This is a genomic window from Halanaerobium saccharolyticum (assembly GCF_004362045.1).
GTDB classification, from domain to species: domain Bacteria; phylum Bacillota; class Halanaerobiia; order Halanaerobiales; family Halanaerobiaceae; genus Halanaerobium; species Halanaerobium saccharolyticum_C.
In genome coordinates, this window is the sequence record NZ_SNWX01000023.1 from 1 (window position 1) to 49100 (window position 49100).

At 35.4% G+C, this 49100-nt stretch carries 46 protein-coding genes, 1 riboswitch and 2 other annotated features; of the genes, 41 read left to right on the top strand and 5 right to left on the bottom strand.

The genetic code is table 11. The annotated features are described in order from the left end of the window. Window positions 1–223: 223 nt before the first annotated feature. The 28 genes from rsxC to DFR79_RS12035 all read left to right on the top strand — a co-directional run bounded on the left by rsxC (window position 224) and on the right by DFR79_RS12035 (window position 26934). Window positions 224–1549 (top strand): electron transport complex subunit RsxC, encoded by a 1326-nt coding sequence (gene rsxC, locus DFR79_RS11900; RefSeq protein ID WP_133515705.1) that lies wholly within the window; start codon window positions 224–226, stop codon window positions 1547–1549. Between the two features lie 15 nt (window positions 1550–1564). Beyond that, window positions 1565–2473: an RnfABCDGE type electron transport complex subunit D gene (locus DFR79_RS11905; RefSeq protein WP_133515706.1), complete on the top strand. Its 909-nt coding sequence runs from the start codon at window positions 1565–1567 to the stop codon at window positions 2471–2473. Then, entirely contained in the window at window positions 2474–3034 is a 561-nt protein-coding gene (locus DFR79_RS11910) for an RnfABCDGE type electron transport complex subunit G (protein WP_133515707.1), read from the top strand. It begins immediately after the preceding gene. Continuing rightward, a complete protein-coding gene (gene rsxE / locus DFR79_RS11915) occupies window positions 3034–3642 on the top strand; it encodes an electron transport complex subunit RsxE (protein ID WP_133515708.1) in 609 nt (202 codons plus the stop codon). The genes DFR79_RS11910 and rsxE overlap by 1 nt, the downstream gene beginning before the upstream one ends. Further along, a complete protein-coding gene (gene rsxA / locus DFR79_RS11920; protein WP_133515709.1) occupies window positions 3642–4232 on the top strand; it encodes an electron transport complex subunit RsxA in 591 nt (196 codons plus the stop codon). Before rsxE ends, rsxA begins: the two co-directional genes overlap by 1 nt. Window positions 4233–4252: 20 nt before the next feature. After that, window positions 4253–5251, top strand: coding sequence for an RnfABCDGE type electron transport complex subunit B (locus tag DFR79_RS11925; protein ID WP_133515710.1), 999 nt, complete (start codon window positions 4253–4255; stop codon window positions 5249–5251). A 124-nt stretch (window positions 5252–5375) separates the two neighbouring features. After that, complete coding sequence (locus DFR79_RS11930) at window positions 5376–5786, top strand: NusG domain II-containing protein (protein ID WP_133515711.1); 411 nt, start codon at window positions 5376–5378, stop codon at window positions 5784–5786. A 1-nt stretch (window position 5787) separates the two neighbouring features. Then, window positions 5788–6315 carry a Gx transporter family protein gene (locus DFR79_RS11935; protein WP_133515712.1) on the top strand — a complete coding sequence of 176 codons (528 nt, stop codon included), beginning with the start codon at window positions 5788–5790 and terminating at the stop codon, window positions 6313–6315. Beyond that, window positions 6308–6913, top strand: a complete 606-nt coding sequence (locus DFR79_RS11940) for a Maf family protein (protein WP_133515713.1) — start codon at window positions 6308–6310, stop codon at window positions 6911–6913. The genes DFR79_RS11935 and DFR79_RS11940 overlap by 8 nt, the downstream gene beginning before the upstream one ends. A 20-nt stretch (window positions 6914–6933) precedes the next feature. Next, window positions 6934–7629 carry a RadC family protein gene (gene radC, locus DFR79_RS11945; protein WP_133515714.1) on the top strand — a complete coding sequence of 232 codons (696 nt, stop codon included), beginning with the start codon at window positions 6934–6936 and terminating at the stop codon, window positions 7627–7629. Window positions 7630–7691: 62 nt separating this feature from the next. Then, window positions 7692–8732 (top strand): rod shape-determining protein, encoded by a 1041-nt coding sequence (locus tag DFR79_RS11950; RefSeq protein WP_133515715.1) that lies wholly within the window; start codon window positions 7692–7694, stop codon window positions 8730–8732. Between the two features lie 12 nt (window positions 8733–8744). Continuing rightward, the gene (gene mreC, locus DFR79_RS11955; RefSeq protein WP_133515716.1) at window positions 8745–9680 is read left to right on the top strand and encodes a rod shape-determining protein MreC; all 936 of its coding nucleotides are present in this window, start codon (window positions 8745–8747) and stop codon (window positions 9678–9680) included. Between the two features lie 32 nt (window positions 9681–9712). Further along, window positions 9713–10210 (top strand): rod shape-determining protein MreD, encoded by a 498-nt coding sequence (gene mreD, locus DFR79_RS11960; protein ID WP_133515717.1) that lies wholly within the window; start codon window positions 9713–9715, stop codon window positions 10208–10210. Further along, entirely contained in the window at window positions 10197–12089 is a 1893-nt protein-coding gene (gene mrdA / locus DFR79_RS11965) for a penicillin-binding protein 2 (RefSeq protein WP_133515718.1), read from the top strand. The genes mreD and mrdA overlap by 14 nt, the downstream gene beginning before the upstream one ends. 133 nt (window positions 12090–12222) lie before the next feature. After that, window positions 12223–12825, top strand: coding sequence for a septum site-determining protein MinC (minC, locus tag DFR79_RS11970; RefSeq protein ID WP_133515719.1), 603 nt, complete (start codon window positions 12223–12225; stop codon window positions 12823–12825). Between the two features lie 24 nt (window positions 12826–12849). Further along, the gene (gene minD / locus DFR79_RS11975; RefSeq protein ID WP_133515720.1) at window positions 12850–13644 is read left to right on the top strand and encodes a septum site-determining protein MinD; all 795 of its coding nucleotides are present in this window, start codon (window positions 12850–12852) and stop codon (window positions 13642–13644) included. A 42-nt stretch (window positions 13645–13686) separates the two neighbouring features. After that, the gene (gene minE / locus DFR79_RS11980; protein WP_243727787.1) at window positions 13687–13920 is read left to right on the top strand and encodes a cell division topological specificity factor MinE; all 234 of its coding nucleotides are present in this window, start codon (window positions 13687–13689) and stop codon (window positions 13918–13920) included. A gap of 15 nt (window positions 13921–13935) precedes the next feature. Continuing rightward, a complete protein-coding gene (rodA, locus tag DFR79_RS11985) occupies window positions 13936–15075 on the top strand; it encodes a rod shape-determining protein RodA (protein ID WP_133515721.1) in 1140 nt (379 codons plus the stop codon). Between the two features lie 16 nt (window positions 15076–15091). Then, window positions 15092–16969: a TIGR03960 family B12-binding radical SAM protein gene (locus DFR79_RS11990; protein ID WP_133515722.1), complete on the top strand. Its 1878-nt coding sequence runs from the start codon at window positions 15092–15094 to the stop codon at window positions 16967–16969. Then, window positions 16953–17654: a TIGR03936 family radical SAM-associated protein gene (locus tag DFR79_RS11995; protein WP_133515723.1), complete on the top strand. Its 702-nt coding sequence runs from the start codon at window positions 16953–16955 to the stop codon at window positions 17652–17654. Before DFR79_RS11990 ends, DFR79_RS11995 begins: the two co-directional genes overlap by 17 nt. Window positions 17655–17659: 5 nt before the next feature. After that, window positions 17660–19342, top strand: a complete 1683-nt coding sequence (locus DFR79_RS12000) for an Rne/Rng family ribonuclease (protein ID WP_133515724.1) — start codon at window positions 17660–17662, stop codon at window positions 19340–19342. 160 nt (window positions 19343–19502) lie between these two features. After that, window positions 19503–19582, top strand: a sequence feature (ribosomal protein L21 leader region). A 14-nt stretch (window positions 19583–19596) separates the two neighbouring features. Next, complete coding sequence (gene rplU, locus DFR79_RS12005) at window positions 19597–19908, top strand: 50S ribosomal protein L21 (RefSeq protein ID WP_133515725.1); 312 nt, start codon at window positions 19597–19599, stop codon at window positions 19906–19908. Window positions 19909–20007: 99 nt separating this feature from the next. Next, a complete protein-coding gene (gene rpmA, locus DFR79_RS12010; RefSeq protein ID WP_111571868.1) occupies window positions 20008–20286 on the top strand; it encodes a 50S ribosomal protein L27 in 279 nt (92 codons plus the stop codon). Window positions 20287–20430: 144 nt separating this feature from the next. Then, on the top strand, window positions 20431–21702 hold the full coding sequence (gene obgE, locus DFR79_RS12015) for a GTPase ObgE (protein ID WP_133515726.1): 1272 nt from the start codon (window positions 20431–20433) through the stop codon (window positions 21700–21702). A 74-nt stretch (window positions 21703–21776) separates the two neighbouring features. Then, complete coding sequence (gene yhbY, locus DFR79_RS12020) at window positions 21777–22064, top strand: ribosome assembly RNA-binding protein YhbY (RefSeq protein ID WP_133515727.1); 288 nt, start codon at window positions 21777–21779, stop codon at window positions 22062–22064. A 44-nt stretch (window positions 22065–22108) separates the two neighbouring features. After that, window positions 22109–22981 (top strand): DegV family protein, encoded by an 873-nt coding sequence (locus DFR79_RS12025; protein ID WP_133515728.1) that lies wholly within the window; start codon window positions 22109–22111, stop codon window positions 22979–22981. Window positions 22982–23047: 66 nt separating this feature from the next. Next, the gene (gene abc-f, locus DFR79_RS12030) at window positions 23048–24985 is read left to right on the top strand and encodes a ribosomal protection-like ABC-F family protein (protein WP_133515729.1); all 1938 of its coding nucleotides are present in this window, start codon (window positions 23048–23050) and stop codon (window positions 24983–24985) included. 50 nt (window positions 24986–25035) lie between these two features. Next, a complete protein-coding gene (locus tag DFR79_RS12035) occupies window positions 25036–26934 on the top strand; it encodes an HD domain-containing phosphohydrolase (protein WP_133515730.1) in 1899 nt (632 codons plus the stop codon). 206 nt (window positions 26935–27140) lie between these two features. Here the strand turns inward: DFR79_RS12035 and DFR79_RS12040 are convergent, their stop codons facing one another. From DFR79_RS12040 to glnA, 3 genes are all read right to left on the bottom strand, one after another. Next, window positions 27141–27479: a P-II family nitrogen regulator gene (locus tag DFR79_RS12040; protein ID WP_133515731.1), complete on the bottom strand. Its 339-nt coding sequence runs from the start codon at window positions 27477–27479 to the stop codon at window positions 27141–27143. A gap of 14 nt (window positions 27480–27493) precedes the next feature. Then, the gene (locus DFR79_RS12045; protein ID WP_133515732.1) at window positions 27494–28834 is read right to left on the bottom strand and encodes an ammonium transporter; all 1341 of its coding nucleotides are present in this window, start codon (window positions 28832–28834) and stop codon (window positions 27494–27496) included. A 326-nt stretch (window positions 28835–29160) separates the two neighbouring features. Then, the gene (gene glnA, locus DFR79_RS12050) at window positions 29161–30495 is read right to left on the bottom strand and encodes a type I glutamate--ammonia ligase (RefSeq protein ID WP_133515748.1); all 1335 of its coding nucleotides are present in this window, start codon (window positions 30493–30495) and stop codon (window positions 29161–29163) included. A 329-nt stretch (window positions 30496–30824) separates the two neighbouring features. Between glnA and DFR79_RS12055 the strand changes: the two genes are divergently transcribed. From DFR79_RS12055 to DFR79_RS12115, 13 genes are all read left to right on the top strand, one after another. Then, a complete protein-coding gene (locus DFR79_RS12055; protein ID WP_133515733.1) occupies window positions 30825–32465 on the top strand; it encodes an NAD+ synthase in 1641 nt (546 codons plus the stop codon). Window positions 32466–32599: 134 nt separating this feature from the next. Further along, window positions 32600–32863 (top strand) — a binding site (T-box leader). 113 nt (window positions 32864–32976) lie between these two features. Further along, on the top strand, window positions 32977–34731 hold the full coding sequence (gene ilvB / locus DFR79_RS12060) for a biosynthetic-type acetolactate synthase large subunit (protein WP_133515734.1): 1755 nt from the start codon (window positions 32977–32979) through the stop codon (window positions 34729–34731). Between the two features lie 16 nt (window positions 34732–34747). After that, window positions 34748–35218 carry a GNAT family N-acetyltransferase gene (locus DFR79_RS12065; protein WP_133515735.1) on the top strand — a complete coding sequence of 157 codons (471 nt, stop codon included), beginning with the start codon at window positions 34748–34750 and terminating at the stop codon, window positions 35216–35218. A gap of 133 nt (window positions 35219–35351) precedes the next feature. Beyond that, on the top strand, window positions 35352–37229 hold the full coding sequence (locus DFR79_RS12070) for an LTA synthase family protein (protein WP_133515736.1): 1878 nt from the start codon (window positions 35352–35354) through the stop codon (window positions 37227–37229). A 20-nt stretch (window positions 37230–37249) separates the two neighbouring features. Further along, window positions 37250–38536, top strand: a complete 1287-nt coding sequence (locus DFR79_RS12075) for a hypothetical protein (RefSeq protein ID WP_133515737.1) — start codon at window positions 37250–37252, stop codon at window positions 38534–38536. A gap of 111 nt (window positions 38537–38647) precedes the next feature. After that, a riboswitch (FMN riboswitch) is annotated at window positions 38648–38764 on the top strand. 209 nt (window positions 38765–38973) lie between these two features. Further along, window positions 38974–40116, top strand: coding sequence for a bifunctional diaminohydroxyphosphoribosylaminopyrimidine deaminase/5-amino-6-(5-phosphoribosylamino)uracil reductase RibD (gene ribD, locus DFR79_RS12080; RefSeq protein ID WP_133515738.1), 1143 nt, complete (start codon window positions 38974–38976; stop codon window positions 40114–40116). 42 nt (window positions 40117–40158) lie between these two features. Next, on the top strand, window positions 40159–40821 hold the full coding sequence (ribE, locus tag DFR79_RS12085) for a riboflavin synthase (protein ID WP_243727788.1): 663 nt from the start codon (window positions 40159–40161) through the stop codon (window positions 40819–40821). A 65-nt stretch (window positions 40822–40886) separates the two neighbouring features. After that, the gene (locus DFR79_RS12090; protein WP_133515740.1) at window positions 40887–42077 is read left to right on the top strand and encodes a bifunctional 3,4-dihydroxy-2-butanone-4-phosphate synthase/GTP cyclohydrolase II; all 1191 of its coding nucleotides are present in this window, start codon (window positions 40887–40889) and stop codon (window positions 42075–42077) included. Window positions 42078–42175: 98 nt separating this feature from the next. Continuing rightward, window positions 42176–42640: a 6,7-dimethyl-8-ribityllumazine synthase gene (ribH, locus tag DFR79_RS12095; RefSeq protein WP_133515741.1), complete on the top strand. Its 465-nt coding sequence runs from the start codon at window positions 42176–42178 to the stop codon at window positions 42638–42640. A 126-nt stretch (window positions 42641–42766) separates the two neighbouring features. Beyond that, window positions 42767–43192 (top strand): ferritin-like domain-containing protein, encoded by a 426-nt coding sequence (locus DFR79_RS12100; protein WP_133515742.1) that lies wholly within the window; start codon window positions 42767–42769, stop codon window positions 43190–43192. Between the two features lie 327 nt (window positions 43193–43519). Next, on the top strand, window positions 43520–45049 hold the full coding sequence (locus DFR79_RS12105; RefSeq protein WP_133515743.1) for a phosphomannomutase/phosphoglucomutase: 1530 nt from the start codon (window positions 43520–43522) through the stop codon (window positions 45047–45049). 11 nt (window positions 45050–45060) lie between these two features. Further along, window positions 45061–46017, top strand: coding sequence for an aldo/keto reductase (locus DFR79_RS12110; RefSeq protein ID WP_133515744.1), 957 nt, complete (start codon window positions 45061–45063; stop codon window positions 46015–46017). A 182-nt stretch (window positions 46018–46199) separates the two neighbouring features. Beyond that, window positions 46200–47741 carry a sensor domain-containing diguanylate cyclase gene (locus tag DFR79_RS12115; RefSeq protein WP_166638046.1) on the top strand — a complete coding sequence of 514 codons (1542 nt, stop codon included), beginning with the start codon at window positions 46200–46202 and terminating at the stop codon, window positions 47739–47741. A 59-nt stretch (window positions 47742–47800) separates the two neighbouring features. Here the strand turns inward: DFR79_RS12115 and DFR79_RS12120 are convergent, their stop codons facing one another. Together DFR79_RS12120 and DFR79_RS12125 are read right to left on the bottom strand one after the other, a co-directional pair. After that, the gene (locus DFR79_RS12120; RefSeq protein ID WP_133515746.1) at window positions 47801–48190 is read right to left on the bottom strand and encodes a GerW family sporulation protein; all 390 of its coding nucleotides are present in this window, start codon (window positions 48188–48190) and stop codon (window positions 47801–47803) included. A gap of 5 nt (window positions 48191–48195) precedes the next feature. Next, a complete protein-coding gene (locus DFR79_RS12125) occupies window positions 48196–48897 on the bottom strand; it encodes a hypothetical protein (RefSeq protein ID WP_133515747.1) in 702 nt (233 codons plus the stop codon). Between the last annotated feature and the right edge of the window lie 203 nt (window positions 48898–49100).

The following is a 49100-nucleotide window of genomic DNA, read 5'->3' on the forward strand; positions in this document are numbered from 1 at the left end:
CTGTATCTTATTTGAGCTGATTTTAGTGTAGAAAATACTGTTTAGAGTAATATTTTATCTTTTTTATTTTTTAAAAATCATTTGCGGAATCTCTGAATACTGTTGTTCTTGTTTAACAATTAGTATATAATAATTTATGGTTTGGGTTCTAAATCTAGTTTATAGTAAATATTTCAATTATAAATTTTTATTAGAAAATATGGATAAGGGGTGAAATTGTATAGTGAAAGCTTTGACTTTTAAACAGGGTATACATCCTGAGTATAATAAAGAATTGACAAAGGATAAACCCTTAAAAAATGCGAAACGTCCTGAGGAAGTAATTATTCCTCTAAAACAGCATATTGGAGCACCTTTAAAAGTGCTGGTAAAAAAAGGTGATCAGGTTGATCTGGGACAGAAGATTGCAGATGGAGATAGTTTTGTCTGTGCACCGATTCATGCTTCAGTTTCTGGAACTGTTAAGGAAATTAGAAAAGTAACAGATCCGGGTGGAAATATTGTTGATGCTGTAGTTATTGAGTCAGCAGAAGAGGATAAACTTAGCTCTGGTTTAGAAAAACATGATAATTTAGATCAACTCGATGCAGATCAAATCAGAAAAATCATCAGGGAGGCAGGAATAGTAGGTATGGGGGGAGCAATGTTTCCCACTCATGTTAAGGTTTCTATTCCTGATGATAAAAGTGTTGATTATGTAATTTTGAATGGGGCAGAGTGTGAGCCCTATTTAACAGTTGACCACAGGGTAATGGTCGAAAGACCAAAAAGTATTGTTTTTGGTTTAAAAGCTTTAATGAAAGCTGCAGATGCACCTGGAGGGTTTATTGGGATTGAAGAAAATAAACCTGAAGCTATAGAAAGTATGCAGGATGCAGTTAAGAATGAAAATAATATCGAAGTTAAAGTTTTGGAAACAAAATATCCACAGGGTGGAGAAAAAATGTTGATTGAGGCTATACTGGGACGGGAAGTTCCTGCAGGTGGTCTACCGCTTGATGTTGGAGTAGTGGTTAATAATACATCAACAGCAGCAGCTGTTGCGGATGCAATTAGAGATGGGAAACCATTATATGAAAGATCAATTTCTATAACTGGAAGAGGAATTAATAATCCTCAGAACTTAATTTATCGAATTGGTACCAATATTGGTGATCTGGTTGAAGAAGCTGGCGGCTTAAAAGAAGATGCTGCAAAAGTAATTACAGGTGGCCCCATGATGGGAGTGGCTCAAAAGCATTTAAATATTCCTGGAGTAAAGGGAACGTCCGGCATCCTGGTTTTAGTTGAAGATGAAGTTGAAGATTATGAGCCTTCTCCCTGTATTAATTGTGCTCGCTGTGTTGATGCCTGTCCTATGTTTTTAATGCCGACTCAACTGGCAAATTATGCAAAACATGATATGGTCGACGAATTGGAGGAATGGCAGGTATTAAGCTGTGTTGAATGTGGTTCCTGTTCATTTGTCTGTCCCGCTAAAATACCTCTAGTTCATCATCTGCGTCTTGGTAAGGCACAGGTTATGGCTAAAAAAAGAGAAGAGAATTAAGGAGGATAATCAATAATGAATAAAGAATTAATTGTAACATCCTCACCACATGTCAGAGCTCAGGATTCAGTCCAAAAAATAATGTGGTCAGTCGTAATTGCTCTGCTGCCAGCAGTTTTTGCTGCTGTGTATTTTTTTCAGGCAAGAGCAATTTCGGTGGTTCTGACAGCTGTTGCTGGTGCGGTTTTAACAGAATACATATTTCAAAAAATCAGAAACAAAAAAATTATGATTAAAGATGGAAGTGCAGTTGTTACAGGTTTACTTCTGGCACTTACTCTTCCACCTTCGATTCCGCTCTGGACTGCTTTTTTTGGTGCAGTAGTAGCTATTGGCCTGGGAAAACAGGTTTTTGGTGGAATTGGTCAAAATCCATTTAATCCGGCCTTAGTTGGACGAGCGTTTTTGACAGCATCTTATCCTGTTTTAATGACTACCTGGACTGTAGATGGAGTATCTTCTGCAACACCTTTGAGTCAGATGAAGATGGATGGGATTGCAACTGATACCTGGAATCTTTTTGTGGGTCAAATAGGTGGTTCTCTGGGAGAAACATCAGCTCTTGCTCTTTTACTGGGTTTTGCCTATCTTTTATATAAGGGCTATGTTAACTGGAGAATTCCTCTGGCAATGGTGGGTACAGTATTTTTAGGTGCTTTTGCCTTTGGTGCAGATCCAATATTTCATCTTTTTGCAGGGGGACTAATGTTGGGTGCTTTATTTATGGCTACTGATATGGTTTCCAGTCCAACCACCAAAGCCGGCCGCTGGATTTTTGGAATCGGAGCTGGTCTTTTAGTTGTCATAATTAGACTCTGGGGTGGTTATCCAGAAGGGGTAATGTACAGTATTTTGTTGATGAACACAGCTGTCCCCTTAATTAACAGATATACAAGACCTCGCAGTCTGGGAGAGGTGAAATAAATGGAAAAGAACAGTAAAAAAGCAATGATTATTACTCTAGCTACAATTGGCATAATATCAGCCTTACTTTTATCTTTTGTTTACGAATGGACTACACCTTATATCCAGGCTAATCAAGCTCAAAAGCAGAAACAGGCAATTAATGAGGTATTACCAGGTGTAGTGGAAGTGAAAAAAGTAGAAAAAAATGGTAATATATTTTATGAAGGTTATGATGCTAATGGTAACCGAGTTGGTGTTGCTTTTACAAGCACCGGTGGAGGTTACAATGGTGTAATTGAGGTTATGATTGGTGTCAATTTAGAACAGAATCAAATTTATAAAATCAGTATCTTAAATCACCAGGAAACACCTGGTTTAGGTGCAAGAATTACTGGTAAAGAATTTAAATCTAATTTTAATAATCAACCTTTTGGAAATTATAATGTTGTAAAAACTCCTCCTTCTAAAGAAATGCAGGTTCAGGCTATTGCAGGAGCAACTATTTCTTCCGAAAGTGTTACTGAGATTATTGAATCTGGATTAGATAAAGTTACTTCTGCTTATGGAGGTGGAAACTAATGGCTTTAGATTTAAAAGAGATGTTTTCTGATTTTAAAAATGGACTCTGGGCTGAAAATCCAATAATCCGTCTGGTTATCGGTATGTGTCCTACTCTAGCTGTAACCAATACAACTGAAAATGGTTTAGCAATGGGTTTAGCTACATCTTTTGTTCTTATTTCTTCGGAAATAGTAATTTCTTTAATTAAAAAATTAATTCCAGCAAATGTGAGAATACCAAGCTACATACTTATTATTGCTACTTTTGTAACCTTTGTTGATTATTTTTTAAAGGCTTTTTACCCGGGAATTGCAGAATCGCTGAGTATTTTTGTGCCTCTGATTGTGGTAAACTGTCTTATTCTGGGCCGTCAGGAGGCCTTTGCTTCTCAGCATTCAACTCCAAGAGCGATAGCAGATGGAGTAGGTATGGGACTTGGTTTTACCTGGGTTTTAGTTTTGCTGGGGGCAATAAGAGAATTTTTTGGTATGGGATCAATTTTTGGTTTAACGCTTTTAGGAGAATGGTACCGGCCAATGGTTATTATGGTATTACCTGCTGGAGCTTTTATTACACTGGGAATACTAGTTGGAATTATGAATTATATCAGCAGGGAGGGTAAATAATGGAAGAATTTACACAGATACTATTATTATTTATCAGTACTGTCTTAATTAACAACTTTATTTTGGTCAGATTTTTAGGAATCTGTCCCTTTTTAGGAGTATCAAAACAGGTTGAAACAGCTTTTAGTATGGGGCTTGCTACAACTTTTGTCATGACCCTGACTGCAGCTGCAACCTGGTTGATCAACACTTTTATTTTAGAAGCATTAAACTTACCATTTTTGCAGTATGTATCATTTATTATTGTAATTGCATCTCTGGTACAGTTTGTAGAAATGTTTATTAAAAAGACAAGTCCGGTTTTATATAAAGCATTAGGTATTTTTCTGCCTTTAATTACAACTAACTGTGCAATCTTGGGTCTGGCTTTACTGATTCCACTTAATGGTTATAGTTTTATTGCCAGTGTAGTTTTTGGTTTTGGTGCTGGAGTTGGTTTTACTCTGGCAATTGTATTAATGGCAGGATTGAGAGAAAAATTAGAATTTGGCGATGTGCCGGGGGTCTTAAAAGGTGTGCCAGTTACATTGATTATTGCAGGTATTATGGCTATGGCTTTTATGGGCTTTTCCGGGCTCATCTCAATGTAGTGGAGGTGGCAGTAAATTAAATGAATCCAACATATGTATATTCTTTAATTAGTATGGGGGGGATAGCGGCTTTATTGGCTGCAGTACTTGGTTTTGCTTCAGAACGTTTTAAAGTAGAGCAGGATCCCAGAGTTGGCAAAGTTGAAGATGCTCTCCCTGGTGCTAACTGTGGAGCCTGTGGTTATGCAGGTTGTGAGGCTTTTGCCGAGGCTGTTGTTAATGGTGAAGCTCCTGTCGGTGGCTGTCCTGTCGGTGGAGATAAAGTTGCATCTGATATTGCAGATATTATAGGAGCAGATGCAGAAAGCTCGGATAAAGTTGTTGCCGAGTTAATTTGTGGTGGGGGAATCAAAGAAACCACAAAATCTGGTAAGTATCAGGGTATTGAAACCTGTAAAGCAGCAAATGCTGTAAATGGTGGCGAAAAAGAATGTCAGTACAGCTGTCTTGGTTTTGGTGATTGTGAGGTTGTCTGTCCTTTTGATGCAATTGAAATGAGCGAAAATGGTCTGCCTCAAATAAATTATGATAAGTGTACCGGGTGTGGTAAATGTGTAGAAGAATGTCCACGTAATGTTCTACTGCTGGCACCATTAACTGCAAAAACACATATTAGATGTTCCTCTCACAATATAGGGAAAATTGTTCGTAAAACCTGTGAAGTGGGCTGTATTGGTTGTTCTCTCTGTGCAAAAACCTGTCCGGTAGATGCTATAGAGATGGTCGATAATCTGGCTGTTATGGATTACGAAAAATGTGTTAACTGTGGTAAATGTGCAGAAGTTTGTCCGACCGGCACCATTGAGTTTCAGGGTGAAATGATTGAAAAAGTTGAAATTAATGATAATTGTGTGGGCTGTACCCTCTGTGCCAAGGCCTGTCCGGTTGATGCAATAGAGGGAGAAGTAAGGAAACTGCATGAAATTGATCAGGAAATATGCATCCAGTGTGGACTTTGTTATGAAGCCTGTAATGTTGATGCAGTGGATTTATTTTATCAAGAAGAAAATAATAGTTAAGATATTTAAACCCGTCCTTTTAAAAGGGCGGGTTTTTGATAGTGCTCTAGTATGGACATCAGACCGGAAAGATGTTAAAATATAGAGTAATGGTAGTTAAAAAAGAAATTAGTGGTGATTTTAATTGAAAATAAGAGATATTTTAACTTTTTATGATAAAATTTTAATTGTTTTTGTGATTATAGTTAGTCTAGTATTGCTGCTAATCCCTTTTTATTATTTCGGAACTTCTGCGGAAGATGAAGAATTAATTCTTAAGGTACAGCAGGGAGACCAGATAGTCAAAACTGTGGCCGTTGCTAATAGTTACCAGGAACCTATTATTTTTAAGATAAAAGGTCCAATAGGAATTCATACTATAGAGGTTAATCAGGGTAGGGTTCGAGTTATGGAGGCTCCGGCTGCTGATCCACTAAAAATTTGCGAAAAAACAGGCTGGATTAGTAGAGAGGGACCAATTATTGTCTGTGTGCCAAATTCATTGAGCCTCTGGCTGGAAAGCACAAACTCTGACATAGATGGGATGAGCTGGTAGGATGAAAAAAACAAAAAAAATTGTGGTTATCTCATTATTAATCTCTTTAGGGCTTGTTTTACATCTTGTAGAAAGTTTTTTTCCACTTTCAGCAGTAGTTCCTGGAGCAAAACTTGGCCTGGCAAATATTGTGTCTTTAATTGCAATTTCCCTATTTGGATTTCCAGCTGCTTTCCAGGTTGTAATTTTCAGAGTAGTACTGGGTTCATTATTAGCAGGAACCTTTATGACTATAAATTTTTATTTGAGTTTTAGTGGTGGAATATTGAGTTTTATACTGATGTATTTAACTTATTATTATTTTAAAGACTACTTTTCTTTAATTGGAATTAGTATAATAGGTGCTGTTGCTCATAATACTGCTCAAATTACAGCTTCCTATTTCATTATAGCCAACATTGGTATATTCTATTATTTACCGTTTTTGATTTTGCTTGCTCTGCCAACAGGTTTTGGGGTTGGTCTGGTCAGTTACTTTACTCTTAAACATCTGCCATATTCACTTACCGGAGGTAATTTTAATGATTAAAAAAGTAAATAATGTAAAAAGTAATTTAAAATTAGTTTTAGCCTCTGCTTCTCCCAGGAGAGAGGAAATTTTAGCACAGCTAAATTTAAAATTTACTATAGTACCTTCTAAAATTGATGAAAAAGAATTTACAGAGAGTGATCCGATTAAGCTTGTAAAAATTCTTGCTGAGGAAAAAGCAAAATCAGTCTCTAATCTAGTAGAAGAGGCAATTATTATAGCTGCAGATACTGTAGTAGTTCATAATGATCAGATTCTTGGTAAACCAGCTGGGAAATCGGAAGCTAAAAAAATGCTAAAAAAATTAAGTGCTGCTCAGCATCAGGTAATTACCGGGGTAGCAGTTTTAAATTCAAGTTCAGGCGAAAGTCATCTTGCTTATAATATTACTGAAGTCAAAATGGCTGCTCTTAGTCCAGAGGAGATAAATAATTATGTGGAAACAGGTGAACCTTTAGATAAAGCTGGTTCTTATGCTATTCAGGGTTTTGGAGCTCTTTTTATAGAAGAAATAAAAGGCTCTTATTATTCGGTGATGGGACTGCCCATTCACCAGCTTGCTAAATTATTGAATAAATTTAATTATGGAATCCTATAAGAGAAAGGGGCTAATTTTTGATGGAGGGTCTGCAGACCAATTTCACCATCAAAGAACTACCAGCAGAGGAAAGACCGAGAGAAAAGTTATTGAAAAAAGGAAGTAAATATTTATCTACAGCGGAACTGCTGGCTTTAATTATCAGGACTGGAAATAGGGAGAGGACTGCTGTTGAACTGGCTCAGGATGTACTTAGTTTTCATGGAGGTCTGTCAGGACTGCAGGATCTCAGCTGTGAGGAACTGCAAGAAATTAATGGAATTGGAACTGCTAAAGCAGCTCAGATTAAGGCGGTTACTGAATTAAGCCGCAGGATTTCCAGTCTCAAAAATCAAAAAAAAGATCTGGTAAGTAATCCTATTCAGGCAGCTGAACTTTTAGCAGCAGAAATGAGATTTTTAAAACAGGAAGTTTTGCGTGTTATCTTACTTGATGTGAAAAATAAAGTGATTGCTGTGCCCGAGATTTCTCGAGGGGGGCTCTCCAGTTCAATAGTTCATCCTAGAGAAGTTTTTAAGCAAGCGATCAGGCGCAGCAGTGCAGCAATGATTTTAGTTCATAATCATCCCAGCGGTGATCCGACTCCCAGTACTGACGATTTAAGCATTACTAAAAAGCTGGTCAAAACTGGCAAAATAATTGGCATAGAAGTAATGGACCATATTATTATTGCCGGAGATAAATATTTAAGTTTTAAAGAAAAAGGCTTATTTTAGTTTTTTATAATTTATCGGATTTTAGTCTAAGTTTTATTTAATTTGAAAGGGGTTTTAAATAAATGGTTTTTAAATTTTTAAGTGCACCATTTTCAAGGGATATGGGTGTTGACCTTGGAACAGCAAATACATTAGTTTATATTAAGGGTAAGGGTATTTTGATTAGAGAACCTTCAGTGGTTGCCCTAAAAAAAGATAAGCAGGAAGTTCTTGCTGTTGGAAATGAAGCAAAGAGAATGATTGGTAGAACACCTGGAAATATCATTGCAGTTAGGCCCATGAAAGATGGAGTAATTGCTGATTTTGATGTTACTGAATCAATGCTTCGCTATTTTATAACCAAGGCACATAAAAGAAGTAGAATGGTTAGACCAAGAATAATTATTTGTGTTCCTTCGGGAGTGACAGAAGTTGAAAAAAGAGCTGTAATTGATGCGGCTGTTCATGCTGGAGCCAGAGAAGCTTATTTAATTGAAGAGCCGATGGCAGCAGCGATTGGTGCCGGTTTGCCGGTCCATGAGCCCACTGGCAATATGATAGTTGATATCGGTGGAGGAACTACCGAAGTAGCAGTTATTTCTCTGGGAGGTATTGTAACCAGCCGTTCAATCAGAATTGGTGGAGATGATATGGATGCAGCAATTGTCCAATATGTAAAAAGAAAGTATAATTTGATGATTGGAGAAAGAACTGCTGAAGAAATTAAAATAGATATTGGAGCTGCTTTTAGTGATGATCCAGAAGGTATTAAAGAAATAAGGGGGCGTGATTTAGTTAGTGGGCTACCTAAAACAATAGAAATTAATGGAGAAGAAATTCAAAAAGCTTTAGAAGAACCTGTGGTAAATATTATTGATGCTGTAAAAATGACTTTAGAAAAAACTCCACCAGAGCTAGCTTCTGATGTAATGGATAGGGGTATTATTTTAACAGGTGGTGGAGCTTTATTACAGGGTCTTGATAAATTATTAATTGATGAGACTCAGATGCCGGTTCATATTGCAGATGAGCCTCTGGATTGTGTTGCTAAAGGAACTGGTATTGCTTTAGAAGAAATTGACTCCTTAAAAAAGATCTTAATTACACCCAAAAAACTATCATAGGGGGTGTACCTGTTGTTTGAATTTAACAGGAATACACTAATTTCAGCAGCTATCATTCTCTTATTGATTCTAATAATCGGCTTTGTTTATTTTAGTGATCTTAATCTACCTTTTATCAGCTGGTTGAGTGATCTAGTTTACAATTCGATCACACCAATTTTAAATATTATTCATCAACTGGTCGAAAATATTACTGGTTTTTTTAATACTCTTTTTTCAATTGATGACATAACTCGGGAGATTGAAAAGTTAAGGCAGGAAAATAGTGTTCTAAAGAGACAGATACTTTTCCTGGAAAATATAAATCGAGAAAATAAGAGACTGAGAGAACTGCTTGAGTTTAAAGAAAAAGTTGACTATCAGATGGTGGGAGCTGAAGTAATTGCAAACTCTCCTTCTGTCTGGGAAAAAATGATTACAATTAATCGCGGCAGTCGTGATGGATTGAAAGAAAGAATGCCTGTAATTACTTATCAGGGGTATTTAGTTGGTAGAATAGAAGAATTAGGCAGCAGTTCAGCTCAGGTCAGATTGATTACTGATCAGAATTTTGTGGTTGGTGGAATTATCGCCAGAACAGAATCCAGAGAGATTGGTCTGGTTCGAGGTAGTGGGAGAGATGATCAGCCCAGTATTATGGATAATATTGCCTGGGATGCCGATATTCAACCTGGTGATATTATTTTAACATCAGGCCTCTCTAATAATTTTCCTGCTGGCTTAAAAATTGGAAAAGTAACAGAAGTTGAAGTCGATAATTACGGCCTTTCTCAAAAAGCAAAAGTTAATTTATTTATCAGTAATATTACCCTGGAGGAAGTTATGGTTATTAAAAAATTTGATGTAGAGTCTAATAGTAATTTTGATGAAGAAGAAAATGAGGAAGAAATTAATTCAAATGAGGAAAGTGAAGAGAATGATAGCAATTCAGAAAGTGAAAATAATTAAGAGCATAATATATGTATGGTGGAGAGTTTAAATTGAAAAAATATTTATTTAATATTTCAATATTAATCCTGCTTTTAATCTGTCAGCTGTCAATAGCGATTATATTTCCATCATTAAAACTAATTCCAGATTTTATTTTAATTTTTATAGTTATCAGAGCTATAATTTTTGGTGCGAAAGATGCGATGATTTATGGAGCTATTGGTGGTCTGCTTCAGGATGTCTTTTTAGCTTCTTTTATTGGACTTTTTACACCTGTTAAAATAGCTGTTGCCTTCTTAGCAGCTTTATTATCTGGCCGTTTTTTTCCGGAAAACCTATTGATTCCTCCCCTGGGAGTTTTTATGGCCACAGTGGTGCATGAATTATTATATTTGCTGTTAAAAGAAAATTATCTTTTTTCAGCTGACTATTTGGTTTTGATTAAGGAAATAATTCTTCCACTTGCAGCACTTAATGCCCTGATTACTTTTTTTGTATATTTAATATATTTTCTGTGGGGAAGGTGGGATCTGAGTGGACAGGCATAAAATCTTGAGAATAGTTATTCTTTTAATCTTCATTATTTTACTGTCCAGAGCGGCCTATCTGCAGGTTGTGCGTGGTAACTATTATTATGAACTTTCAGAAGGAAACAGAATTTCTGTAAGACCAATTAATGCTCCGAGGGGTAGAATTTATGATCGAAGGGGAGAAATTATTGTCTCCAACCGACTTGCTTATAATTTATATTTGATGCAAAATGAGATTCCCCCGGAAAAAACAACTGAAGAAATTTTAACTGAGCTTTCAAATTTAAGTAGTTTAACGAAATCTCGTCTTCTCTCTAATTTTCATAGTGCAGAGGTGAACACAGCTGCTGAACCAATTCTTTTAGCAAGACACTTGAGCAAAGAAGATGTGGTAATTATTGCTGAGAATAAAGATATCCTTTCTGGATTAGTAGTTAAAGAATCTTCATTAAGAGACTACATTTATCCAGAGCAACTGGTTCATACTACTGGCTATATTGGTGAAATTAATGAAGAAGAATTAATTAGTTTTACTGAAGCAGGTTATAATTATCGCGGCGGTGATTTTGTTGGTAAAACTGGACTGGAAAAAGAATATGAGTTTTATTTAAAAGGTAAACGAGGAGCCGAACAGGTTGAAGTAAATAGTAGAGGAGAAAAAATAAAAACTATTGGAATTAAAAAACCTGAGCCTGGTAATGACCTGATCTTAAATATTGATTTTTCGCTTCAGTCAGCTGTAGAGAAATTAGTGGAGAAAAAATATCAGAAATTAAGAAATCTAGCAGAAGAAAATGAAGAAAGAGCGATGCCTACCGGCATTTCAGCTTTAGTGATGGATATAGATAGTGGGGGTATAATTAGCAGTGTTAGCTTACCTGATTATAATCTAAATTTATTTGCCAGGGGCATTAGCAGCAGTGATTATCATAAATTAATTAATAACCCTCTCAAACCACTGATTAACCGGAATACTATGACTGCTGTACCTCCTGGATCAATTTTTAAACTGGTTACCGGTACTGCGGCTATGGAGGAACTGGGAGTAAGAGCCAATACAAGTTTTTACGACTCAAATGGTACTTTTTATATTCCAGGCTGGTCAAGACCTTTTCGTAACTGGAATCCAATTGGGGAAGGAAAAATGGATTTTGTTAAGGCAATTGCCCGTTCTAATAATATTGTTTTTTATGAACTGGGATATGAATTATATAAAGAATATGGTGGAGAAATGCTAACTGAATATGCAGAGAAATATGGTCTGGGAAGTAAAACTGGTATAGATTTACCTGCAGAAAAAAAAGGTTTAGTTCCGGATGAAGAATGGAAACAAAAGCACTTAAATCAGAGCTGGTATCCTGGAGATTCAGTTAATCTGTCTATTGGACAGGGAAGTTTATTGACCACTCCTGTCCAGATTGTATCCTTAATTTCTGCTATTGCTGCTGATGGTCTCGCCTATAAACCTCAGATTGTGAAAAAAATAAAAAATTCTGAGGGGGAAGTTATCAAAAGTTTTAAACCTCAAATTAATATTGATTTAAGAGATGAAATTGACAGTAGAGTTTTTGAAGCTTTAAAACAGGGGATGTATGATGTTGTAAATAAAAATTATGGTACTGCATCCAGACATTTTAATGATTTTCCTCTGTCAGTAGCTGGTAAAACTGGTACTGCTCAGACCGGTGGTGCCAACCACGCCTGGTTTGGGGGTTTTGCGCCTTACGAAGATCCGCAAATTGCTGTGGTAGTTTTTATAGAAAATGGAGGATCCAGTGCTTATTCAGTTCCAATTGCAAGAGAAATCATGGAACTTTATTTTGGTTTTAAAAATCGTAATAATCTGCAGGATAAATTATATTACTATCAAAGAAAAATTATTAATCAAAATGACTAAGTTTAGTTTTACAGCTATAATTTGAGTTTGATATCCCTACTATACTGTTTTAAATTAACCTAAGTAGGAGAAGCAGGATTTTCAATTTTATTAAAGAATATAATAAAAAGTGGACTAAATGAGGAGAGATCTTATGGCTTCTGTATTTTCATTTCAGGCAGTTTCAGATGGAATAGTTATGAATTTTCGTGAAAGCAGTACTTTTGGCAGCATAAAAAAAGCTGTCAGCCTCCATGCAGCTGAAGCCTCTGATTTTTTTACAGGTGTAAATCTGTATTTAAATTTAAGTGGACTGGAATTAGCTTACGAACAGCTGGAAGAATTGATGGAGATAGTAAAAAATTATAATCAGGTAAATAAAATATACTTTACAGCCCGAAAAATCAAAGAAGAAAAAAGTGAAGATAATTACTCAGATGCAGTAATTATCAATAGAACTCTCAGATCAGGTCAGAGAGTTAAACATCAGGCCAATATTGTAATTGTTGGAGATGTTAACCCGGGTGCTGAAGTTATAGCTGGTGGAGATATTATTGTTTTTGGTAGATTAAGAGGTGTTGTTCATGCAGGTGCTGGTGGAAGTAAAGATTCTCAGGTAGCAGCTTTAAAGTTAGATCCTACTCAGCTGCGAATTGCATCTTTAATTGCAAGATCACCTGATGACAGTGATAGTTCGAAATTACAGGCAGAAAGAGCATATATAGAAGATGATCAGATTGTGGTAGAGAAAATTTAGTATAAAATCCAGGGGGGATGAAATTTGGCAGGTAAAACGATTGTTATTACTTCAGGAAAAGGTGGAGTAGGTAAAACTACTTCTTCAGCTAATATTGGTACTGCACTGGCAATGCATGGTAATAAGGTATGTTTAATTGATGCTGATATTGGTTTGAGAAATTTGGATGTTGTCATGGGACTTGAAAATAGAATAGTTTATGATATTGTCGATGTTGTAGAGAATAACTGCCGATTGGAGCAGGCGATGATTAGAGATAAGCGTTATGATGGTTTATATCTCTTACCAGCTGCTCAAACAAGAGATAAAACTTCTGTAACTCCTTTTCAGATGAAAGAGCTGATTGAGAAGTTAAAAGAAGATATGGACTATATTGTTGTTGATTCACCGGCTGGAATAGAGCAGGGTTTTAAAAATGCAATTGCTGGGGCAGATAGAGCTATCATTGTTACTACTCCAGAAATATCTGCTGTTCGAGATGCTGACAGAATTATTGGTTTACTGGAGGCAGAAGGACTGCGTGATCCAGAAGTGATCATTAACAGGATTAGAGCAGATATGGTTGAACGTGGAGATATGATGGGTATTGAAGATATGATAGAGATTCTTGCCATTGAACTAATTGGTATTGTACCAGAAGATGAGGGTATTGTAGTTTCTACCAATAGAGGTGAACCTATTGCCTTAAATGATAATGCTAAGGCAGGGCAGGCATATCGTAATATTGCCCGCAGAATTATGGGGGAAGATCTGCCAATGATGAAACTGGAAAAGGATAGTTTTATAAGCAGATTCAAAAAATTAGTTGGTTTATCTTAATATAAAGGGGGGAGTAAAATCGATATATTAAAATGGCTCGGTTTGAAAAGTGATGATAAAAAAAGTAAGAGTGTGGCAAAAGAAAGATTGCAATTTGTACTTGTTCAGGATAGAGTAAAACTAACTCCGGATGAGATGGATGCAATGCGGGACGAATTAATAGAAGTTTTAAGTAAATATATAGATGTCGATTCTCAAAAAATTGAAATGGATGTCAGGCGAGAAGATGATATGACAGCCCTGGTTGCAAATTTTCCCCTCAAGGGTTCAAAGTAGTGGGGTTGTTTGATAATGAACTGGAATAAAAAATTTCTGAGGTATTTAAATTTTAATGTCCCACTTGCTGTGGTGCTGTTAATTATTATTGGTTTTATTAGCATCAGTTCTGCTGTTGAAATCAATCATATGAACAATGGTGCTCTAAGGTTCTTACAAAAACAGGCAGTCTCAGTTGTTCTGGGGCTGCTCGTGATTTTTATTTTACAGGCTTTTGATTACAGAATCTTTAAAGAATATGCAGCAGTAATTTATGCTGTAATGCTGGTTATGTTAACTGCAACAATATTTTTTGGCCGCGGTGTTTCGGGAGGAGCACACTGGATCAGCATTGGTGCTTTTAATCTTCAGACTTCAGAATTATCAAAAATTATGTTAATTTTAGTTCTGGCTGCTGTGATTGACAATAATTCTGATGATATGGGTTATTTAAAGGGAATGTTTTTACCCTCAATTATAGCCTTTATTCCTTTTGCTCTGGTAATTTTACAGAATGATTTAGGAACTGCCTTAGTTCTATTTTTTATTTATCTGGTAATGCTCTTTGCTGGTGGTGGAAATTTTAAATATATGGCGGCTGTGTTTGGGGGCGGATTTTTATTGGTTGTTTTAGTTATAACTGCCCATGTTACTCTCAAGACTCCACTTCCTTTTTTAAAGGAGTACCAGCTGAATAGATTAATTGTATTTATTAATCCCAATATAGATCCTCACGGCAGTGGTTATAATATTATTCAGTCAAAGATTGCTCTGGGTTCAGGAAGAATTTTTGGTAAAGGATTATTTGCCGGTACTCAAAATCAGCTCAACTTTCTGCCGGAAAAGCATACTGATTTTATATTTTCGGTAATTGGAGAAGAATTTGGTTTTATTGGTTCGGCAATAGTAATTTTGTTATTTTTATATTTGCTCTGGCAGTTTTTAAATATTGCAGAAAATGCCAGAGATCGTTACGGTTATCTAATTGTGGTAGGGGTAATGGCAATGTTTCTATTTCATATTCTGGAAAATATTGGGATGACAATGGGGATTATGCCGATTACTGGTATTCCACTTCCCTTTATTAGTTATGGAGGTACATTTATGCTGACTTCGCTGACTGCAGTTGCAATCGTAATTAATGTAAACTTAAGAAAAAATAAATTGATGTTCTAAACTTTGAGGTGGTTTTTTGCAATTTAAGAAAAAAATTATAGAAAATTTATATAAAATATCCAGTCCGGAAAGATATACTGGTAATGAATGGAATTCAATTAATAAGGAATGGGATCCAGAAAGCTTAAAGGTAGCGCTTGCTTTTCCAGATGTTTATGAGATTGGAATGTCTCATCTGGGTCTCAAAATTTTATATCATTTGATCAACAGGGAAGAAAACATGCTGGCAGAAAGAGTTTATGCTCCCTGGCAGGATATGGAAGAGTTAATGAAGGAAGAGGAGATTCCACTTTATACACTGGAATCTTACCATGAAATTAAAGATTTTGACATTTTAGGTTTTACCTTACAGTACGAAATGAGTTATACCAATATTCTAAATATGCTTGATTTAAGCGGACTCGCTCTTTATGCTTCCGAAAGGGAGGATGCCGACCCGCTGATAATTGCCGGTGGTTCTACCGTTTTTAATTCTGAGCCGATAGCAGATTTTATAGATTTATTTTTTGTTGGAGAAGCAGAATCTTTAATTATAGAGCTTTTAAATGAATATCAAAATTTAAAAGCTGAAGCTTTAAGTAAAGATGAAATTTTAAAGAAATTAAACAAAATGCCAGGAGTTTATGTTCCTTCTTTATATGGGGAGGAATATGGAAATAATGGTGAAATTTTAGCATTAAATTCTGCAGAGGGAGAAAAAGCAAGAGTAAAAAAACAGGTGGTTAAAAAGTTAGACCGGGCTTTTTATCCAACCGATTTTATTGTCCCTTACCGGGATACAGTCCATGAGAGAGTTGTCCTGGAGATTTCTCGAGGCTGCACTAGAAGCTGCAGATTTTGTGCAGCTGGAATGGCCTATCGACCTGTTAGAGAAAGAAGTGTTGAGCGCCTGCTGGACCTGGCCGAAAAAGCATTGAAGTCAACAGGTTATGATGAGATTTCTCTAACTTCTCTGAGCACAGTCGATTATACTGATGCCAAAAATCTGATTCAAAAAATGACCGAGAGATTCAGTGATCGTATGATCAGTATTTCTTTATCTTCACTGCGGGTAGATAAATTTTCTGTAGAACTGGCCGAAGAAGTTAACAAAGTGCGAAAAACAGGTTTAACTTTTGCTCCAGAAGCTGGAACACAGCGGTTAAGAGATGTGATTAATAAAAATATCAGTGAAGAGGATATTTACAGTGCCGCCCGCTCTGCTTTTGAAAATGGCTGGTCTAAAATTAAACTATATTTTATGATTGGACTGCCAACTGAGACAATGGAAGATGTCAGAGGGATTGCAGAGATGGCTCAAAAAATAAGAGATCTTGGACAGGAAATTCGCAGAAACACTAAACAACGAATGCGGCGAATTGAAGTTTCAGTCAGTGTATCGACCTTTGTACCCAAAGTTTTTACTCCTTTTCAGTGGCATCAGATGGATGATATTGAAACGATAATTAAAAAACATGATTATTTGAGAGATAATATTAAGGGCAGAAGTTTTTCTTTCAGCTGGAATGATCCAGAACTTTCTCGATTGGAAGGTGTACTTGCCAGAGGAGACAGGCGTTTAGCAGATGTAATTGTTTCTGCCTGGGAAAAAGGCAGCCGTTTTGAAGGCTGGCATGAGTGTTTTAAACCCAGGATCTGGGGAGAAGCATTTAGAGAAAATGAAATCGAACCGGAAGAATATTTAAGGGAAAGAGGAGCAGAAGAGATTTTTTCCTGGGAAAAGCTTGATATCGGTATTCCTAAAACGTTTTTGTTGAAGGAGTATAAAAATGCCCGGCAGGAAGTGTTGATTGATGACTGCAGAACTGCTGAATGCCACGGTTGTGCAGTTTGCGGCAATTTTGAAGTTGATTTAGAGTTAGTAGGTGGTAGAAGAGATGAATTACAGAATTAAGTTTGCTAAATTAGAAGATTTGATGTATATTTCGCATCTGGAAGTAATTAAAACTTTAAGGAGAATAATTAGAAGAGCAGAGCTGCCGGCAGCTTTTTCTCAGGGCTATAACCCGAGAATCAATCTTGCTATTGGACCACCACTTGCTGTTGGTTTAATCAGTAAAGGAGAATATTTCGATCTGGAGTTAGAAGTTGATCTGGAGCCAGAACAATTGCTGGCTGACTTAAACTCTGCTTCACCGGAAGATTTAAGATTTTTAGAGGCAGTAAAAATACCGGCTGATATTAGATCACTTTCATCTTTAGTTGACACTGCGATTTATACTATTAATTTTAATTATAGAGAAGCCAAAAGTCTGGAAGAGGAAAAAAAAATGCTGGAAGAATTTATGAATCAGGAAGAAATTATGATTGTTAGACACCGCAGGAAGAAATCAGACAGAAAAATAGATTTAAAGGAAAGAATATTCGCTGCAAAAATTAAAGCAAAAAACAAATGGGAATTTGCAGTTGTTACCGGGAGTAGAGGAAATGTAAGACCGGAGGAGCTTAATAGAGCTCTAAGAGAAAAACATCCAGAAATAAAAGAGTTTTCACCTCTACAGGTTGTAAGAGAGGGAGTTTTTGTTAAAGATGAAGAAAAATTTAAGCCTCCCTATACAGAAAAATTTATCGGGAGTTGAGATAGATGAGTAGACAAATAATTATTAATTCGGAATATAGAGAAAGACGAGCAGCATTATTAAATAATAATTCGCTGGAAGACTTATTTTTTGAAAGAGATACCTATCATAAGATTGCAGGTAATGTTTATCGGGGAAGAGTGCAGGATGTACTGCCTGGAATGCAGGCAGCTTTTGTTGATATTGGAATTGCCCGCAATGCCTTTATTCACATAAATGATTTATATCCAATTTTAAGTAATGAGCAGAAAAAGAAGTTAAGCAAAAAAGAATTGAATGTTAAACATGTGTTACAGCCGGGACAGTGGTTGATGGTGCAGGTTGTCAAAGAGCCAATGGGAACTAAAGGGGCTAAAGTCACCTGTAAAATTTCGATTCCGGGTAGATTTTTTGTTTATATTCCTTCTGATAATAAAATTGGAATTTCACGCAGAATCAATGATGATGGAGAGCGAGGACGCTTAAAATCAATCGCACAGGATTTAAAAGATGGTAAAGAAGGGCTGATAATTAGGACTAATGCCCGTGATGAAAGCTATACAAAGCTGCAAAATGATTATAATTTTTTATCTGGAACCTGGAAGAGAATTAGAAATGATTTCTTTCAGAAAAATGATATAGATATTTTATATCAGGAAGAAGATTTACTCAAAAATTTAATTAGAGATTATTTAGATGAAAATATCGATCGAGTAGTAGTAGACGACAAAAAAGATTACCAGCGATTAATTGATCTAACCTCAGTTTTTGCACCGGATTTAAAAAATAGAATTGCACTTTATCAGCGCAATATTCCTATTCTGGCTGCATATAATATCGAAAAAGAAATAGAAAGTTTACTGCAGCGTAAAGTCTGGCTTAAATCGGGGGGATATCTGGTAATTGATCAGACAGAAGCTCTGGTATCTATTGATGTTAACACAGGTAAATTTACAGGTAAAAAGAACCTGCAGGATACAATTGTTAAAACCAATAAAGAGGCTGTAGCTGAAATTGCCCGTCAGATTAAATTAAGAGATATTGGTGGTATAATTATAATTGACTTTATAGATATGAACAATCACTCTGATCAGCAGTCAGTGACTGATCTGCTGGCAAATGAGCTGGATAAAGACAGAACTAAGACTTCTATTTTAGGTTTTACCCAGCTGGGACTGCTGGAGATGACCCGTAAAAAGGTAAGAGAAGGTTTTGGATCTTTAATGCAGAAGGATTGTCCAGTTTGTGGTGGAACCGGAAAGGTTTTATCAGAGTCTACAGTAGCCATGAAGGTGATTCGTAAAATTGATGAGATTACCAGCAGAAAGAAATATCCTGCTGTTTCTTTAGAGCTGCATCCAGAAGTGGCAGCGGTTTTAATTGGAGCAGGTGGTGAAAAACTGCAGGAACTGGAAGATAAATTTGGGATTGATATTTTTATCAGCGGTAATGCAGAACTGAAATATGAGGATATGATTATTGAAAAAGGTAGTAAAGAGGATCTGCAGCCTGAAGTTTTAGATTTAGATGCAGGTGATCGAATCACAGTTAAAATTGAGGATCAGCATGCCAGCAATCAAAATGCAGGTATTGCCCGCATAGATGGATATATTATTATAGTTAATGGTGCCGGGAATATGGTTGATAATGAAGTCGAGATTATAATTGATGATATGCACCGAACTTACGCCAGAGCACATCTGGCATAATCAGCATAAAAATTTAAATTATTTTTATAAATCATTAAAAATATAATTTTAAGGATAAGTGCCTTGATAATTTGCTAACTCATTTTGTTCATTCCCTTGACTAAAGGGCTCATTTATGCTAGAATTTATATCTGGAGTTATTTATCCAGCCTTCATTTTGAAGGTGCCAAAACCGCACGGTACAGGCTGACAAATCTCTTGCAATAAAGGGTGCCTCATCCGGCGAGTCTGAGGTAAGGGGGGTGTAACATATAATGTACGCTATTATTAAAACTGGCGGTAAACAATACCGCGTTGAAGAAGGTCAAATAATTAAAATTGAAAAGCTTTCTGCTGAGGAAGGCGAAAATGTAGAATTTGATCAGGTTTTAGCTTTTGCTGATGATAATGGTCTTAAAGCAGGTTCTCCAATGCTTGATGGAGCTTCTGTTAAGGGAAAGGTAATCGAACAGGGTAAGAATAAAAAGATTGTCGTTTTCAAATATAAGCCAAAGATCAGATATCGCAAGAAAACCGGTCACAGACAGCCTTACACTAGAGTTTTAATCGAAGACATTAATGCTTAATTTTATAGATTAAAAAAATTAGCAGAGATATTAGCTCATTGAGGCTAATATTTAACTTATAGATATTTAAAAATTTATTTTCTAAGGGGGTGGAGTTAAATGTCCCAGAAGAAGGGTGTTGGTAGTTCCCGGAATGGTCGTGATAGTGAATCGAAACGACTTGGTGTTAAGGAATTTGACGGCGAATTTGTATCAGCTGGTAGTATTTTAGTGCGTCAGAGAGGTACTAAATTTAAGCCAGGTTTAAATGTTGGCCGTGGTAGTGATGATACTTTATTCTCCAAGGTTGACGGTTTTGTTAAATTTGAAAGAAAAGGTAAAAAGAATCGTCAAATCAGTGTGTATACAGAAGATCAGGTAGCAGCTATTGCTAACTAATATTATTGTATAATGTCCCTCAGTGCTTTAGGTGCTGAGGGTTTTTTAATATTAGAAATCATTTCAAATGTTTTCCTGTAAATATATATAATTGTTTAAATTTAATTTTTGTGATGAAAAAATTTTGAATTGGGGGTGAAAAATATGTTTATAGATGAAGTAGAATTTAAAGTTAAAGCCGGAGATGGTGGTAATGGAGTTGTCAGTTTTCGCCGCGAAAAATATATTGATCAGGGGGGTCCTGATGGTGGAGATGGTGGAGATGGCGGCAGTATTATCCTCAGAGTAGATGAAGGAATGAATACTCTGGCTGATTACCGTTATAATAATATTTATAAAGCTGAGCGGGGAGAAAATGGTCAGGGGAAAAAGATGCACGGCAAAAATGGTGAAGATCTTTACCTTGAAGTACCGCCAGGAACAATGGTTTATGATTTAGATACAGGTCAATTTCTTGCTGATTTAAAAGAGGCAGGAGATGAGTATGTAATTGCTGAAGGTGGTAAAGGTGGTAAAGGAAATGCCAGATTTAAAAAGTCAACTCGTAAGGCTCCACGTTTTTCAGAAAACGGCGCTAAAGGTGAACTGCGAAAAGTTAGACTGGAATTAAAAGTCCTGGCAGATGTGGGTCTGGTTGGCTATCCTAATGTCGGGAAATCAACCTTGATTTCTCAAGTTTCACATGCTAAACCTAAAATTGATTCCTATCATTTTACAACTCTACATCCCAACTTAGGTGTTGTTAAATTTGGAGAATATCAATCTTTCGTTATGGCTGATATTCCTGGTATAATTGAAGGAGCACACCAGGGTACAGGTCTGGGTGATGAATTTTTAAAACACCTGGAGCGGACAAGACTTTTAGTCCATGTAATTGATGTCTCAGGAATTGAGGGCAGAGATCCGCTTGAGGACTTTGAAACTATCAATAATGAACTAAATAAATACAATGATTATCTGGCTTCTTTAGAACAGGTTATAGCTTTAAACAAAATTGACCTGGAAGAAGGGAGACAGAATATAGAAAAAGTTAAATCAGAATTAAATGATCGTGGTTACAGTGTATTCCCTATTTCCGCAGTAACAGGTGAGGGCTGTAAGCCATTGATTTATCATCTGGGTCAGCGCCTGGAGGAACTCCCAGAAAGAGAAATCGAAAAAGAGGAAGAAGTTGTAATTAAACCTGATTTTGTTGATGAATTATATATAGAAAAACTAAATGAAGACAAATATGAAATAAAGGGTACTTTGCTTGATTCCTATCTTGAGAAAACTGATTTTAATAATGATGCTGCTGTCCAGAGATTGATGCGGGTTTTAAAACACTATGGTTTAAATAAGATGATGGAAAAAGAAGGGGTTAAAGAGGATGACACAGTAGTTATTGGTCCCTTAGAATTTGATTATGTTGAATAAATTTTAATTTAAATCTGATAGTTAATTGATATTTATTATCTTAATTAATTATTAATCGGAAAGAAGGTGATATAATGTTAACAGGAAAAAACAGAAGCTATCTCCGAGGAGAAGCAAATTCTTTGAATCCAGTTGTTCATGTTGGAAAAGATGGAATCACTGATTCTGTGATTGAGCAGTTAGATGCAGCTCTGGAAGATCATGAGCTTTTAAAAGTGAGAATTTTAGAAAGCACAGGCAGAGAAACTCGTTCGGCAGCTGAGGAACTGGCAACAGCAACTGGTGCAGATGTAGTCCAGGTTATTGGTGGTATTGCAGTATTATTTCGACAGCGAGAGGAGGATTCGAACTTTAAACTTTAAGTAAAGATTAAACCCGGGGGAGAGTTTCACAGGGAGGTATTTTTATGTCAAAAGTTAAAATAATAACAGATAGCTGTTCTGATTTACCAGCAGATATTGTGGACAGCTATGATATTGAATTTTTAAATATAGAAGTAAATATCAATAATCAAAAGTATTATGATCGGGCTGATCTGCAGCCGGCAGAGTTTTATCATTTAATTAGTCAGCAGCAGGATGTTCCCAAAACCTCACGGATTACTCCGGTAAAATTTAAAGAAGTATATCAAAAAGCTCTGAGAGAATATGATCAGGTACTGGTTATTGCTTTTTCTTCAAAATTGAGTGGGATATTAGAGTCCGCTGTAATTGCAAAAAGGGAATTGGGCAGTGATCGGATTAAAATAATTGATTCTAAAGCTGCCTCAGTTGGTCAGGGACTTTTAGTGTATCAGGCGGCAAAAATGCTGCAGGTTGGAAACTCGATTGAAGATGTTGTGGCAAAAGTGATGGATGATGCTTCCAGACTGGAACATATTTTTGCTGTTGGTGATCTTGAGATGCTCAAACGTGGAGGTCGTATTTCTAAAACTAAAGCGGTGATGGCTAATGTCTTAAATATCAAGCCCATTCTTCATATTCAGGATGGAGAAATTTTGCACCATGATAAAGTAAGAGGAAAAAAAAGAATGATTTCTTATCTCTTAAATGAGATAGAAAAAAAGGCAGATCAGCCAGAAAAACAGATAATAGCTCTGACTTATTCCCAGAATGAAGAATTTGCACTGAAATTAAAGGCTAAAATTGAATCAAGGTTTAAGCCGCAGGAAGTTTTTATCAGTGAAATTGGAGCTGCAGTTGGTTCTCACGCCGGTCCAGGAACACTGGCGGTAGTTTTTAAGAATAGCAAAAAAATTGCTAAACCGGAATTATATTAATCTATTTTTATATTCAGATTAGTTTATATTATAAATTATAAAGATAAAAGAAATGTGTGATTTAAAATGGCTATTTTAAATATTAATAATCTCAAAAAAGAATATGGAATAGAGACTGTACTTAAAGATTTTTCCTTAAATGTAAATCAGGGAGAAGCTGTTGCCTTAATTGGACCCAATGGGTCCGGTAAAACAACAATTTTCAGGATTATCACCGGTCAGGAGCACTACTCTGAAGGTACAGTTTCAGTTAGAAATGATATTGAGGTCGGATATTTAGATCAGTTACCCGATTTTAAATCTGAACTAACAATCTATCAGGAATTAGAAAAAGTATTTGAAAATGTTAAAAAGCAGATAAAAGAGATGCAGCGTCTGGAGCAAAAAATTGCTCATCATGGTGAACGAGCTGAAGACTCTCAAGCTCATTCTGACGATCTACAAAAAACTATGCGGGTCTATAGTGCTCTACAGCAAAAATTTGAAAAAGGGTTAGGTTATGAATATCAGAGTAAGATTCGACAGGTAGCTGCCGGTATGGGTTTTGATGAAACAGAAATAAACGAAAAAACTCTAGACCAGTTAAGTGGTGGAGAAAAAACAAGAGTTGGACTTTCTAAACTGCTTTTAATGGAGCCGGATTTACTTCTGTTAGATGAACCCACAAATCATCTTGATTTAAAATCAGTAGAATGGCTGGAAAACTATCTTAATTCTTATCAGGGCAGTCTTTTAATTATCTCTCATGATAGGTATTTTCTGGATAATACAATCGAAAGAATTGTAGAAATTAAAAATGGAAAAAATGAAGATTACAGCGGTAATTACAGTTATTATCAGCAGGAACGGAAGAGGCGCTATCAGCAGCGTCTGCGTGAATATAAAAATCAGCAGAAAAAAATTAAGGAACTGGAAGATGCGATAGAACAGCTGTATATCTGGGGACGTTCCCGGGATAGCGAAAAAATGTTTAAAAGAGCAAAAGCGATGGAAAAAAGATTAGAAAGAATTGACCGTCTTGAAAAACCTCAACTTAAAGGCAAAAAGATGAATTTGGAGCTTGATGCTGAGATCCGGGGTGGAGATGATGTTCTATTTGTAGACAACTTAAGTAAAAGTTTTGAAGACTTAACACTTTTTCAAGATGTCAATTTTGAACTGCATCGGAGTGATAAAGCTGCCATTATTGGTGATAATGGGACCGGTAAATCTACAATTTTGAGAATTATAATGGGGGAAATAAGTTCGGATCAGGGTAGAGTTAAAATTGGTACTAACATTTATCCTGCTTATTATCGCCAGGAATTTGAGGGGTTTAACCCCGAAGATGATCTTATAACTGCTCTCCAGCGGGAAACAGCTGTTACAAATTCGGAGGCAAGGGATATGCTGGCTTCCTTTTTATTTACCGGAGAAGATGTATTTAAAAAGGTAAGGCAGTTAAGTGGCGGAGAAAAAAGTAGATTAAGACTGCTGCAGTTGATGAGTGGGAATTATAATTTTCTGATTCTTGATGAGCCCACAAATCATCTGGATCTACCGTCACGTGAAGTGCTGGAGGAAGCACTGCAGGAATATCAGGGTACAGTCTTAATCGTATCCCATGACCGTTATTTTCTGGATAAAGTTGTGGACTTTATTTATGAATTAGAAAATCAAAAACTGCAGAAATATTATGGGGATTACAGTTATTATAAAGAAAAAAAGAAAAAAGAACTCTCTGCTCAGTTAGAAAAAGAGCAAGAGGAAGAAAAAAGTGAAGGCAAACTTGATTATGAGGCTCAAAAAGAGGCCCGCAGCCGGGAAATGAGAAGACAGAAAAGGCTGAAAGAAATTGAGGCTGAAATAGAAAAACTGGAGAATAAATTATCAGAGTTAGAGGCAGAGATGACTGCCGAAAAAAATATAGATAAGTTTGAACTTCTACAGGAATTAAAGGCTGAATATGAATCTAAAAATGAGAGGTTAGAAGATTTGTATCAGGAATGGGAAAAAATAGTTTAAGAGTATTGTGTAGTAATTGACCCGGACTTTAAATATGTGAGGTAAAAACCATGGATGATATTATGGAAAGATTAGAAATGAAGTCAAAAAAGATTGAAATTCCTGAAAAAACAAAGGAACAATGGCAGAAACTGCTGGAACTGCTGGTAGAGAAAGCGGTGGTTAAAGATGCCCTGCTGACTGAATATAATCAGCCTTTTTTAAGAATAATTAAAGTTAGTGAGCAGGGGGGAAATATTTTTTCGGAGGGTGATGAATTAAAACTATCCGGTCACTACTGTCAAACTGTTGTGGAGAGCCAGAAAAAACTAGAAATAAATACTGCTGCTGAAAATCAGGTCTGGAGTAAGGCTCCAGATTTTAAACTGGGACTCAAGTCATATTTAGGATTTCCGGTTTTCTGGCCTACTGGCGAAATTTTCGGGACAATCTGTATTCATGACACTCAGGAGCGAGAATTTGATCCAGCAGTAAAAAAACAGCTGCAGTTTACTAAAGACATAATAGAAGATAATCTTGAAATTTTTTATCAAAATCATTTAAATAACAATATAAAACAGTATTATTCTAAATTAATTGATATTTTACCTGTAGGAGTAATGATAGAAGATAAACAGGGGAAGATTTTAAAAGTTAATAAAGCTATGGAAGAAATCACCGGCTATTCCAGAGAAAAGCTATTAAATAATACAGTTTTTGAGACAGTTGTCCCGGAAGATTATCAGGAAACTGCAAGTGAGAATATTCGAAGAATCTTGAACGGTGAAGTGATGGTCCATGAGCTGCCCTCTGCTAACAAAAGTGGTGAGGAGAGATTTATCCGGCTTCAGGAAAGAAAAATAATTCTTCCCAATAATGAAGAGGGAATTGTTTCAATTCAGAGTGATATAACTGATAAAATTAAAAGTGAAGAGAAAATTAAGTATGCCAGTTATCATGATAGCTTAACTGATCTTTATAATCGCTCTTATTTGGAAAAGAAAATTCAAAACCTAAATCAGGAAATCAAACTTCCAACTGCACTGATCATGGCAGATTTAAATGGTCTTAAACTGGTAAATGACACCTACGGCCATAATGAAGGGGATAAGCTTTTACAAAAAATGGCCGGGATTTTAAAAGAAAGCTGTCGGGATAATGATCTGATTGCACGCTGGGGTGGGGATGAATTTGTTATTTTACTGCCGGAAACTGGTGCTGAAGCAGTTAAAAAGGTAGTTAAAAGAATTAATCAAAAGATTTCCAATACATTTTTGGAATTTGATGATGGAGGGAAATTACCGCTTTCCGCAGCTCTGGGATATGGGGTCAAAAAACACTATTTTGAAGATTTTTTTGATATATTAGATGAGGCAGAATCTCAGATGTATAAAAATAAACTGACTGAAAGCAGGAGTATCAAAAGTAATATTTTAAATACACTTTTAAAAACTCTCAGTGAAAAAAGTCAGGAAACCTCAAGTCATTCAAACCGAATGGCAGATCTGGCCGTAAAACTGGCAGAAGAGATTGACTTAAGTCAGAATGAAATCAATAAATTAACACTGATTGCCAAGCTGCATGATATAGGCAAAACTGTAATTTCCGAAAAGATTTTAAATAAAAAAGGAAGCTTAACAGAAGCTGAATGGAAAGAAATTAAGTCTCATCCAGCAGTTGGTCACAGGATTTTAAATGCAACAGAGGAGTTTTCTCATATTTCTGAAGATGTTTTATCACATCACGAAAGATGGGATGGTAGTGGTTATCCCCGGGGTTTAAAAGAAAAGGAGATACCTCTGCTCTCAAGAATAATTGCGATAGTTGATGCCTATGATGTAATGACAACAGACCAAATTTACAAAGCTTCAGTATCTAAAAGAGAAGCCTTAGAAGAAATTAAGAAAAATGCGGGGAGTCAGTTTGACCCGGAGCTGGTCCATCTATTTGTAAATTTAATGTCAGATTAATTATCTTTGCTGAATATTTAGCATCCAATTTATTTAAAAATATTTTCAACTTAATTCTATATAGCAGATATAAATTAACCAGATACAATAAGTGAAGAAAAAGTGTAAAAAGAAAAACCCTGCCGAGAGAAGGAAAATCAATCGGGCAGGGTTTTCTTATTATATAATATTATTATGTGATAGTTTAATAATATTATCAAATTTAGTTAAAGAGCTGCAGTTCCTTCTTCCCCAGTTCTAATTCTGATTGCATTTTCTACATCAGAGACAAATATTTTTCCATCTCCAACCTCACCGGTCCGAACTGCCTCTTTAATTGCTGCAACAATCTGATCAACCTCGGTATATTCGACAATTATTTCAACCTTTATTTTTTTGCGCAGTCTAATTCTATAGGTTACACCTCTATAGGTTTCTGAATGACCTTTTTGAGATCCATAGCCTTTAATTTCTGTAATATTTAACCCACTAATCCCAATTGCTTCGAGTTTATCAATTAAATTATCAGTTTTATTTGGCCTGATAATGGCTTCAATTCTTTTCATTTAAAATTCCTCCTCTAATTTTCAGCTTTAACATTGACCATAAAATCTGGATAGGAATCGGCACCGTGTTCTGAGTAATCAAGACCCTCGATCTCATCTTCTTCGGAGACTCTGAGTCCAATAACTGCATCGATTACCTTAAACAGGGCAAATCCAAGTCCAAAGGCCCAGACAAAAACAGCTGCCACTCCGATAATTTGAGTAATTAACAAACTGATTCCGCCTCCAAAAAGAAGTCCACCTTCTGTAGCAAAAAAGCCAACTGCAATTGTACCAAAGGCTCCACAGACACCGTGCACAGAAACAGCACCAACAGGATCATCAATCTGCAGTTTATCAAAAAACTCAACCGCATAAATAACTATAATTCCTGCCAGTCCACCAATTATAACAGCTGATAAGTTTCCAACTGCTGCCGTACCAGCAGTAATACCTACCAGACCGGCTAAAGCACCGTTTAAGGTCATACTTACATCTGCCTTACCGTATTTAATCCAGCTGACTATCATGGCCATTACTGCACCTGCAGCTGCTGCCAGGTTGGTTGTTACAGCAATTGAAGCAATGGATAAATCAGTACCGGCTACTGTAGAACCGGGGTTAAATCCAAACCAGCCAAACCAGAGAATGAAAACACCAAGTGCTGCCATTAACAGGTTATGTCCGGGCAGAGCGTTGGCACTGCCGTCTTCATTGTATTTACCAATTCTGGGTCCTAAAACAATGGCTCCAGCTAGAGCAGCCCAGCCGCCAACAGAGTGGACAACAGTTGAACCGGCGAAATCAACAAGACCCATTTCGGCTAACCAGCCGCCACCCCAGATCCAGTGTCCAACAACAGGATAGATAAAGGCGGTAATTACGACACTGTAGGCTAAGTAACCGGAAAAATTAGTTCTTTCGGCCATGGCACCAGAAACAATAGTTGCTGCTGTTGCAGCAAAAACAGTCTGGAAGATAAAAAAGGCTGCGATTGGAATATCCAGTCCTAAATTTGCAAATGCATCCTGCAGAAAATAACCTGTAGAACCAATAAAGCTGTTGCCGCTGCCAAACATAAAGGCAAAGCCGACGGCCCAGAAAACTAAAGAACCTGAGGCAAAATCCATCATGTTTTTCATAATAATATTACCAGCATTTTTGGCTCTGGTAAAACCGGCCTCAACCATAGCAAATCCAGCCTGCATAAAAAAGACAAGGAAAGCCGCAATTAAAGTCCAGATGGTGTCAATAGCGACTGCATTGGCTGCTGCCTGTCCATCCTGGGCCAGAGCCAGACCGCTAAATAAGCCCACCAGTGTTAATGTCATCAAAATTGTTTGCATAAACTTGCTTTTTATTACTCTACTACTCATAATAATTTCCTCCTTGTGTTAGGTAAATGTTAACTATGAGTAAATTATATATATAGCTTACATAAAAAGCAAGGTTTTAACTGTTTATATAACAGTATACAGTAATTCAATTAAACCAGATAGAGTATAATTAATTCCTAAAAGCATTAGCCTCCCAGATAGAATTAGTCTGGGAGGCTTCAAATTATAGGGGAGTTATGCTTATTACTTTTACTTCTTAAAAAGAAGAAATTTATTACTCCAATTATTAATTAAAATATTTAATTTTACTAAAGTATTATTATCTATAATAGTTAGCTTAGTCACTCAGTTAAGCAAACTGACAATTAAAAGGTTGTCAAATATTTATCTAATTCCCACTGACTAACCTGAGTTCTGTAATCATCCCACTCTACTTTTTTAGCTGCAACAAAGTGTTCTAAAACATGTTCACCTAAAACATCAGTAATTACCTCATCCTGTAAAAGCAGATTAACTGCGTCATTGATATTAGCAGGTAAACTTTCAATATCAAGTTCTGCCTTTCTATCAGCTGACATTTCATAAATATTTTCTAATACTTCTGCAGGTGGTTCAATTTCGTTTTTAATTCCATCCAGCCCCGCTTTTAACATTACTGCAATAGCAAGGTAAGGGTTAGCAGTTGGATCAGGATTTCTTAATTCCAATCTTGTACCTGCACCACGGGCAGCGGGAATTCTAATTAAGGCACTTCTATTGGCACTTGACCAGGCTAAATAAACTGGAGCTTCATAGCCGGGAACCAGACGTTTATAAGAATTAACAGAAGGGTTAGTAATAGCTGTAATTGCCCGGGCATGTTTTAGTAAACCGCCGATATAGTGGTAGGCAGTTTTGCTTAAGCCCAGGCGATCATTTTCATCATAAAAGGCATTTTCTCCATCTTTATATAAGGACTGATGGACATGCATTCCAGAACCATTTTCACCAAAAATAGGTTTGGGCATAAAAGTTGCGTGCAGACCATGTTCGTGTGCAATTGACTTGGTTACAAATTTAAAAGTAGCAATATTATCAGCTGTTTTTAAGGCTGGAGCATATTTAAAATCAATTTCATGCTGACCGGGAGCAACTTCGTGGTGAGAAGCTTCTACTTCAAAACCCATTTCTTCTAAAGCCAGGACAATGCTGCGGCGGGCATTAATTCCCTTATCAATTGGACCTAAATCAAAATAGCCACCTTCATCATGAGTTTTAGTTGTTGCATCACCATTTTCATCCAGCTGAAAAAGAAAAAATTCAGGTTCAGGTCCGACATTCATATCATAACCCATTTCTTCAGCTTCTTTTAAAGCTTCTTTTAAAACATTGCGGGGACCTCCAGAAAAAGGAGTTCCATCCGGCATATAAACATCACAGATTAAGCGAGCAACTGCTCCACCTTCTTCTGGACGCCAGGGAAAAATAGTAAAAGTATCATAATCAGGTCTTAAATACATATCAGATTCCTGAATTCTGGTAAAACCATCAATGGAAGAACCATCAAACATAATTTTGTTATCCAGGGCATCCTCCAGCTGTTTGGCTGTAATTGCAACATTTTTAACTATTCCCAGAATATCAGTAAACTGCATTCTGATAAACTTAACATTTTTTTCTTCGGCCATTTTCAAAATATCTGCTTTGCTGTACTTTGACATCATAAACCACTCTCCTAATAATTTTTCATTTTCAAGTTCTGTCTTCAGTATAGTGTCTTTTTATAGTTTCGTCAATAGAGCTAAAAAAATCAAAATAGTGCTTATCATCTCTGTTGTTTCAATGATTAAGTAAATAATTAAATAAAAATAGTGGTTTTTAAATACCTGTATACAGATATAATAAACTATCATTCTGCTGTTTTGTAATATAATAATTAATAATAGAGTGTTAATTTCCAAAAAAATATTCTATTTGACACTCGGGAGAGAGATGGCATATAATTGCCTTAAATTAAACTCAGTCAATAAATTTTTAGGAGTGGTGAATTATGAAAATTAAAATAGCTCAATTAAACCCCATCATAGGAGATATTGAAGGAAACTTAAATAAACTGCAGCAGACTGTTTCTGAGCTGGAAAAAGGAACAGACTTAGTCATTTTTTCTGAACTTTTTTTAACAGGATATCCTCCGCGTGATTTGCTGGTCAAACCCTGGTTTATCAAAAAAATAAAATCTGCTCTTGCTGAAGTCAAAAAAATATCGCAAAAAGTGGAGGGCGGTATATTGCTTGGTACACCCATGCCAACCCAAAAAAAATACGGAAGAGGTTTATATAATTCTGCAGTTTTAATTTATCAGGGGGAGATAATTTTCAGTCAAAATAAATCACTTTTACCTACCTATGATGTTTTTGATGAAGCACGCTATTTTGATTCTGCAGAAGAGATTAATCTTGTTAATTTTAAAGGAAAAAAACTGGGTATTTCTATCTGTGAGGATATGTGGAATGTAGAAGAACGCTGGCAGCAGAACAGATATGCCCGTAATCCAATTGAGGAACTGGCAGCAATGGGAGCTGGGATTTTAATTAATATTTCCGCTTCACCTTTTAGTATTGGCAAAGATAAAACAAGATATCAGATAATAAAAAATCATATACAAAAGTATAATTTACCTTTTATAATGGTCAATCAGGTTGGTAGTAATGATGAATTAATTTTTGACGGCAGCAGTCTGGTAGTTGATCAGGCTGGAGAAATAATCGAAGAGTTAGCTTCTTTTACTGAAACTATTAAAACTGTGGATTTAAATAGGAAAGGGAGCAAAAAATATAACCCGCTGCCTGAAATTGAAGGCCTTTATCAGGCCCTTCTGCTTGGAATTAGTGATTATCTGGATAAATGTGGTTTTAAAAAAGCAGTAATTGGTCTTTCGGGAGGAATAGATTCTTCAGTTAGCTGCTGTCTGGCAAAAGAAGCACTGGGAAAAGAGAATGTACTGGCTGTTACTATGCCCGGACCTTATTCTTCTGCTGGTAGTGTTGAGGATTCGAAAGAATTAGCTAATAACCTGGGAATTGAGTTAAAAGAAATATCTATTTCTGAGATTAATAAATCTTATCTTGGGGTGTTAAATGATGATTTTAGGGACACAGAAGCTGGAGTTGCAGAAGAAAATATTCAGGCCAGAATTAGAGGCGATATCCTGATGGCGTTTTCCAATAAATTTGGGCATCTTGTTCTCAGCCCCGGAAATAAAAGTGAGTTGGCCGTTGGTTACTGTACTTTATATGGAGATATGAGTGGTGGCTTAAGTATTATTTCTGATGTTCCTAAAACAATGGTCTATCAGCTTGCAGAACATATTAACAGCAGAGAAGAAATAATACCAGCCAGCATTCTTAATAAAGCTCCCTCAGCAGAACTGCGGCCTGAACAGAAAGATGAAGATAGTCTACCTCCTTATGAAATTTTAGATCAAATACTTTATTATTATATTGAAGAAGGATATTCTGCTTCCGAAATAATAGAATCAGGATTTGATACTCAAACAGTAAAAGAAGTAATCCGGCTGGTTGATGGAAACGAATATAAGAGAAGGCAGGCAGCTCCTGGGCTTAAAGTTACTTCTAAAGCATTTGGGATGGGGAGAAGAATGCCGATTGCTGCCAAATTTAATTCTAATTAAAATCAGATAAGTTAATTTTATATCTAGTAATTTAGTATTTTGAGACTGGATTAAAATCACTTGCTGGATTGCAATATACTGCGAGATTCTTGACAATTTTCAAAAAATAATATATACTATAAAAAATAAATAAAATAAAAGTTATGAGAGGGAGTAAGATATCTTTAGTCGACTACAGAGAATCGGAGCAGCTGAGAACCGAGATCTAAAAAGATATTTTTGTAGCCCTTAAACTGCAGTATTGAATAAAAGTAGGTACTGCCGGGATTATGAATTAAAATGCATCCGTTATCAAGTGCAGAGGTATTGATTCTTTTATTACTATAAGATCAGTACTTTAAGTGGCTGTTTTAACAGCAAGTTGGGTGGTACCGCGTGAGAGAACTCTCGTCCTGATTAATAGTTTAGCTATTAGTTAAGACGAGAGTTTTTTGTTTTTAGAAGTGGAATTTTGATTATACTTTTTGAGTGATAATTTATATTTATTTTATTTAAAAAAGGAGTGAGTAGGATGAGTAGGAATCAAAATAATGAAATATCAGGAGCCGAAATTTTTGTTAAGTCACTGGAAGCAGAGGGTGTTGATACAGTATTTGGGTATATAGGAGCTAAAGTAATTGATATTTATGATGTACTTTATGATTCTAAAATTAGACATATTATGCCCCATCATGAACAGGGAGGAGTACATGCTGCTGATGGCTATGCTCGCTCCAGCGGCAGGACAGGGGTTTGTATTGCAACCTCGGGTCCAGGAGCAGCCAATATGGTTACTGCTCTGGCAACAGCAAGTATGGATTCAGTTCCTCTGGTTGCTTTCACCGGTCAGGTTCCAAATACCATGATTGGAACAGATGGTTTTCAGGAAGCAGACATAAAAGGAATTACAATGCCTATAACCAAAAATAATTATATAGTTAATGAGGTAGACGAACTTTCCCGGATAATTAAAGAAGCTTTTCATATTGCTTCTACCGGACGCCCGGGACCGGTACTGGTTGATATTCCTTCTAATATTCTTAAAGATAAAGCTGAATTTCACTATCCAGATCAGGTAGGTCTTCCAGGCTATAGTCCTACCTATCGGGCCAACAAACTGCAGCTTAAAAGGGCAGCTGAGATGATCAACCAGGCAAATAAGCCGGTAATTTATGCCGGTGGAGGCACCATAATTTCTGGTGCAGACCAAGAAATTGCAGAGCTGGCTCAAAAAGCAGAAATTCCTGTGACTACAACCTTAAATGGGATTGGCATTTTTGATGAGAACAACTATCTTTCTCTGGGAATGCTGGGGATGCATGGCACAACAGAAGCTAATCTGGCAATTTCTAATTCTGATCTGATAATTGCGCTGGGAGCCCGTTTTGATGACAGGGTTACTGGAAAAATCGAAGAATTTGCAGTTAAGGCTGAGGTAATTCACATTGATATTGATCCGGCAGAGATTGGGAAAATTGTGGAAACTAAAGTTCCAATTACCGCTGATGTTAAACTGGCTTTAAAAGAACTTCTGCCAAAAATAAAGGAGGTTAAACGCCCTGCCTGGATTAAAAAAATTGAAGAATGGAGAAAAATTGACGAGAAGTCTGATCCCGAAAAATCAGAAAAATTACTTCCTTCCGAAATTATTGAAAGTTTAGATGAACTAACTGCAGGAAACGCGATAATCACTGCTGGAGTAGGGCAGCATCAGATGTGGGCCGCTCAGTATTATAAATATTCAAAACCAAGAACATTTATTAGCTCCGGTGGTCTGGGTACAATGGGTTATGGATTTCCGGCTGCTATTGGTGCTAAACTGGCAAATCCTGAGCGAGATGTTTTTGCGCTTGTGGGTGATGGTAGTTTCCAGATGAATATTCAGGAACTGGCAACTGCTGCTAAAAACCACATTCCCGTTAAAATAATACTTTTTAATAATCAATATCTAGGTATGGTGCGTCAGTGGCAGGAATTATTTTATGATAAAAGATATTCTGCTACCTGTCTCCGTCGTCAGAGAGACTGTCCTCCTCACTGTTCAGCTCCAAATAAAAACTGTCCGGAGATGATTCCAGATTTTATCCAGGTAGCAAAAGGCTATGGTATTCAGGGAGAGACGGTAACAGAGCGCAGCGAAATTAAAACTGCTCTGAAGAATGCACTCAGGGCAGAGGGAAGTTATATTCTCAATTTTATGATCGAAGAAGAAGAAAATGTATTTCCCATGGTTTCGGCTGGTGGTAGTCTAGAAGAAATGATTTTAAGAAAAGATAATAAAAAATAAATTGGGAGGAAAAACAATGCCGGATATGCTGGTTAAATTGTATGATTTACCTGATTGGAAGCAGAAAGAAAGTGAATTGGAGGAAAAAGGAATTAAAATTAAACGAGCTATTCCTCCAGAAAAGGCAAGAGTTTTAGACTGGATTGATAAGCATTTTGAAAGGGCCTGGAGCTCTGAAGCAGATGTTGCTTTTTCTAAATCACCTTTAACAATTTTTATCGCTTATCAGGAAGATAAAATTTTGGGTTTTGCCTGTTATGATACTACTGCTAAAGGTTTTTTTGGCCCGACTGGAGTCTGTAAAGAGGCAAGGGGGAATGGTCTTGGCACTGTTTTATTACTTAAATCTCTTGCATCTCTAAAAGAAGGTGGTTATGCCTATGCTGTTATCGGGGGAGCCGGCCCTGTAGAGTATTATAAGAAAGTCTGCAATGCTCTGATTATTGAAAATAGTGAAGATAGTATCTATCAGGATATGTTAATTTAAGGCAGTTGTTTCAACTTCTAAACCTTTTATAACAAAACTTCCAAAAAAATTTGCTTTTAATATTGCATCAGAACTAAAAAAAGCATAACATTAATATAGAGAACCGAAGTTAGTTTTTTGGAGGAGGATCAAGTTGAAACATTTAAATAATTTAAGCAGCAAGAAAAAGTCAATCTTTTTCTTGTTACTTATAGGATTTTTACTGAAATACAATTATTTTTACCGATATATATTTCAGACAATTTCAATATCTACTTTAATAATAAAAAACATTGTTATTATTTTAATAGCTCTGATTAGTTTTAGTTTTATATTAAAAAACAAAAAAAGAATTTATATTGTTTTTTTCTTTTATCTGCTGTTCACAGCTTTCTTTTTTGCTAATTTGTGGTACAACAAATATTTTGGCAATTACCTAAGTGTTGCTGATATGACAATGGGACAGGGAATTCGACCATTTAAAGTGCTATTTAGACAGCTTATTGGTTGGATTGATTTACTTTTTGTTTTTGAATTACCAGTTCTGGTTTATTTAATATTTTTTAGTGGAGATTTTAAAGAGGAGACAAGTTCCATTATTAAAAATAAGATTTATAGAAAAAAAGTTATAATAATTCTGCTTTTGATAATGGTACTGCTTGGAGTACATGTGTATCAGATAAATAATCTTTATGCAGTTAACAGTTTTTTGGAACTATATGAGCAGAGTACTCCTGCCTTTGTCAGTGCGTATGGAATTATTCCACTTTATATTGCTGAATATATCAGTAGGCAGACCAAAGAACCGGAAGACATTAAACAGGTCAGTGAAGAAAAAATTGTTGGAGAAGAAGAGTTGAGTCCAGAATATGAGATAGAAAATATTAAAAATATTATTGTGATCCAGCTGGAATCATTTGATGAGAAAATAATTGGTTATCAGCACAATGGCAAGCAGGTTACTCCATTTTTAAATAAATTAAGGCAGAATTCACTTTATTTTGATAATATATATGCTCAGCATGTTAATGGCAGTTTTGATGCGGAATTTTCATTTCTAACTTCTTTATATCCAATAAATAAAAATTATGCCTTTAAAACAAATGATATGACAGAATTTAATTCTCTGGTAAAAGTTTTAAAAAAGAGAGATTATAAGGTTTTAGCTTTTCATGGAAATGACGGTGATTTTTTTTACAGGAATAAAGGATATTCAGAAATGGGATTTGATCGTTTTTATTCCAGAAAAGATTTTACTATAAAAAATGCAGAAATTGGAGAAGAAAGCTATCTTGGGATTAATGACTATGATTTGTTTGATCAGTCACTTCAATATTTAGAGCAGGCTGAAAAAAAATTTTTTGCTTTTTATATAACCGTGACCAGCCACACACCTTTTGATTTTTATCCGGAAAGGTTTTCCCAGGCAGAATTTGCTGATTTAGATCCAGTAATTGTCAGAGATTATTTTAATTCTGTTTATTTTACAGACAGGTCTCTTAAAACCTTTTTTGATGGTTTAAAAGAAAAAGGTTTATATAAGAATACTCTCTTTGTATTTTATGCAGATCACAGTTCTGATCTAAAAAAGGAAAGTTATAATTCTGGTAATAACTTTTATCTGCAGAGCAATGTAAAAGAACCTGAGAATATTCCCTTAATGATTTTTCATCCGGAAATTGAAGCAGATACTATCCATAAAATTGGAACCCATACCGATATTGCTCCAACAATTCTTGATATAATGGGAGACAGGGAAAAACCGGAAGGATTTTTAGGGGTATCCTTATTAAAAGAAACAGAAAATCCTGTTCTTTTTTTACATGAGATGCCGCAAATTCTTTATCATAATAATTTATTTTTGCGAATGCCGAGAGAACCAGAAAAAGAAAGTGAGTTTAAGCGGGTTGCATTAAAAGATGAAAACACTGAGAAAGTTTCTTTACCGAAATCAAAAAAAGAAAGAATAGTTAATGTGATTAATTATATGCAGGAGATTATGAAAAAGAAGATTACTGAAGAAGAAAATTAATAAAAAAGGGAGGCCGCAGGATGAAAAAATTTTTAAAAAAAGCCTCAATTTATATTTTAGTAATGATTTTAGCTGCAGGAGTAATTTTCAGTTTAAATTATTATTATGGGCAGAGAATATCAGAGGAGATAGAGACAGACATTGCTCAAATAGCGGAAAAAAACAATTATCAAATTCGTTATGTTGAGGTTGAAAGCAATCCTCTATTACAGGAAATAAGTCTGCAGAATTTAAATTTAATCAAAGCCGATCGTTTTAATTTAATAATTAATCGGGCAGAAATAAAACTCAGCTGGCAGCAGATTATAAATTATATTCGTCAGCAGGACTTTCAGCTTGATAAAAACTTTGTCAGTACAGTCGAACAAATTAACTATTCTAATTTACAGGATAATTATCAGCTGAATCTCAGTAATTCCGAAATTAATTATGAGGGGAATATTCCTGGAGATATTTTGTCAGAGATGAGTTCAATTGAGGATCTACATCTGTTATTGGAAGATAATCACAATTTAGTTTTGAGGGCTGGGGAAGTAAAATATGATTTTCCTTATTATCGGAGTTATGGTTTGAATAATGAAAATTGGAATCGACTATCTACTTTTAATAATTTTATTATGAGAGCAAATTATAGTCAGGAAAATAGAAAATTAAGTATTGAAGAATTCAATTTAAGTGGAGACCTTTTAAAAATTATTTTCAACTTAGAATCAGCTTTAAATTATGATCAGCAAAATGATAAAATAATATTTACTCAACTACAGGGAGATTATAACTTTCTTTTAGCTGCTGAGGGGCTTCAATTTGAAGCTAATTCTTATTTTAAAAAACTTAATTTTAATCAGTTTGATTTCCAGGGGAGTCTTAATTTAGTGAGAAAAAAAGATCGTATTCAGGCCAATCAGTTGGATTTTAATTTAAACCTGAGTCAATTTAAGCTTATAATGTCAGATGCTTTAAGTCAGCAAATAAATCAAAATACTTTTGGAATTCTGGCTGCAGAAAATAAATTTGAACTTTTAATTGACAAATTTACTTATCAACAAAATTACAGCTATCCCAGTGGAAGCAGTCAGGCAACCCTGGATTCTTCTCTAGTTAAGGCTGAGCTTGAGGCAGAATATAATTATAGTGGAGGAACACCATATATCAGTACTGGTAGTTTTAGATATAAGCCCCAGACATCTAAAGTTAGACAGTTTACTTCCTTTCTGCAGCTTGTTTTAAATCAAAGGTTGGAACAGAATGAGCAGGGCTATTATGTTCTGGAATTCTGGGGAGAAGTTGATAATTTAAATTTCGAATAATGCTCATTTCATTTAAGGCAGCAGGATATTGAAACTAAAATTAAAGTAAATTTAGTAAAGATTGCTTTACAAGTCTTGTTTAAGATGCTAAAATATAAATAGAAAATTTAATAAAACTAACGAGGATGGGTGTGATTCCCTACCGGTGGTAATAGTCCACAAGTCCATTTTGGATTGATCTGATGAAATGCAGAACCGACAGTAAAGTCTGGAAGGGAGTTAGGTTATAAATTTATTAGTCTAATTTATTTTGTTGTTATTTATTTCGCTGCAAAATAATTTGATTAAGAAATTTAAATTACAATCTTTAATTATTAAAGTCCTTCCAGGTTCTGGAGGGACTTTTTCTTTTTTCTGATATTTTTAAATATATCAAAAAGCAAAAACAACTCTTAATTTATTATTAATTATTTAAATAAAGACATTGGAGGTAAAAGATGGAGAATTTTACTATGGATGATCAAAAATATATGGCAAGAGCTTTATATCTGGCCCGACTGGGTGAGGGCAGGACTTCCCCAAATCCAATGGTGGGAGCGGTAGTTGTCAAAAATGGAGAAATTATTGGGGAGGGATATCATCAGCAATATGGTGGTCCCCATGCAGAAGTAATTGCGCTCGAGGAAGCAGGAAAAAAGGCAGCTGGGGCGGATGTTTATGTAACTTTAGAGCCCTGCAGCCATTATGGTAAGACACCTCCCTGTGCACAAAAATTAATTAATTTCGGTATTGAAAGAGCTGTAGTAGCAATGGTTGATCCTAACTCCGAAGTGGCTGGAAGAGGAATCAAAATGCTCAGAGAGGCCGGAATCAAGGTTGAAGTGGGGCTTTTTAAAGAAGAAGCCCAGGTCTTAAATGAGATTTTTTTGAAATATATCCAGAGTGATTATCCCTTTATTTATTTAAAAAAAGCTCAAACTCTTGATGGTTATATTGCCAGCAAAAGCGGTGATTCTAAATGGATTACTAATTCTGCAGCCAGACTGGAAGGTCATAAACTTCGTCATAGGGTTGATGCAATTATGGTTGGAATTGGGACTGTTCTGGCTGATAACCCATCCTTAACAGCCAGATTAGAAGAAAAAGAAGGAATTGATCCCCTGCGTATTATTCTGGATCCTTTACTGGAAATTCCGCTGGATGCAAAAATAATAAATCAGGAATCTGAGGCTGATACTCTGATAATTACTTCTACTAAATTTCCACCTGCAGCTGCAGCAGCTTCTCTTAAGAAAAAAGAAAAGTTATTAAAAAAAGAAAAAGTAAAAATTATGAGTTGTAAAAGCAGCAGTGATAATTATTTTAAGGTAAGAAAAATTTTAAAAGATTTACATCAGAAGAACACAGCCAGTATATTAATAGAAGGAGGAGCAAAATTAAGTCATACTTTTTTAAAAGAAGATTTAGTGGACAAATTTTATTATTTTATTGCTCCCAAAATCTACGGAGGTAGTGATGGGATAGCCTCTTTCTGCGGCAGTGGTCCGGAACTAATGTCAGATTCAGTTGATTTAAGAATAATTGAGCAGAAAAATCTTGGAGATAATTTATTGTTAATTGCTGAGAGAAAGCGGAATTAACAAAGTAGATAATATTTATAAAATTAGTTATTCTAACTGGAGGTGGAAAATTTGTTTACCGGTATAATTCAGGAAAAGGGAAAGTTTTTAAGAAAGTATAAAGGCAGCAGCAAATATCAGCTGGAAATTAAAGCAGAAAAAGTTTTAGCTAATATAAAAAAAGGAGACAGTATTGCAGTTAATGGGGTCTGTTTGACTGTGGTTGACTTTGGCAGTGATTATTTTAGAGCTGATGTGATGCCGGAAACACTTAAGGCAACCAATTTAGGCGAACTGCAGCGGGATGCGGTTGTGAATTTAGAACAGTCTTTAAGACCGGATGATTTTATTGGGGGACATTTTGTTACTGGTCATGTTGACAGTACAGCAGTAGTTAATTCCATAAAAACTGAAGAGAACGCTCGAGTTGTTGAGCTAAAAGTGGATCAGGAAACAGAAAAATTTATAGTGCAGAAGGGATCTGTTGCTTTAAATGGAGTCAGTTTAACGGTAATGGAAATTGATAATAATATTTTAAAAGTATCACTGATTCCAGAAAGCTGGTCTGAAACAAATTTATCAATGCTGGCTGCGGGTGACAGAGTTAATATAGAAACTGATATGCTCGGCAAATATGTTTACAAAATGCTGGCTAATTCAAAAGAAACAGAGCAGTCAGAATCTGAAATATCAAAAAACTTTTTAGCAGAAAATGGATTTATTTAAAATTAAATTAAGATCTAAAAAACTAAAATAACTAAAATAAAATTTTTTCCGAAAGGAGAATTAAGATGGATAAAATAGAAGCTGCAATAGAAGATATTAAAGCAGGAAAAATGGTAGTAGTTGTTGATGATGAAGACAGGGAAAATGAAGGTGACCTGTTAATGGCTGCCGAAAAAGTGGATCAGGAATCTATTAACTTTATGATTAAAGAAGCAAGAGGTCTGGTCTGTACACCACTGGAAGAAGAAGTGGTTAAAAATCTTGATTTACCAATGATGGTAGATAAAAATACTGAGACTCACGGGACAGCTTTTACTGTATCGGTTGATCATCAGGATGTAACAACTGGTATTTCGGCTCAGGAGAGAGCACTAACTATCCAAAAACTAGTTGATCCAGATTCAAGAGCGGGAGACTTTATGCGTCCCGGTCATGTGTTTCCTCTAATTGCTAAAAAAGGAGGAGTTTTAAGAAGAGCTGGTCATACTGAGGCAGCAGTTGATTTAGCCAGACTGGCCGGCTTAAAACCAGCCGGTGTAATCTGTGAGATTATCAAAGAAGATGGAGAAATGGGTCGACTGCCTTATCTTAAAGAATTTGCCAGAAAACATGATTTAAAATTAATTTCAATTAAAGATCTAATTAAATACAGAAAAGAAAAAGATAAACTGATCAATCTGGCTGCTGAAGCCCAATTGCCAACTGAATTTGGTGATTTTAAAATTAAGGTTTATACAACAAAAGTTGATGATAAAGAGCATATTGCTATCATTAAAGGTGATATAAAAAATGAGGAAGATGTACTGGTCAGAGTTCATTCCCAGTGTATTACAGGCGATATATTTGGCTCTAAACGCTGTGACTGTGGTGAACAGCTGGCAGCAGCTTTACAATTAATAGAAGATGCAGGTAAAGGTGTTGTCCTCTACATGAGGCAGGAGGGTCGGGGAATTGGTCTGGTCAATAAGATCAAAGCTTATCAACTGCAGGATCAGGGAATGGATACTGTGGAAGCAAATGTTGCTCTGGGTTTTGATCCTGATTTAAGGAATTATGGAATTGGGGCTCAGATACTTTCAGACCTTGGTCTCTCAGCTATCCGCCTGCTGACAAATAACCCAACCAAAATTGTCGGGCTGGAAGGTTATGGACTCAAAGTGAGTGAGAGAGTCCCCTTAGAAATTGATCCCAACAAAGAGAATGAATTTTATCTCAAGGTCAAAAAAGACAAGATGGGACATCTTCTGGACTTATAGACTTAATTTATAGGTAGATACCAGGTACTAAAATCGATTTCGGGTACCTGGGACAAAATAAATGTATCACAAAACATAAAAAGGAGACTGATAAAAAAATGAAAACTTTTGAAGGAAAATTAAACGCAGAGGGAATGAAGACTGCAATTGTAGTTGGACGTTTTAATGAATTTATTTCTGGAAAACTGCTTGAGGGAGCAGTAGATGCTCTAAAAAGGCACGGAATGGATGAGGCTAAGATTGATGTAGTCTGGGTTCCGGGAGCATTCGAAATTCCTTTAACTGCAAAAAAGTTAGCTGCTAAAGAAGATTATGATGGGGTAATAGCGTTAGGGGCTGTTATTAGAGGAGAAACTCCACATTTTGATTATGTTTCAGCAGAGGTTTCAAAAGGAGTTGCTAAAGCCGGATTGGATACTGAAAAACCTGTAATATTTGGTGTTCTGACAACTGATACAATTGAGCAGGCAATCTCTAGAGCCGGCACAAAATCTGGAAATAAAGGTTATGATGCTGCAGTTTCCCTGATTGAAATGGTAAATTTGTTTAAAGAAATTGACTAGAATTTTTTTATTATTCCAAAAAAATTTAAAATTCCCTTGACTTATCTTTGATAATTTCTTATACTATTAATAGTAATAATTATTGATAAGGATCTATTTTATCAAAATAAAAAGGAGGAATACATAATGGATTTAAAATTTGACCATGAAGTTGAGTTAGGACTTACAGAAGGTACAGAGGTAGAGGATCCAGTTAAAATGAATTTTGAGGGTGAAACAGAGGAAGCAGGACTTTATCTAGCTATGGCCCGTCAGGCACAGCGTGAAGGTTATGCAGAAGCTGCAGAGGTGCTGAAGAGAATTGCCTGGGAAGAAGCAGAACATGCTTCTCATTTTGCTGAATTAAATGGAATGATTTCTGAGAGCACTAAGGAAAATATAGAAGAGATGCTTAAAGGTGAACAGGGTGCAAATAAAGGTAAAAAAGGTGCTGCAGATAAAGCAGAAGAATTAGGACTTGAGGCTGCTGCATCATATTTTAATGAGTCATCTCGAGATGAAGCTCGTCACGCTCAAATGCTGCAGGGTATTTTAGATAGATATTTTGCCTAAAACATTCTATAATAAATTGTATACTATCTAATTAAAAATTCGGATTTTTAAATTCCCTTTAGAAAATAGATTTTAAGCAGATCTATTTCTAAAGGGATTTTTTTATTTAAAAAGTGTATTTGCTTAATTGATATTGATTTAAGCTCCAGGATTAGATATACTATAAAATGAATGATATTCCTTTAAATTCAGGGTAAAAAATGATTAAAAAGTCTCTGAGAGCTTTTTTGATTGCAGGTAAAAGAAAACTTTTCGGGAATTTATTAGCCAGGCAGATTTAGCAGTACAGCAGTCTAAAAAGGCAAAAATAAAATTGGAGTGATTTTAATGTCAAAAATAAAATGGGAAAAACTTATCAGTGGGACAGATGTTAGAGGCAAGGCAATAGCAGCTGAGGGAGAAGAAGCTAATTTGACAGAGAATGCTGCAGAGGGGATTGGTTTTTCTTTTGTTAAGTGGCTTGAGGATAATTTAAATAAGGAAAGTCGGGAAATCAAACTGGCAATTGGTCATGATTCCAGGTTGAGTGCTGACAGTCTTAAATTTGCACTTGCCAGAGGCATGAAACTGGCTGGTGCTGATGTTTATAGTACTGGTCTGGCCTCAACTCCAGCGATGTTTATGTCGACAGTTTTAGAAGGTCATCAGTATGATGGATCAATAATGATTACGGCCAGCCACCTTCCTTATGATAAGAATGGTTTCAAGTTTTTTACCCGTAATGGCGGTCTGGAAAAAGAAAATGTATTAGAAATCTTAGCTATTGCAGCTGAGAAAGAAGATCATTTTTTTAAAAAAGAACTGCCAGCAATTGACCCATTAAATAAAATAGATTTAATTTCTGATTATGCAGAGCATATAAAAACAGTTATTCGAGAAAATTTAAGTTCAGAGGTTGATCAGAAGCAACCACTGGCTGATTTTAAAATTGTAGTTGATGCTGGTAATGGTTCAGGGGGGTTTTTTGTAGAAAAAATCCTGGAGGAACTGGGTGCAGATACTGAAGGTAGTCAATTTTTAGAACCGGATGGTAATTTCCCCAATCATGCTCCTAATCCAGAAGATAAAGAAGCGATGCATTCGATTCAGAAAGCAGTTTTAGAAAATGATGCTGATTTAGGAATTATTTTTGATACTGATGTTGATCGGGCGGCGGTAGTAGATAGCAGTGGTCAGGAAATAAATCGGAATAAATTAATTGCTCTGGCTGCAACAATTGTTTTAGAAAATAATCCCGGTGCAACTATCGTTACTGATTCTGTAACTTCTGTTGGCCTCAAGGAATTTATTGAAAATAAATTAGGTGGAGTTCACCACCGCTTTAAAAGAGGTTATAAAAATGTAATAAACGAAGCTAAAAGATTAGAAACTGAAGGAATTACTGCTCCTCTTGCCATTGAAACTTCAGGTCATGCTGCTTTTAAAGAAAATTATTTTCTTGATGATGGTGCTTATCTGGTAGCTAAAGTGCTGATCAAAATGGCTAATTTAAAGGTAGAAGAAAACAGAAAAATTGGGGATCTAATTGCAGATTTAAAAGAAGCAAATATCAAAGAGGAATATAGGATGACAATTCAGCTAAATGAATTTAAGGAATACGGCCAGCAGATTTTAGCTGATTTAAAAGAATTTATTAAAGAAATTGATGAGTGGGAAATTGCCCCTAAAAATTATCAGGGAGTACGTGTCAACTGTGGCGGTAATGACTGGTTTTTATTAAGATTGTCTCTCCATGATCCTGTTGTAGTTTTAAATGTGGAATGTGATAAAAAAGAAAGTTTAGCTTCAATTTTAAAAAAAATTAAAGAGTTTTTAAGTAATTATAATAAACTAAAACTTGATGCTTTAAATCAATAAGGAGGCTAATCATGAAATACAGATATCTTGGAAATTCCAACTTAAGAGTTTCTGCTGTGGGACTTGGAACCTGGGCCTATGGAAATGATACTTTTGGTCAGGTTGAGGATCAGCAGTCAATTAGAGCAATTAGAGCGGCTGTTGATGCAGGCATAAATTTAATTGATACTGCTCCTGCTTATGGTGCTGGACATGCCGAAAAAGTTGTGGGACAGGCAATTGAAGGAATAAGAGATAAAGTGATTATTGCTTCAAAATGTGGAACCCACAGAGATGGTCCCAAATATATTAGGGACTTACGTCCAAAAAGAATCCGTAAGGAATTAGAAGATTCTCTCAGGAGATTAAATGTTGAGCAGATTGACCTTTATCAGATTCACTGGCCGGATCCGGATACTCCCCTGGAAAAAAGTGTTGAAGAGCTGCTAAAATTAAAAAAAGAAGGTAAATTTAAATATCTTGGAGTTTGTAATTTTGAATTAGATATGCTGGACAAGATTTCCAGGATGACAGATGTAATTTCTTTACAGCCCCAGTATTCTCTACTTAAAAGAGATATTGAAACTGAAATTTCAACTTATTTAATAGATAATAATTTGGGTGCATTAAGTTATGGAACTCTCGGTGGTGGTATTTTAAGTGCTAAATATAAAGAAAGACCTGAATTTGATGATGAAAAAGATAAACGGTCAGGATTCTATCCATTCTTTAAGAAAGAAAACTGGCCTCAGACACAGAGCCTGATCAGACTGCTGGAAGAGATGGCCGATAAGCAAAACCAAACACCTGCCCAGATAGCGATTAACTGGTCAATAAATCGTCCCGGGATCACAACAGCTTTAGTTGGAGCCAAAAATGAGAAGCAGGCTCGAGAAAATGCAGCAGCAGCGGATTTTGAACTTACTGAAGCAGAGATGCTTGCTTTAACTCAGGAATCAGATAAAGTTATCAAAAATCTAAAAATATAGTTATCTTGTTTTAAAATAAGTAAAAAAGAACATTTATTCTGAATCCTAATTAATAAGTAGCTGAATAATTTTCTTCAAAAAGCAGTCCCTTTGGGCTGCTTTTTTGAGTTAACTATGTTTTTAGTATATAATTAATGTATACCTGCAAATTAATTTTAAGTGATTTATTGAGGATGGTAATTATGAAAAAATTTGTTTTTTTATCTAATAGATACTACTTGATGACTTTATTTTTGGTCATTATAATATTTTTTGTCTTTGTTTCTTTCAACTATTATGAAAAAATTGATGAAGAAAAATTTTTCTTAAATAAAAGTTTGAATAGACTTGAATCTGAGGTTGATATAATTTTAAATACCTATAATATAGCTGCAGATGCTGTATATAATAATGTTCTGAACAGTACCAAACTTAAAAGAATAGTTTATTATGGCTGGAAATTTGAAGATCGTCGTGACAACTACCGTCTGTATTTAAAATCTGAGCTGGAACCCTTATATGCGGATCTAAAGAAATATTATATCAGACAGCTGCATTTTCATTTTAAGGATGGCACAAGCTTTTTACGAATGCAGCACCCTGAACTTTATGGTGATCAGCTGTTTGGGTTTAGAGAAAGTGTGAAATATGTAAACACTGAACAAAAGAAATTTGTCGGCTTTGAAGAAGGTCGGATTATTAACGGTTATCGTTATATTTATCCTTTAAGTTATAAGGGGGAGCATATCGGATCAGTGGAATTGAGTTTATCTTTTCAGGCAGTAACTGAATTATTAAAGAACAATTTTGGTGGTTCAAAAGTCTTTATGATTAAAAATGAACTGGTAGAGGAAATTGCACTCCCTGTAGAACAGAATAAATATAAAACTTCTTCTACTTTTGAAAACTACAGTTATGACCAGGAAATTTATGCAGATTTGCTGCAGTCAGATAATGAGATTTCTCTGGATATTATTAAAAAAATAAATCACAAAAATAAAGAAGAACTGCTGGCCCGGACTGATGCCGAAAAATCTTTTATAGTTTCAAGTAGAATTGACGGAAATTATTATACAGCCAGCTTTATTAATATTAGAGGCATAGATGGAGAAACTAAAGCCTATTTAATTAGCTATCAGCAGAGTGAATCTCTTAACTTTATCAACCAAAAGTTCTTTACTACGATTATTATTTCACTTATTTTTTTAATTCTGACCATTATTTTACTGACCATTATTTTTTCCCATAATAATAAATTGAGATTTTTGGCTCACAATGACCAGCTAACGGGAGTCAGCAACCGCCGTGATTTAACTAATATACTGGAAAAAGAGTATGAACGCAGTCAGAGGTATAATAATACTTTTTCTTTTATAATTTTTGATATCGATCATTTTAAGTTAATCAATGATAATTACGGTCATAATACGGGTGATAGAATCTTAAAAGAGTTAAGTAATTTAGTTCAGACTAATATCCGTAAAAGTGATTATTTTGGCCGCTGGGGTGGAGAAGAATTTGTAGTGATTGCTCCTGAAAATAATCTGCAGTCAGCTAAAAAATTTGCTGAAAAATTAAGAAAAGAAATAGATAGATATAATTTTATTGAAGAAAGTAATGTAACTGCCAGTTTTGGAGTGGCAGAAATAGCTGCAGATGAAAATGTTGATCGATTGATAAAAAGGGCAGATGATGCACTGTATAGAGCTAAGGAGAAAGGTAGAAACAGAGTCGAAATTGATTGATAAGCAAAAATCTGGGTTGATCAACCCAGATTTTTTGCTGCCTTGTTTAACCTCAGCAATTATTCTTCTTTAGTCTGGGACTCTGATTTTTCTTGATCGGTGGCAGCTTTTTCTTTTCTATTCTTTGCTGCTTCAATTTTATCGATAAGCTCAGGTACTTTGTCAATTAATTTGTCCAGAGAGCCCTTGTTTTTTACAGGCATCATTGTTACTTCTGAGCCTCTAATTACTAAAATTGCGTCAGGCGAAATTTTACAGCCGACACCACCACCGCCCCCTCCGGACTTTTCTTCTTCTCCGATTCCACCGCCGAGACCAAAAGAAGCAGTAATAATTGGAATTAATGTCACCTCTCCAGCTTCAATGGGATCTCCAACAACTGTTTCAGTTTTTAAGAAATGGTCAAGTTTTTCATACATGGTTTCCAGAACATTTTCAGTACTCTGCATTTTAATCATCCTTTCTTAGAATTTGATTTATAGAGCTGCCAGAATATTTTTAGACTTCTGATTGAGAAAATAAATATTAAAAAATGAGCAATAATTTTTAATGGTATTATTTTACCACCTGTAGAACCCTCAGCTTCAAACATCACCTCCTGCCAGTTTATTCTTGCTTTAAAGTCTGGATAATCAAATAATTCTTTAAAAGTGTAATAATAGGCCAGAAAAATTCCATTATAGTAGGGATCAGCAAAGGAGAAAACAAGATTTAATTTTAAATAATCCATTTTTAAAATTTTTATAAGTTTTACAATGAATCTAAAAATGTGATTTAAATTTTTTTTATTAATCAGACTAAAATCAAATTTAAATTTAGATTTCTTTCTGGATTCTTCCGGCTTTTCTTTTTTGTTTTCAGCAGTTTTATTTACAATTTTTTCTTTAATTACCTTTTTGGATTTATTCTTCATGAATTTTGCTATGTTGTTCTCATTTATATTGATTTTCTTTTTGTAGTTTAAAATTTTAAAAAAGAATAATTGTCCCCCTGAGTCAGCTGTAAAAATAAACTGCAAAAAAAACAGTGAAAAAGCAAAGCGGAATTTTAATTGTTTTTTATATTCGAAATCAAAGGCATAATAATAGGGTAGAGCTAAGAACAGAATTATAAAGAAAATTACAAAAATTATAAATAAAAATAAAAACTGCAGCAATTTATTTCCTCCTTTGCACATTTATATTATACACAAAAAATAATTATTTGTATAGTAATCTTTTTAACAAATATCTGGATAATTCTATCTCAAATTGTATAAATTTAAGCCTCTTCGCTATTTAGTGTGGGTTTTCATTGTTCTTTTATTTAATATAGTTGAATTTATTCATTTTCATATCCAATTATGGTATACTTTACCTA

Excerpts from the sequence above, each read along its gene's own strand:
- DFR79_RS11905 (WP_133515706.1), top strand. The coding sequence starts at position 1,565 with ATGAATAAAGAATTAATTGTAACATCCTCACCACATGTCAGAGCTCAG.
- DFR79_RS11910 (WP_133515707.1), top strand. The coding sequence starts at position 2,474 with ATGGAAAAGAACAGTAAAAAAGCAATGATTATTACTCTAGCTACAATT.
- rsxE (WP_133515708.1), top strand. The coding sequence starts at position 3,034 with ATGGCTTTAGATTTAAAAGAGATGTTTTCTGATTTTAAAAATGGACTC.
- rsxA (WP_133515709.1), top strand. The coding sequence starts at position 3,642 with ATGGAAGAATTTACACAGATACTATTATTATTTATCAGTACTGTCTTA.
- DFR79_RS11925 (WP_133515710.1), top strand. The coding sequence starts at position 4,253 with ATGAATCCAACATATGTATATTCTTTAATTAGTATGGGGGGGATAGCG.
- DFR79_RS11935 (WP_133515712.1), top strand. The coding sequence starts at position 5,788 with ATGAAAAAAACAAAAAAAATTGTGGTTATCTCATTATTAATCTCTTTA.
- DFR79_RS11940 (WP_133515713.1), top strand. The coding sequence starts at position 6,308 with ATGATTAAAAAAGTAAATAATGTAAAAAGTAATTTAAAATTAGTTTTA.
- radC (WP_133515714.1), top strand. The coding sequence starts at position 6,934 with ATGGAGGGTCTGCAGACCAATTTCACCATCAAAGAACTACCAGCAGAG.
- DFR79_RS11950 (WP_133515715.1), top strand. The coding sequence starts at position 7,692 with ATGGTTTTTAAATTTTTAAGTGCACCATTTTCAAGGGATATGGGTGTT.
- minC (WP_133515719.1), top strand. The coding sequence starts at position 12,223 with ATGGCTTCTGTATTTTCATTTCAGGCAGTTTCAGATGGAATAGTTATG.
- rodA (WP_133515721.1), top strand. The coding sequence starts at position 13,936 with ATGAACTGGAATAAAAAATTTCTGAGGTATTTAAATTTTAATGTCCCA.
- DFR79_RS11995 (WP_133515723.1), top strand. The coding sequence starts at position 16,953 with ATGAATTACAGAATTAAGTTTGCTAAATTAGAAGATTTGATGTATATT.
- DFR79_RS12000 (WP_133515724.1), top strand. The coding sequence starts at position 17,660 with ATGAGTAGACAAATAATTATTAATTCGGAATATAGAGAAAGACGAGCA.
- rplU (WP_133515725.1), top strand. The coding sequence starts at position 19,597 with ATGTACGCTATTATTAAAACTGGCGGTAAACAATACCGCGTTGAAGAA.
- rpmA (WP_111571868.1), top strand. The coding sequence starts at position 20,008 with ATGTCCCAGAAGAAGGGTGTTGGTAGTTCCCGGAATGGTCGTGATAGT.
- obgE (WP_133515726.1), top strand. The coding sequence starts at position 20,431 with ATGTTTATAGATGAAGTAGAATTTAAAGTTAAAGCCGGAGATGGTGGT.
- yhbY (WP_133515727.1), top strand. The coding sequence starts at position 21,777 with ATGTTAACAGGAAAAAACAGAAGCTATCTCCGAGGAGAAGCAAATTCT.
- DFR79_RS12025 (WP_133515728.1), top strand. The coding sequence starts at position 22,109 with ATGTCAAAAGTTAAAATAATAACAGATAGCTGTTCTGATTTACCAGCA.
- abc-f (WP_133515729.1), top strand. The coding sequence starts at position 23,048 with ATGGCTATTTTAAATATTAATAATCTCAAAAAAGAATATGGAATAGAG.
- DFR79_RS12035 (WP_133515730.1), top strand. The coding sequence starts at position 25,036 with ATGGATGATATTATGGAAAGATTAGAAATGAAGTCAAAAAAGATTGAA.
- DFR79_RS12040 (WP_133515731.1), bottom strand. The coding sequence starts at position 27,479 with ATGAAAAGAATTGAAGCCATTATCAGGCCAAATAAAACTGATAATTTA.
- DFR79_RS12045 (WP_133515732.1), bottom strand. The coding sequence starts at position 28,834 with ATGAGTAGTAGAGTAATAAAAAGCAAGTTTATGCAAACAATTTTGATG.
- glnA (WP_133515748.1), bottom strand. The coding sequence starts at position 30,495 with ATGTCAAAGTACAGCAAAGCAGATATTTTGAAAATGGCCGAAGAAAAA.
- DFR79_RS12055 (WP_133515733.1), top strand. The coding sequence starts at position 30,825 with ATGAAAATTAAAATAGCTCAATTAAACCCCATCATAGGAGATATTGAA.
- ilvB (WP_133515734.1), top strand. The coding sequence starts at position 32,977 with ATGAGTAGGAATCAAAATAATGAAATATCAGGAGCCGAAATTTTTGTT.
- DFR79_RS12065 (WP_133515735.1), top strand. The coding sequence starts at position 34,748 with ATGCCGGATATGCTGGTTAAATTGTATGATTTACCTGATTGGAAGCAG.
- DFR79_RS12075 (WP_133515737.1), top strand. The coding sequence starts at position 37,250 with ATGAAAAAATTTTTAAAAAAAGCCTCAATTTATATTTTAGTAATGATT.
- ribD (WP_133515738.1), top strand. The coding sequence starts at position 38,974 with ATGGAGAATTTTACTATGGATGATCAAAAATATATGGCAAGAGCTTTA.
- DFR79_RS12090 (WP_133515740.1), top strand. The coding sequence starts at position 40,887 with ATGGATAAAATAGAAGCTGCAATAGAAGATATTAAAGCAGGAAAAATG.
- ribH (WP_133515741.1), top strand. The coding sequence starts at position 42,176 with ATGAAAACTTTTGAAGGAAAATTAAACGCAGAGGGAATGAAGACTGCA.
- DFR79_RS12100 (WP_133515742.1), top strand. The coding sequence starts at position 42,767 with ATGGATTTAAAATTTGACCATGAAGTTGAGTTAGGACTTACAGAAGGT.
- DFR79_RS12105 (WP_133515743.1), top strand. The coding sequence starts at position 43,520 with ATGTCAAAAATAAAATGGGAAAAACTTATCAGTGGGACAGATGTTAGA.
- DFR79_RS12110 (WP_133515744.1), top strand. The coding sequence starts at position 45,061 with ATGAAATACAGATATCTTGGAAATTCCAACTTAAGAGTTTCTGCTGTG.
- DFR79_RS12115 (WP_166638046.1), top strand. The coding sequence starts at position 46,200 with ATGAAAAAATTTGTTTTTTTATCTAATAGATACTACTTGATGACTTTA.
- DFR79_RS12120 (WP_133515746.1), bottom strand. The coding sequence starts at position 48,190 with ATGCAGAGTACTGAAAATGTTCTGGAAACCATGTATGAAAAACTTGAC.